At 32.0% G+C, this 57671-nt stretch carries 58 protein-coding genes (2 of these 58 cut by a window edge); 49 read left to right on the top strand and 9 right to left on the bottom strand.

What is annotated here, in order from left to right; translation table 11 throughout:
* The 5 genes from KO500_RS01685 to KO500_RS01665 form a co-directional block, all read left to right on the top strand.
* Nucleotides 1–852, top strand: the end of a protein-coding gene (locus KO500_RS01685) for a HEPN domain-containing protein (RefSeq protein WP_215954760.1). Its footprint begins 1239 nt before the window's first position; only the last 852 of its 2091 coding nucleotides appear in the window; its start codon lies beyond the left edge, outside the window; it ends in the stop codon at nt 850–852.
* The gene (gene cobA, locus KO500_RS01680) at nt 852–1649 is read left to right on the top strand and encodes a uroporphyrinogen-III C-methyltransferase (RefSeq protein ID WP_215954759.1); all 798 of its coding nucleotides are present in this window, start codon (nt 852–854) and stop codon (nt 1647–1649) included. The genes KO500_RS01685 and cobA overlap by 1 nt, the downstream gene beginning before the upstream one ends.
* A 45-nt stretch (nt 1650–1694) precedes the next feature.
* Nucleotides 1695–2756, top strand: a complete 1062-nt coding sequence (locus tag KO500_RS01675) for an NAD(P)/FAD-dependent oxidoreductase (protein WP_215954758.1) — start codon at nt 1695–1697, stop codon at nt 2754–2756.
* Nucleotides 2757–2924: 168 nt separating this feature from the next.
* Nucleotides 2925–3293, top strand: a complete 369-nt coding sequence (locus KO500_RS01670; protein WP_215954757.1) for a DUF805 domain-containing protein — start codon at nt 2925–2927, stop codon at nt 3291–3293.
* Nucleotides 3294–3299: 6 nt separating this feature from the next.
* Nucleotides 3300–3695 carry a DUF805 domain-containing protein gene (locus KO500_RS01665; protein WP_215954756.1) on the top strand — a complete coding sequence of 132 codons (396 nt, stop codon included), beginning with the start codon at nt 3300–3302 and terminating at the stop codon, nt 3693–3695.
* Nucleotides 3696–3789: 94 nt separating this feature from the next.
* On the opposite strand, the gene KO500_RS01660 is transcribed toward KO500_RS01665, so the two are convergent.
* Nucleotides 3790–4548 carry an RDD family protein gene (locus KO500_RS01660; protein ID WP_215954755.1) on the bottom strand — a complete coding sequence of 253 codons (759 nt, stop codon included), beginning with the start codon at nt 4546–4548 and terminating at the stop codon, nt 3790–3792.
* Nucleotides 4549–4570: 22 nt separating this feature from the next.
* On the opposite strand from KO500_RS01660, the gene KO500_RS01655 reads away from it, so the two are divergent.
* From KO500_RS01655 to rlmN, 23 genes are all read left to right on the top strand, one after another.
* Nucleotides 4571–5548 carry a stage II sporulation protein M gene (locus tag KO500_RS01655; protein ID WP_215954754.1) on the top strand — a complete coding sequence of 326 codons (978 nt, stop codon included), beginning with the start codon at nt 4571–4573 and terminating at the stop codon, nt 5546–5548.
* Nucleotides 5538–6260 (top strand): hypothetical protein, encoded by a 723-nt coding sequence (locus KO500_RS01650; RefSeq protein WP_215954753.1) that lies wholly within the window; start codon nt 5538–5540, stop codon nt 6258–6260. The genes KO500_RS01655 and KO500_RS01650 overlap by 11 nt, the downstream gene beginning before the upstream one ends.
* Complete coding sequence (locus tag KO500_RS01645) at nt 6253–7434, top strand: DUF4350 domain-containing protein (protein WP_215954752.1); 1182 nt, start codon at nt 6253–6255, stop codon at nt 7432–7434. Before KO500_RS01650 ends, KO500_RS01645 begins: the two co-directional genes overlap by 8 nt.
* A 28-nt stretch (nt 7435–7462) precedes the next feature.
* The gene (locus tag KO500_RS01640) at nt 7463–8446 is read left to right on the top strand and encodes an AAA family ATPase (protein WP_215954751.1); all 984 of its coding nucleotides are present in this window, start codon (nt 7463–7465) and stop codon (nt 8444–8446) included.
* A gap of 9 nt (nt 8447–8455) precedes the next feature.
* Complete coding sequence (locus KO500_RS01635) at nt 8456–9829, top strand: DUF58 domain-containing protein (RefSeq protein ID WP_252732402.1); 1374 nt, start codon at nt 8456–8458, stop codon at nt 9827–9829.
* 131 nt (nt 9830–9960) lie between these two features.
* Complete coding sequence (locus KO500_RS01630; RefSeq protein ID WP_215954750.1) at nt 9961–10962, top strand: homocysteine S-methyltransferase family protein; 1002 nt, start codon at nt 9961–9963, stop codon at nt 10960–10962.
* 11 nt (nt 10963–10973) lie between these two features.
* Nucleotides 10974–13697, top strand: coding sequence for a methionine synthase (metH, locus tag KO500_RS01625; protein ID WP_215954749.1), 2724 nt, complete (start codon nt 10974–10976; stop codon nt 13695–13697).
* A 155-nt stretch (nt 13698–13852) separates the two neighbouring features.
* Nucleotides 13853–14806, top strand: a complete 954-nt coding sequence (gene metF / locus KO500_RS01620) for a methylenetetrahydrofolate reductase [NAD(P)H] (protein ID WP_215954748.1) — start codon at nt 13853–13855, stop codon at nt 14804–14806.
* Between the two features lie 68 nt (nt 14807–14874).
* Nucleotides 14875–15972, top strand: coding sequence for an acyloxyacyl hydrolase (locus KO500_RS01615; RefSeq protein ID WP_215954747.1), 1098 nt, complete (start codon nt 14875–14877; stop codon nt 15970–15972).
* Nucleotides 15973–15975: 3 nt separating this feature from the next.
* Nucleotides 15976–16734 carry a head GIN domain-containing protein gene (locus KO500_RS01610; RefSeq protein ID WP_215954746.1) on the top strand — a complete coding sequence of 253 codons (759 nt, stop codon included), beginning with the start codon at nt 15976–15978 and terminating at the stop codon, nt 16732–16734.
* A complete protein-coding gene (locus KO500_RS01605) occupies nt 16734–17822 on the top strand; it encodes a serine hydrolase domain-containing protein (protein WP_215954745.1) in 1089 nt (362 codons plus the stop codon). Before KO500_RS01610 ends, KO500_RS01605 begins: the two co-directional genes overlap by 1 nt.
* A 127-nt stretch (nt 17823–17949) precedes the next feature.
* On the top strand, nt 17950–19059 hold the full coding sequence (locus KO500_RS01600) for a hypothetical protein (RefSeq protein WP_215954744.1): 1110 nt from the start codon (nt 17950–17952) through the stop codon (nt 19057–19059).
* A gap of 378 nt (nt 19060–19437) precedes the next feature.
* Entirely contained in the window at nt 19438–20265 is an 828-nt protein-coding gene (locus KO500_RS01595; RefSeq protein WP_215954743.1) for a prephenate dehydratase, read from the top strand.
* Nucleotides 20262–21407 carry a pyridoxal phosphate-dependent aminotransferase gene (locus tag KO500_RS01590; RefSeq protein WP_215954742.1) on the top strand — a complete coding sequence of 382 codons (1146 nt, stop codon included), beginning with the start codon at nt 20262–20264 and terminating at the stop codon, nt 21405–21407. Before KO500_RS01595 ends, KO500_RS01590 begins: the two co-directional genes overlap by 4 nt.
* A gap of 56 nt (nt 21408–21463) precedes the next feature.
* A complete protein-coding gene (locus KO500_RS01585; protein ID WP_215954741.1) occupies nt 21464–22324 on the top strand; it encodes a prephenate dehydrogenase in 861 nt (286 codons plus the stop codon).
* A gap of 11 nt (nt 22325–22335) precedes the next feature.
* Nucleotides 22336–23418 carry a bifunctional 3-deoxy-7-phosphoheptulonate synthase/chorismate mutase type II gene (locus KO500_RS01580; protein ID WP_215954740.1) on the top strand — a complete coding sequence of 361 codons (1083 nt, stop codon included), beginning with the start codon at nt 22336–22338 and terminating at the stop codon, nt 23416–23418.
* 117 nt (nt 23419–23535) lie between these two features.
* Nucleotides 23536–24207, top strand: coding sequence for a head GIN domain-containing protein (locus tag KO500_RS01575; RefSeq protein WP_215954739.1), 672 nt, complete (start codon nt 23536–23538; stop codon nt 24205–24207).
* 92 nt (nt 24208–24299) lie between these two features.
* Nucleotides 24300–25253, top strand: a complete 954-nt coding sequence (gene rsgA / locus KO500_RS01570; protein WP_215954738.1) for a ribosome small subunit-dependent GTPase A — start codon at nt 24300–24302, stop codon at nt 25251–25253.
* The gene (dtd, locus tag KO500_RS01565) at nt 25250–25702 is read left to right on the top strand and encodes a D-aminoacyl-tRNA deacylase (RefSeq protein WP_215954737.1); all 453 of its coding nucleotides are present in this window, start codon (nt 25250–25252) and stop codon (nt 25700–25702) included. Before rsgA ends, dtd begins: the two co-directional genes overlap by 4 nt.
* A 25-nt stretch (nt 25703–25727) precedes the next feature.
* Nucleotides 25728–26054, top strand: a complete 327-nt coding sequence (locus KO500_RS01560; RefSeq protein WP_215954736.1) for a nucleotide pyrophosphohydrolase — start codon at nt 25728–25730, stop codon at nt 26052–26054.
* A gap of 55 nt (nt 26055–26109) precedes the next feature.
* A complete protein-coding gene (locus tag KO500_RS01555; RefSeq protein ID WP_215954735.1) occupies nt 26110–27339 on the top strand; it encodes a 3-phosphoshikimate 1-carboxyvinyltransferase in 1230 nt (409 codons plus the stop codon).
* Between the two features lie 160 nt (nt 27340–27499).
* Nucleotides 27500–28549 carry a tRNA preQ1(34) S-adenosylmethionine ribosyltransferase-isomerase QueA gene (gene queA / locus KO500_RS01550; protein WP_215954734.1) on the top strand — a complete coding sequence of 350 codons (1050 nt, stop codon included), beginning with the start codon at nt 27500–27502 and terminating at the stop codon, nt 28547–28549.
* A 79-nt stretch (nt 28550–28628) separates the two neighbouring features.
* On the top strand, nt 28629–29672 hold the full coding sequence (rlmN, locus tag KO500_RS01545) for a 23S rRNA (adenine(2503)-C(2))-methyltransferase RlmN (RefSeq protein WP_215954733.1): 1044 nt from the start codon (nt 28629–28631) through the stop codon (nt 29670–29672).
* A 52-nt stretch (nt 29673–29724) separates the two neighbouring features.
* Here rlmN and KO500_RS01540 read toward each other — a convergent pair whose 3' ends face one another.
* The gene (locus KO500_RS01540) at nt 29725–30411 is read right to left on the bottom strand and encodes a Lipl32 family lipoprotein (RefSeq protein ID WP_215954732.1); all 687 of its coding nucleotides are present in this window, start codon (nt 30409–30411) and stop codon (nt 29725–29727) included.
* A 226-nt stretch (nt 30412–30637) separates the two neighbouring features.
* On the opposite strand from KO500_RS01540, the gene KO500_RS01535 reads away from it, so the two are divergent.
* From KO500_RS01535 to KO500_RS01520, 4 genes are all read left to right on the top strand, one after another.
* Nucleotides 30638–31615, top strand: a complete 978-nt coding sequence (locus tag KO500_RS01535) for a polyprenyl synthetase family protein (protein WP_215954731.1) — start codon at nt 30638–30640, stop codon at nt 31613–31615.
* A gap of 130 nt (nt 31616–31745) precedes the next feature.
* Nucleotides 31746–32309: an RNA polymerase sigma factor gene (locus KO500_RS01530; RefSeq protein ID WP_215954730.1), complete on the top strand. Its 564-nt coding sequence runs from the start codon at nt 31746–31748 to the stop codon at nt 32307–32309.
* Nucleotides 32296–33039 carry a hypothetical protein gene (locus KO500_RS01525; RefSeq protein WP_215954729.1) on the top strand — a complete coding sequence of 248 codons (744 nt, stop codon included), beginning with the start codon at nt 32296–32298 and terminating at the stop codon, nt 33037–33039. Before KO500_RS01530 ends, KO500_RS01525 begins: the two co-directional genes overlap by 14 nt.
* A 106-nt stretch (nt 33040–33145) precedes the next feature.
* Nucleotides 33146–34231, top strand: a complete 1086-nt coding sequence (locus KO500_RS01520; RefSeq protein WP_215954728.1) for a hypothetical protein — start codon at nt 33146–33148, stop codon at nt 34229–34231.
* 117 nt (nt 34232–34348) lie between these two features.
* Here the strand turns inward: KO500_RS01520 and KO500_RS01515 are convergent, their stop codons facing one another.
* The gene (locus tag KO500_RS01515) at nt 34349–34954 is read right to left on the bottom strand and encodes an SIMPL domain-containing protein (RefSeq protein WP_215954727.1); all 606 of its coding nucleotides are present in this window, start codon (nt 34952–34954) and stop codon (nt 34349–34351) included.
* 24 nt (nt 34955–34978) lie between these two features.
* Nucleotides 34979–35398, bottom strand: coding sequence for a hypothetical protein (locus KO500_RS01510; RefSeq protein ID WP_215954726.1), 420 nt, complete (start codon nt 35396–35398; stop codon nt 34979–34981).
* A 188-nt stretch (nt 35399–35586) separates the two neighbouring features.
* Between KO500_RS01510 and dnaG the strand changes: the two genes are divergently transcribed.
* Nucleotides 35587–37572 carry a DNA primase gene (gene dnaG / locus KO500_RS01505; RefSeq protein WP_215954725.1) on the top strand — a complete coding sequence of 662 codons (1986 nt, stop codon included), beginning with the start codon at nt 35587–35589 and terminating at the stop codon, nt 37570–37572.
* Between the two features lie 71 nt (nt 37573–37643).
* On the opposite strand, the gene KO500_RS01500 is transcribed toward dnaG, so the two are convergent.
* Together KO500_RS01500 and nadE are read right to left on the bottom strand one after the other, a co-directional pair.
* Complete coding sequence (locus tag KO500_RS01500) at nt 37644–38273, bottom strand: response regulator (protein WP_215954724.1); 630 nt, start codon at nt 38271–38273, stop codon at nt 37644–37646.
* A 172-nt stretch (nt 38274–38445) separates the two neighbouring features.
* A complete protein-coding gene (nadE, locus tag KO500_RS01495) occupies nt 38446–39234 on the bottom strand; it encodes an NAD(+) synthase (protein WP_215954723.1) in 789 nt (262 codons plus the stop codon).
* Nucleotides 39235–39326: 92 nt separating this feature from the next.
* On the opposite strand from nadE, the gene gldB reads away from it, so the two are divergent.
* Together gldB and gldC are read left to right on the top strand one after the other, a co-directional pair.
* Nucleotides 39327–40292 (top strand): gliding motility lipoprotein GldB, encoded by a 966-nt coding sequence (gene gldB / locus KO500_RS01490; protein ID WP_215954722.1) that lies wholly within the window; start codon nt 39327–39329, stop codon nt 40290–40292.
* Nucleotides 40292–40627 carry a gliding motility protein GldC gene (gene gldC, locus KO500_RS01485; RefSeq protein ID WP_215954721.1) on the top strand — a complete coding sequence of 112 codons (336 nt, stop codon included), beginning with the start codon at nt 40292–40294 and terminating at the stop codon, nt 40625–40627. The genes gldB and gldC overlap by 1 nt, the downstream gene beginning before the upstream one ends.
* A gap of 15 nt (nt 40628–40642) precedes the next feature.
* On the opposite strand, the gene bla is transcribed toward gldC, so the two are convergent.
* On the bottom strand, nt 40643–41371 hold the full coding sequence (gene bla, locus KO500_RS01480) for a subclass B1 metallo-beta-lactamase (RefSeq protein ID WP_215954720.1): 729 nt from the start codon (nt 41369–41371) through the stop codon (nt 40643–40645).
* A gap of 45 nt (nt 41372–41416) precedes the next feature.
* Here bla and KO500_RS01475 point away from each other — a divergent pair, with 45 nt between their 5' ends.
* Nucleotides 41417–41770: a GTPase gene (locus KO500_RS01475; RefSeq protein WP_215954719.1), complete on the top strand. Its 354-nt coding sequence runs from the start codon at nt 41417–41419 to the stop codon at nt 41768–41770.
* Between the two features lie 7 nt (nt 41771–41777).
* On the opposite strand, the gene yihA is transcribed toward KO500_RS01475, so the two are convergent.
* Both yihA and KO500_RS01465 read right to left on the bottom strand, forming a co-directional pair.
* Nucleotides 41778–42404, bottom strand: a complete 627-nt coding sequence (yihA, locus tag KO500_RS01470) for a ribosome biogenesis GTP-binding protein YihA/YsxC (RefSeq protein WP_215954718.1) — start codon at nt 42402–42404, stop codon at nt 41778–41780.
* A 15-nt stretch (nt 42405–42419) separates the two neighbouring features.
* Nucleotides 42420–43184, bottom strand: coding sequence for an alpha/beta fold hydrolase (locus KO500_RS01465; RefSeq protein WP_215954717.1), 765 nt, complete (start codon nt 43182–43184; stop codon nt 42420–42422).
* Between the two features lie 272 nt (nt 43185–43456).
* Here KO500_RS01465 and mraZ point away from each other — a divergent pair, with 272 nt between their 5' ends.
* The 13 genes in view from mraZ to ftsZ are tightly spaced (at most 46 nt apart) and all read left to right on the top strand, a layout consistent with a single transcriptional unit that may run on beyond the window.
* Nucleotides 43457–43918: a division/cell wall cluster transcriptional repressor MraZ gene (gene mraZ, locus KO500_RS01460; RefSeq protein WP_215954716.1), complete on the top strand. Its 462-nt coding sequence runs from the start codon at nt 43457–43459 to the stop codon at nt 43916–43918.
* On the top strand, nt 43905–44810 hold the full coding sequence (gene rsmH / locus KO500_RS01455) for a 16S rRNA (cytosine(1402)-N(4))-methyltransferase RsmH (RefSeq protein ID WP_215954715.1): 906 nt from the start codon (nt 43905–43907) through the stop codon (nt 44808–44810). Before mraZ ends, rsmH begins: the two co-directional genes overlap by 14 nt.
* 8 nt (nt 44811–44818) lie before the next feature.
* The gene (locus KO500_RS01450) at nt 44819–45136 is read left to right on the top strand and encodes an FtsL-like putative cell division protein (protein WP_215954714.1); all 318 of its coding nucleotides are present in this window, start codon (nt 44819–44821) and stop codon (nt 45134–45136) included.
* Complete coding sequence (locus KO500_RS01445; protein ID WP_215954713.1) at nt 45136–47139, top strand: penicillin-binding protein; 2004 nt, start codon at nt 45136–45138, stop codon at nt 47137–47139. The genes KO500_RS01450 and KO500_RS01445 overlap by 1 nt, the downstream gene beginning before the upstream one ends.
* The gene (locus KO500_RS01440; RefSeq protein ID WP_215954712.1) at nt 47136–48599 is read left to right on the top strand and encodes a UDP-N-acetylmuramoyl-L-alanyl-D-glutamate--2,6-diaminopimelate ligase; all 1464 of its coding nucleotides are present in this window, start codon (nt 47136–47138) and stop codon (nt 48597–48599) included. The genes KO500_RS01445 and KO500_RS01440 overlap by 4 nt, the downstream gene beginning before the upstream one ends.
* Before the next feature lie 23 nt (nt 48600–48622).
* The gene (gene mraY, locus KO500_RS01435) at nt 48623–49843 is read left to right on the top strand and encodes a phospho-N-acetylmuramoyl-pentapeptide-transferase (protein WP_215954711.1); all 1221 of its coding nucleotides are present in this window, start codon (nt 48623–48625) and stop codon (nt 49841–49843) included.
* 39 nt (nt 49844–49882) lie between these two features.
* The gene (gene murD / locus KO500_RS01430; protein ID WP_215954710.1) at nt 49883–51280 is read left to right on the top strand and encodes a UDP-N-acetylmuramoyl-L-alanine--D-glutamate ligase; all 1398 of its coding nucleotides are present in this window, start codon (nt 49883–49885) and stop codon (nt 51278–51280) included.
* 10 nt (nt 51281–51290) lie between these two features.
* Nucleotides 51291–52493, top strand: a complete 1203-nt coding sequence (locus KO500_RS01425; protein WP_215954709.1) for an FtsW/RodA/SpoVE family cell cycle protein — start codon at nt 51291–51293, stop codon at nt 52491–52493.
* A complete protein-coding gene (gene murG, locus KO500_RS01420) occupies nt 52480–53580 on the top strand; it encodes an undecaprenyldiphospho-muramoylpentapeptide beta-N-acetylglucosaminyltransferase (protein ID WP_215954708.1) in 1101 nt (366 codons plus the stop codon). Before KO500_RS01425 ends, murG begins: the two co-directional genes overlap by 14 nt.
* A gap of 9 nt (nt 53581–53589) precedes the next feature.
* On the top strand, nt 53590–54942 hold the full coding sequence (gene murC / locus KO500_RS01415) for a UDP-N-acetylmuramate--L-alanine ligase (RefSeq protein WP_215954707.1): 1353 nt from the start codon (nt 53590–53592) through the stop codon (nt 54940–54942).
* Nucleotides 54932–55651 carry a cell division protein FtsQ/DivIB gene (locus KO500_RS01410; protein WP_215954706.1) on the top strand — a complete coding sequence of 240 codons (720 nt, stop codon included), beginning with the start codon at nt 54932–54934 and terminating at the stop codon, nt 55649–55651. The genes murC and KO500_RS01410 overlap by 11 nt, the downstream gene beginning before the upstream one ends.
* A gap of 3 nt (nt 55652–55654) precedes the next feature.
* The gene (gene ftsA, locus KO500_RS01405; protein ID WP_215954705.1) at nt 55655–57001 is read left to right on the top strand and encodes a cell division protein FtsA; all 1347 of its coding nucleotides are present in this window, start codon (nt 55655–55657) and stop codon (nt 56999–57001) included.
* 46 nt (nt 57002–57047) lie between these two features.
* Nucleotides 57048–57671, top strand: the start of a protein-coding gene (ftsZ, locus tag KO500_RS01400) for a cell division protein FtsZ (RefSeq protein WP_215954704.1). Its footprint extends 1296 nt past the window's final position; the window shows 624 of its 1920 coding nt (coding positions 1–624); the start codon lies at nt 57048–57050; its stop codon lies beyond the right edge, outside the window.

Raw genomic sequence — 57671 nt, 5'->3', positions numbered from 1 at the left:
AGTACAGGTATTGCTGATGAGTTAGAAAAAGTAATGAAAGAAGAGTACCCTGATTATATTAATAACCCAGATGTGGTAATTAAAATCAGTGGTTGTATGAATGCTTGTGGTCAACACAACATGGCAAATATTGGTTTTCAAGGGATGTCTGTTCGTACAAAAGATAAATTAGTTGCGCCAGCTTTACAAGTATTGTTAGGTGGTGGTAATATGGGTAATGGTGAAGGTAGATTTGCAGATAAAGTTGTAAAAATACCAAGTAAAAGAGGTCCAGAAGCTTTGCGTATTATCTTAAATGATTTTGATGCAAATGGTGATGGAGCTTCATTCCCAACGTACTATGCTGAAAAAGAGCAAATGTATTTTTACGATTTATTGAAAGATTTGACTGATGTTACTAACTTAACAGCTGATGATTTTATCGATTGGGGTAATTCAGAAGAATACGTAAAAGCAATTGGTGTTGGAGAATGTGCTGGTGTAGTTATTGATTTAATTGCAACTTTATTATTTGAGAGTGAAGAAAAAATACAAACAGCAGAAGCTACTTTCGAAGAAGGTAAGTGGGCGGCAAGTATTTATCACTCATATTCTTCAATGGTAAATACTGCAAAAGCAATACTTACTGCTGAGAATGTAAAAACAAATACACATGCGGCAATTATCAAAGATTTTGATGAGAAGTTTGTAGCAAATAATAGAATTGGTTTAGAAATAGGATTTGAGGAATTTATTCTTCAAATTAATAAAAATGAGCCATCAGAGGAATTTGCTAAAAACTATTTAGAAGATACAAAAAGCTTCTTGAAAAAAGTTCAAGAATTTAGAAATGCAGATCTAGCAAACGCATAATGAATAAGAATCAACAACATACAAATTCAGGGGCAACAGGAAAACTGACCGTAATTGGTGCGGGTCCTGGTGATCCAGATTTAATCACTCTAAAAGCAGTGAAAGCATTGCAATTAGCAGATGTGGTTTTGTATGATGCGTTAGTAAATCCGGAATTATTAAACCACGCAGTTAATGCAGAGCTAGTATTTGTGGGTAAGCGAAAAGGTTGTTATTCGTATCAGCAAGAGCAAATAAATGAACTGATTGTAGAGCGTGGTAAAACACAAAATGTGGTTCGTTTAAAAGGGGGTGACCCATTTATATTTGGTCGCGGAGCTGAAGAAATGGAATATGCGGCACAATTTGGTTTGCAAGTTGCAATGGTGCCTGGTATTTCATCATCGGTTGCTGTTCCTGCATCGCAAAATATTCCAGTTACTAAAAGAGGTGCCTCTGAAAGTTTTTGGGTAATTACAGGAACAACAAAAGAACATAAGTTGTCTAATGATGTTGCTTTAGCGGCAAAATCTAATGCAACAGTGGTTATATTAATGGGAATGTCAAAATTACCTGCTATTGTCAGTTTGTTTAAAAAAGAAAACAAACAAAAAACACCAATCGCAATTATTCAAAACGGAACTCGTGAGAATGAAAAAATTGGTATAGCGACAATTGAAACTATTGAAAAGGTAGTTGAAAATAAACAATTGACAAACCCAGCTATTATCATTATTGGCGAAGTAGTAAATCATAGAAGCGCACTACAAAGTGCAATAGAAACATATAAACAAAGTGACCAAGTAACAACATTATAATTAGTCAATGTTATTCAGTCATTAATTTTTTGAATTAGTAGAGAGATGATAAAAACAGATATCTTAATTATTGGAGCAGGACCAACAGGTTTGTTTACCGTTTTTGAAGCAGGATTATTAAAATTAAAATGTCATTTAATTGACGCATTACCACAAACTGGTGGTCAATGTTCAGAAATATATCCAAAGAAACCAATTTATGATATTCCAGCTTTCCCTGAGGTTTTAGCAGGAACATTAGTTGATAATCTAATGGAACAAATTAAGCCTTTTGAAGCAGGTTATACATTAGGTGAACGTGCTGAGACTTTAGATAAGCAAGAAGATGGTTCATTTATTGTAACTACTAATAAAGGTACAAAACACCATGCGCCAGTTGTTGTAATTGCTGGTGGCTTAGGTTCTTTTGAGCCAAGAAAACCTTTAATTCCGAATATCGTTGATTATGAAGATAAAGGGGTTAATTACTTTATTAAAGATCCAGAAGTATATCGCGATAAAAAAGTTGTAATATCTGGTGGTGGAGATTCAGCTTTAGATTGGGCTATTTTCTTAGCGGATGTTGCTTCAGAGGTTTCTTTGGTACACCGTAGAAATGAATTTAGAGGAGCTTTAGATTCAGTTGAAAAAGCAAGAGAATTAGCAAAGCAAGGTAAAATTCAATTACATACTGAAGCTGAAGTTATTGGTGTTGCAGGCGATGGAAAGGTAGAGTCTGTTACTATTAAGCATAACGATGCCGAAAAAGGACAAACTGTTCTTGAAGTAGATAACTTTATTCCATTATTTGGATTATCTCCTAAATTAGGACCTATTGGTAGCTGGGGCTTAGAAATTGAGAAAAATGCTATTAAAGTAAATAATGCAAAAGATTATCAAACAAACATACCAGGTGTTTTTGCTATTGGAGATGTGAATACATACGAGGGTAAATTAAAATTAATTTTATCTGGTTTCCATGAAGCTGCAGTTATGTGTCAGTTTGCATATCAAATTATAAACCCAGGAAAGCGTTATGTGATGAAATATACTACTGTTGGTGGTGTTGAAGGATTTGATGGTTCTAAAAAAGTAGCTAAAAAAGAAGTAGTGCAGAGCATATCGTAATAACTTTAATGTATTATAATAAAAGCCTTCCATTATTATGGAAGGCTTTTTCATTTTTGTTTATTCCAAAAACAATATGTAGGAGTTAAAAGTTAAAGTTGTAGATAATTTTAAAAGAAAAATATCGTTAATTTTAAACAAATCAATTTAACTAGAAAAATATAATTTATGGAATGGTTTTTAATGGTGCTTAAAAAGTACTCAGAATTTAAAGGTAGATCTAGAAGAAAAGAGTATTGGATGTTTTATTTGTTTAGTACAATAATTAGTGTGGTCCTTAGTATTATTGATGGGGCGGTATTGGGTCTAGAAGGCTTTGGAATAAACTCCATTTATAGCTTAGGGATACTTATTCCAACTTTAGCTGTAGGAGTTAGAAGAATGCATGATGTGGGTAAAAGTGGCTGGTTTTTATTAATTCCTTTTTACAATCTTTATTTATTATGTACTAATGGTGAAGTAGGTCCGAATCAATACGGTCTAGATCCAAAAAATCCAGATAGTGAGCTTAATGATATAGGTGTGTCAGAAGCTTAAAAAAGTATGGAGTGGTTTTTATTAGCTTTTAAAAAATATGCCGATTTTTCCGGTAGGTCTAGGAGAAAAGAATATTGGATGTTTGTGCTTTTTAATATAATAGTCGTTCTTGGAGTTGTTTTTATTGGAGCTGCAATCGGACTCGAGGAATATATAGCATATCCATTAGGGCTTTATATATTAACAATAATAATTCCTTCTTTAGCATTAGCTGTTCGTAGATTGCATGATCAGGGTAAAAGCGGATGGTATATATTAGTTCGTTTTGTTCCTGTAATTGGTGGGGTTTGGTTTTTGGTGTTAATGTGTGTTGAAGGAGACTCTATAACTAATGAATACGGACTAAATCCGAAAGACCCAATTAATAATGAACTTGATGATATAGGAGTTTCACAAGCTTAATAACAAACTATAAAAGAATTAAAAAAGTGAGAGGTGAAACATAGTTCTGTTTAACCTCTCTTTTTTAATTTAAAATATATTAGACAATCTTTTTTTACATGTTTTTAGTAAAGTGATTGTAATCTTTTAAAATACAAGTAATAAAGTTTTCAGCCGTAACACCTTCTTTAGGTTCTTCTTCAATTACATCAATTATTTTTTGCTTTATAATAAGTATCGTTTTAAAATCTTGTGATTTTCTAGCACGAATAAAATTTTCTTTTATAATACGCATATCATTATCAGAGAGTTTTATAACTGATAGGTAAGTTGGTTTATGATCATCTGAAACTTCTTGTAATATGGTGTGGCTAATATTTACTTTATTTTTTAGGGTGATAACTCCTGTGCCAGAAGCCATGCCGCCTAATCTTTGATGCTTTTTTGAACTCCCAATAGAAACTAAAGCAATAACACCAGAAAAAATATTAATGTCAACAAAACGCATCACCCATCTAATGAAAAAGTCTAAAAAACTAGCACGGTACCCATCAATTTTTACAACTTGAATTTTGGCTAATTTTTTCCCTATAGTTTGTCCATTCATTAGCGATTCAGAAACAATGGTGTATAAAAAAACGGGCGCACCTAAAATAATAATTACAGCCATGATGCTCCATGGGTCACTATCAAAATTCTCTTCAAAGGCTATACCTCCATTATTAGAAAGTCCTCCAAGAATGGTAATTACTAAGCCTACGTAAGCAATTTTTATTATTAAGTCAATAAAGTAAGCTAAAATACGTTCTCCTACTTCAGCGGCAGTAAAAGCTATTGTTACATTTTGAGTAGTAGTAATTTGTATTTCTGCCATTATATGATTTTATTTGTTAAGCATGAGAGAAATTGCCTTCATTAGACAAAATAAAGAAAAATGGTTACAATTTGAAAAAGCAATTGAGCAAAAAAAAATTGATAACCCTGATGATTTAGCAAATTTATACCTTCACTTAATTAACGATTTAGCTTATGCTCAAACATACTACAAAAAAAGTAAACTTGTAACATATCTTAATAATCTTGCAGTTCGGGTTTATCAAAAAATTTATCAAACAAAAAGAGAAGAGTCTAACGTATTTGTAAATTTTTTTAAAATTGAAGTACCGTTACTAGTCTATCAGTATAGGCGGTATATTCTATATTCTTTTTCTTTTTTTTTAATTGCTGTTTTAATGGGTATTGTATCCGCAGCGAATGATGATACTTTTGTTCGTTTAATATTAGGGAATAGTTACGTAAATGAAACATTACAGAATATAGAAAATGGTGATCCGGTTGCTATTTATAAAAGCGGTAGTAATTGGGGGAGTTTTATTGGTATAACATTTAATAATTTAAAAGTAGGACTTACAAGTTTTGCTTTTGGTGTTACTGGTGGTATTGGTACAGGTTATGTTTTGTTACAAAATGGAATTATGTTAGGCGCTTTTCAGTACTTTTTTGAACAAGAAGGTGTGTTGTGGAAAAGTGCAAAAGGTATTTGGATTCATGGTGCAATGGAAATTTTTGCGATTGTAATTGAAGGGGCTGCAGGGTTTATTTTAGGGGCAAGTATTTTATTTCCTAAAACATTTTCAAGAATAAATTCTTTTAAAAGAGGTATGCGTGATAGTATTAAAATTGTGATTAGTACATTTCCTTTTACAATTGCGGCAGGTTTCTTAGAAGGTTTTGTAACACGTTACTCAGATAGTATGCCTAATTTTTTGGCGCTTTTTATTATTTTAGGAACCCTTGGTGCAATCTCCTATTACTTCCTAGTTTATCCTTTTAAAGTGTATAAAAAAATAATTCCTACGACCATTGAAAAATAAAAAAACAGCATATTTGATATTGTTTATGTTTTATTTTTCGATAGGCATAACTACGGTGTTTGGGCAAGAAGCTATCGTTCCTAATCAACCAGAAGAAGTACGTGTGTTGCCAAATTCTTATAAAGAAGATTATAAAGGTGCAACCTATGATTATGTAGAGTCAATTTCATACGTCGATAAATTTAATGCTTGGTTAAAAGATTTGATTTCAAACCTGTTTAGTATTAGAGATGAAAATGCTTTAAACATAATAGAAAATCTTAAAATTCTGTTATATGTTCTAATAATAGGAGGCGTTGTTTTTCTTATTGTAAAAATGGTTTTAAATAAAGAAGGTAGGTGGTTGTTTAAAAGAAAGAAAGATGCGGCGAATGAACTTGATTATGAAATAGGAGAAAATATACAAGAGGTGAATTTTGAAGCTTTAATAGATGAAGCTTTGCAGGCTAAGGATTATCGTTTGGCAGTACGTTATAATTATTTATTGGTTCTTAAAAAATTAGATCAATATAATATTATTAGTTATGATTCTCAAAAAACTACTTATGATTATCAAATTGCTTTAGAGGGTACTGCCTATGCGACAGGTTTTAATAAAGCAACTTATTACTATACGTATATTTGGTACGGAGAGTTTGCTATTGATGAAAAAGAGTATACAACAGCATCCACTGTTTATTCGCAAATTTTAAAATCTTTTAAAAATGCGTAAAAAAACAATTTTTATAATTATTGGGGTTGTAGTTGTGAGCATTTTGCTTTTTTTGAATCAAGGTAATGAGTTAGATTGGACTCCTGCCTTTAATGAGAATGAGACAAAACCGTTAGACACTAAGGTTTTTTATGATCAACTTCCTTTTTACTTTAAGGGTAAATCTGCTAAGAAAATCTATACAACTTTTTATGAGTACGATCAGCATTTGCGAATGCAGGAAAAAGATACTTTAAAAAATTACGTTAGTGTATCGGGTAGTTATGATATTGATGATACTTCATTCAACTCTTTACTTCAATATGTAGATTATGGTAATGAGGCCTTTATTTCGGCATATTATTTTCCAAAATACATGCAAGATACATTGCATTTTAAAGTAGAGTATGATCCTGTAGAATTAAAACAAGAAGATAAAACCTTGTATTTATTTCACTCAAAAGATTCTTTAAAGTATTCTCCAAAAGTGCCTTATGGCACAAGTTATATTTCCGACTCTATTATGGAAGGAAAAAGATTGGGGTATTTGAAATCTTACGATAATAAAGACCATGCCAACTTTATAGGTGTGCCTTACGGTAATGGCATTTTTTATATTCATACTTCTCCTGAAGTTTTCACGAATTATCAAATGTTACAAGCTGAAAATACAGGTTATGTTAGCAATGTAATTTCATTTTTACCTACGTTACCAATTTTAGTAGATAAAGCCGTAAAGTTAGATCCTGAAATTAGTAGCAGTCCTTTGCGTTATATTTTATCAAAAGAACCGCTACGTTGGGGTTGGTATTTGTTACTATTAGCCATTGGTTTGTTTATGTTGTTTAATGCTAAACGTAGGCAACGCATTATTCCTATAAAAAATCCATTAAAAAATACAACAACGGAATTTGTACAAACAGTTAGTAATTTACATTATGAAGCAGAGGATTATAATGGTGTTATTCAAAAAATGATAGTCCATTTTTTAGAGCATGTACGAAGTAAGTACCATTTGTCTACCGATAAATTGAATGAAGATTTTGTAACTAAGTTGGCTTTGCGTTCTGGGAAACCTCTTGAAGAAATTCAACAACTAGTGAGTTTGGTCATAAAAATGAAATCACATCAATTTAGTACAAAAGAGCCTTTAAAAGCATTGAATAAAGAAATAGAAAAATTCTATAAACAATAATTCCACTAGCAGGAAAAAACAATATAGTATGGAAGAAAACAACGATATTGAATTTAATAGCAGATTAAATTTAGAAGAGCTTAAAGCAAGTGTTGAACAAATAAAGGCAGAACTTGCTAAAGTAATTGTAGGTCAAAAACATATTGCAAATTTATTAATAACAGCACTACTTGCTGAAGGTCATGTTTTGTTAGAAGGTGTGCCAGGTGTTGCGAAAACTATAACAGCTAAATTATTGGCAAAATCGTTAGAGGTAGATTTTAGTAGAGTTCAATTTACGCCAGATCTAATGCCTTCGGATGTATTGGGTACATCTATCTTTAATTTAAAAAATTCAGATTTTGAATTTAAAAAAGGGCCTATTTTTTCTAATATAATTTTGGTTGATGAAATAAATAGAGCTCCTGCAAAAACTCAAGCTGCTTTGTTTGAGGTTATGGAAGAGAGGCAAGTTACTATGGATGGTGTAAAATACCCATTAGAAGCACCGTATATGATTTTGGCAACCCAAAATCCAATAGAACAAGAAGGAACTTACCGTTTACCAGAAGCGCAATTAGATCGTTTTCTTTTTAAAATAACTATTGATTATCCAAATTTAGAAGATGAAATAGAGATAATAACAAGAGAACACGAGCGTAAAACTACTAAGCTTGCACAAATAACAAATAGCTTAAGTAAAGAAAAAATTATAGCGTATCAAGGTTTAATTTCTCAAGTAATTGTAGAACCGCATTTAATAAAATATATAGCTGAGATTATATTGAACACACGTAACAATCCATTTTTATATTTAGGAGCATCACCAAGAGCTTCAATTGCAGTTTTAAAAGCAAGTAAAGCTTTTGCAGCAATTAACGGTAGAGATTTTGTAACTCCAGAAGATATAAAACAAATTACAATACCGGTATTACAACATAGAGTTATAATTACTCCAGAGAGAGAAATGGAAGGAATAACATCAGTGCAAATTATTAATGATATTTTACAAAGTGTAGAAATTCCTAAATAAGGAAATTGAATGTCAGCAAAAAACACATCAGAATTTTCTAGAATGCCATTAGTTCAGTTTTTTAAAGACTTGTTCTTAAACAATCGCTTTTTTTATGCGATGTTCGGGATCATAGTTTTGTTTGTGCTAAGCTTTATTTTTTCAAGTTTATTGCTAATTGCAAAACTGTTGTTGTTTGTGTTTTTAGCTCTTGTTCTTGTTGATGTTTTAATTCTTTTTTTAACAAAAAAAGGAATTGATGCGGTTAGGGAATTACCTGAAAAATTCTCAAATGGAGATGATAATACAATTAATATTGTTTTGAAAAATAACTATTCGTTAAAAGCATATTGTTCTTTAATAGATGAACTTCCTGTTCAATTTCAGCAAAGAGATTTTAATATAAAAACAAGTATTACTTCAAATAATAAAAAAGAAATAAGTTATACAATTAGACCTACGGAAAGAGGTGAATATGTGTTTGGTAAATTACATGTGTACACAACAACTAAAATAGGTTTTGCTATGCGTAGGTTTTCATTCGGGGAATCTCAGATGGTGAAAACCTATCCGAGTTTTTTGCAATTGAAAAAGTATGACTTAATCTCATTAAACCAAAGCAGTCTCCAATTCGGAATTAAGAAAATAAGACGTATAGGTAATTCTTTTGAGTTTGAACAAATTAAAGATTATGTGCAGGGTGATAATATAAAAGACATCAATTGGAAAGCAACAGCGAAGCGCAACCAGTTGATGGTAAATCAATTTCAAGATGAAAAATCACAGCAAGTATATTCTATAATTGATAAAGGCAGGGTAATGAAAATGCCTTTTGAAAATCTTAGTTTGTTAGACTATGCAATAAATGCGGCTTTAGTGATTAGTAGCGTTGTAGTTCGAAAACACGATAGAGCCGGAATGTTCTCTTTTTCAAAAAAGCCTGATAATTTTGTAGTTGCAGAGCGTAGAAATGCGCAAATGAATTTAATACAAGAATCATTGTATAATGTGAATACAGATTTTAATGAATCTGATTTTGGTAATTTGTACGGCCATATAAAGCGAAAAATTACTACCCGAAGCTTATTACTTTTGTATACTAATTTTGCTAGTTTAGATGCGGTACATAGGCAAATGAATTACCTAAGAGCAATCAATAAAAGTCACATGTTGGTGGTTGTTTTCTTTAAAAATACAGAGTTAGAACAATTAAAAACTCATGAAGCAAAAACTACTCAAGAAATTTTTGATAAAACAATAGCAGAAAAATTTAGTTACGATAAAAAATTGATTGTTGCAGAGTTAAATAAATATGGCATACAAACCATTCTCACGGAGCCTCAAAACTTAACGATTGACTCGATAAATAAATACTTAGAGATTAAGGCAAAAGGCTTATTATAGTATTTTTTTTAACATCTATTTTTAATCCTGTTGTATCCTGTTTCTATACTTGGTAAAGAATAGTCTATGGTATACCTTTGCAAATCATTAAAATAAAGTGATTTCCAGGAATATTAGGAGGTTTATTTGCTATGAAGAAGAACATTCAAGAAGAATTACAAAAACGCATTTTGGTATTAGATGGAGCAATGGGAACAATGCTACAGCGCCATAAATTTACTGAAGAAGATTTTAGGGGAGAGCGTTTTAAAGATTGGGAACACCCATTACAAGGAAATAATGATTTGTTATCAATAACACAACCTGAAGCAATTGCTGATGTACATCGTCAATATTTTAAAGCAGGTGCTGATATTGTAGAGACGAATACGTTCTCAGGAACAACCATTGCAATGGCCGATTACTTTATGGAAGATTTAGTTTATGAACTAAATTATGAATCTGCAAGAATTGCAAAAGAAGTTGCTGATGAATTTACAGCGAAGGAACCAAATAAACCTCGTTTTGTGGCGGGTAGTATTGGTCCAACAAATAAAACAGCAAGTATGTCACCAGATGTGAATGATCCTGGTTACAGAGCGGTTTCTTTTGATGAATTGCGAATTGCATACAAACAGCAAGTAGAAGCTTTAATAGATGGAGGTTCAGATATATTGTTGGTAGAAACAGTTTTTGATACGTTAAATGCAAAAGCAGCACTTTTTGCAATTGAAGAGGTAAAAGATGAGCGTAATATAGATATTCCTATAATGGTGAGTGGTACAATTACCGATGCATCAGGGAGAACATTATCTGGGCAAACAGCAGAAGCATTTTTAATTTCAATATCACATATATCGATTTTATCAGTTGGTTTTAATTGTGCATTAGGTGCAAATCAATTGGTGCCACATTTAGAGGTTTTATCTGCTAAAACAGATTTTGCAGTATCTGCACACCCAAATGCAGGGTTGCCAAATGCTTTTGGGGAATATGATGAAACTCCTGAGCAAATGGCTTCACAGATTAAAGAATATGTAGAAAAGAATTTAGTAAATATTGTTGGTGGTTGTTGTGGTACAACACCTGAGCATATAACTGCAATTGCTAATATTGTAAAGGATGTTGAACCTAGAACTATTGCTGGTTCTTAGAAAGAATAATGATGTCAGATAATTTAAAAAAGCAATCAACAACCAAAAACAAACAACCTAAAAGGTATCTAAAACTTTCTGGTCTAGAGCCGTTAGTACTTTCTGAGAATACAAACTTTGTAAATGTAGGTGAACGTACAAATGTTGCAGGATCGAAAAAATTTCTTCGTTTAATAAAGGAGGAAAAGTTTGAAGAGGCACTTGATGTTGCTCGTGAGCAAGTAGAAGGTGGTGCTCAAATTATTGATATTAATATGGATGACGGACTTATCGATGGTAAAGAAGCCATGGTTAAGTTTTTAAATCTTGTGATTGCAGAACCAGATATTTCAAGAGTTCCCATAATGATTGATAGTTCTAAATGGGATATTATTGAAGCAGGTTTACAAGTCGTACAAGGTAAATGTGTAGTAAACTCTATAAGTCTTAAAGAAGGAGAAGAACAGTTTAAACACCACGCTAAATTAATCAAGCGTTACGGTGCCGCTGTTATTGTAATGGCCTTTGATGAGGTTGGTCAAGCAGATAATTACGATCGTAGGTTGGAAATTTCGAAACGAACATATGATATTTTAGTGAACGAAGTAAATTTTGCTCCTGAAGATATTATATTCGATTTAAATATATTTCCTGTTGCAACAGGAATGGAAGAGCATAAACTGAATGCAATAGATTTTATTGAAGCTACACGTTGGGTACGTGAAAACTTGCCACATTGTAGTGTTAGTGGTGGTGTTAGTAATGTTTCATTTAGTTTTAGAGGTAATAATCCCGTTCGTGAAGCTATGCACTCTGTGTTTTTATACCATGCTATCGATGCAGGTATGAATATGGGTATTGTAAATCCAAGTTTATTGGGTGTTTATGATGATATTCCTAAAGATTTATTAGAGCGTGTAGAAGATGTTGTATTAAACAGAAGAGATGATGCAACTGAGCGTTTGCTTGATTTTGCTGAAACTGTTGTTGGTACTGCAAAAGAAAGTAAGGTTGATTTGTCTTGGCGAGAAGAGTCTTTACAAAACAGAATTACACGTGCTTTAGTAAAAGGTATTGATCAATATGTTATTGAAGATGTAGAAGAAGCAAGGCAAGCAACTGATAAACCAATTGAGGTTATCGAAGGTAATTTAATGACCGGTATGAATGTGGTTGGTGATTTATTTGGTAGTGGTAAAATGTTTTTGCCTCAGGTTGTAAAATCTGCCCGAGTAATGAAAAAAGCCGTAGCTTATTTGTTACCATATATTGAAGAAGAAAAGCTTAAAAATCCGCAAGCGGATGATGATAAAGGTGCTGGTAAAATATTAATGGCAACAGTGAAAGGTGATGTTCATGATATTGGTAAAAATATTGTAAGTGTAGTTCTTGCATGTAATAATTACGATATTGTAGATCTTGGAGTTATGGTACCACCGGAAAAAATAATTAATGCGGCAATTGAGCACAATGTTGACATTATTGGTTTAAGTGGGTTAATTACTCCGTCTTTAGATGAAATGGTTTTTCTAGCAAAAGAAATGGAGCGTCAAAACTTTAAAGTTCCATTGTTAATTGGTGGTGCAACTACTAGTAAAGCGCATACGGCTGTAAAAATTGATACACAATATAGTAATGCTGTTGTTCATGTAAATGATGCCTCAAGAGCAGTTACTGTTGTTGGTGATTTGTTGCAGAAAGACACTTCAGTTGATTATAAGAAAAATATAAAACTAGATTATGAGTCTTTCAGAGACAAGTTTTTAAGTAGAACAAAAAAGAAAGAATACAAAACTATAGAGGAAGCACGTGCTAATAAATTTAAGATTGATTGGGCTACTTCTGAAATTATTAAACCAAATCAATTAGGAATTCAGGTTTTTGAAGATGTTGATTTAAAAAAATTAGAACCGTATGTAGATTGGTCTCCATTTTTTAGAGGGTGGGAATTGCATGGTAAGTTTCCAGATATTTTAACTGATGATGTTGTAGGTAAGCAGGCTGTAGAGTTATTTGATGATGCTCAGAAAATGCTTAAAAAGATATTTGATGAAAAAAGACTAACAGCTAAAGCTATTTTTGGCTTATTTCCTGCAAATGCAATTAGCGATGACGATATTGAATTAAAATCGGAGGATGAAAAATACATTTTTAGAACCCTACGTCAGCAATTAAAAAGGCGTGAAGGGGTATCCGATTTTGCTTTAGCAGATTTTATAGCTCCTAAAACATCTGGCAAACAAGATTATATTGGTTGTTTTTGTGTAAGTACGGGTTTTGGTGCAGATGAAATGGCAGATGCTTATAAAGCTGATTTAGATGATTATAATTCTATTTTAGTAAAAGCATTAGCAGATCGTTTGGCAGAGGCTTATGCGGAATATTTACATAAAGAAGTTCGTATGAATCATTGGGGTTATTCAAATGATGAGAATTTGAGTAACGAAGAATTGATTAATGAAAGTTATAAAGGTATTAGACCTGCTCCGGGTTATCCTGCTTGTCCTGATCATTTAGAAAAACTAACTATTTGGGAATTATTAGGTGTAGAGGAGAAAATAGGAGTTAAGCTTACAGAGAGTTTGGCTATGTGGCCAGCATCAAGTGTGAGTGGATATTATTTTGCAAACCCAGAAGCTCGTTATTTTGGATTAGGAAAAATAAAAGAAGATCAAGTTGCCGATTTTGCGAATAGAAAAGGAATTTCTTTGGAAGAAGCAACCAAATGGTTGGCAACAAATATTTCAGATGATTAATTTATAAATTTGAACTTGTAATATATTTGCGTTAAGGATAGTAGTGGTATCCTCTTTTGCTTTTTTTTAAGCAAAAAAGATATAACGAATAGCCTGTTAAAACGCCCAATTTTTATAATAATATTAAATATAAAACTTATCAGGAGTTTAAGGGAATGAAAGTAACAGATCACATTAAAAATGCAAACGGAAAAACTTTGTTTTCCTTTGAGATTGTACCACCGGTAAAAGGGAAAAAAATTCAAGATTTATATGATAATATAGATCCGTTAATGGAGTTTAATCCGCCATTTATTGATGTGACAACTTCTCGTGAAGAATACGTTTATGTTGATAAAGAAGGTCTGTATGAAAAAAACATTACCCGTATGCGACCTGGTACAGTTGGTATTTGTGCATCAATAAAGCATAAGTTTGATGTTGACACTATACCGCATGTAATTTGTGGTGGTTTTACAAAAGCAGAAACGGAGTATATGCTTATTGATTGTCATTATTTAGGTATTGATAATGTGATGGCTTTACGTGGCGATGCAATGAAAGAGGAACAATATTTCAAGCCAACAGATGGAGGTAATGTGTATGCTAGTGATTTGGTTTCTCAAATTCAGAATTTAAATAAGGGACAATATTTACTTGATGATGTACAAGGCGAAGATAAGTCTGACTTTTGTGTTGGAGTGGCTGGTTACCCAGAAAAGCATTTAGAGGCGCCTTCTTTTATGTCAGATTTAAAACGTTTGAAACAAAAAGTTGATGCTGGTGCAGATTATGTTGTTACACAGATGTTTTTTGATAATAAGAAATACTTTGAGTTCGTTGAAGCAGCTAGAGAGATAGGGATTAATGTGCCAATTATTCCGGGGATTAAGCCAATAGCAGTGAAACGCCATTTACAATTATTACCACAAATTTTCAGTTTAGATTTGCCTCAAGATTTAGTTGATGCTGTTGAATCTTGTAAGAATAATGCTGATGTTAGGCAAGTTGGTGTGGAATGGGCTATTCAGCAATCGAAAGAATTGAAAGCAGCGGGTGTTCCTGTTTTACATTATTACTCTATGGGGAAGTCGAATAATATAAAAGCAATAGCAAAAGCTATTTTTTAAATAATTACTTGGTTTTTAGACTAGTTGTTACTAGTGAATTAGTACTTTTGGTTGGGTTAATGTAAGCTATGAAGTTTAGAATATTATTAGGTTTTGTTTTTGTAAATTTTCTATGTTTTTCTCAAGAGGAAAAAGAAGTTAAAAGATATACTTTAGATGCAAACCAATTTTACGGTTCCATCATGCGGCATAGTCCAAATGTTAGCCATTTACTTACATCGCACCAAGCAGGTGTGATTTTAAGTTTAAACCGAAAAACTTACGGCTACAAAAAATGGGAACAACGTTACAATTATCCTGATTTAGGATATTCTTTTATTTATCAAGAATTTAATAATGATATTTTAGGGCGCAATTTTGGAGTCTATGCACACTATAATTTCTATTTCTTAAAGCGTTTTTTACAATTACGTTTGGGGCAAGGTATTGCATATAATACTAATCCTTATGATAAAGAAACGAATTTTAGGAATAATGTTTTTGGTTCACATATATTAAGTTCTACCTACTTAATGTTGAATTTACATAAAGAAAATATTGTAAAAGGTGTAGGGTTTAAAGCGGGTATCTCAATCATTCATTATTCAAACGCCAATGTAAAAGCACCTAATAAGTCTACCAATACATTTGCTTTTAATGCAGGGTTCACTTACGATTTAGATGGTGGAAAAAAGATTAATTATATTGATACGTCTAATGAAAAAATTACAGAACCATTTAAATTTAATTTCGCTTTTAGATTTGGGATTAATGAAAGTGATGTAGTGGATTCTGGTCAATATCCTTTTTATATATTTTCTGGTTATGTTGATAAACGTGTAGGTACGTTAAGTGCAATTCAATTAGGAACAGAATTGTTTCTATCTAACTTTTTAAAAGAATATGTAACTTATAGAGCAATTGCATTTCCTGAAGGAAGTATTGATGCTGATGATGACTATAAGCGTGTTGGAGTTTTTGTGGGTCATGAATTATTTTTTAATAAAACCTCAGTAATTACACAGTTAGGTTACTATATATATTATCCTTTTGAATTTGAAGGTAGGGTTTATAATAGAGTTGGTATGAAACGTTATTTTAAAAATAAAATGTACGGAGTAGTAAGTTTAAAATCTCACGGAGCAAAGGCGGAAGCAGTTGAATTTGGAGTAGGAATACGATTGTAAAAGATGATGAAAAAATATTTTATACTAACATTAATTTGTCTCATATTTTTTGGTTGCGACAGCGAGAGTGTGTCTGATTGTTTTCAATCTTCAGGAGATATAATTCAAGAAGAAATAACTTTAGAGTCATTTACAAAAATTACTGTATTTCAAAATGTAAAATTGATTTTGAAAGATGGTGATGAGCAGAAAGTCATTTTAGAAACTGGAGAAAACTTAAGAAACGATATTTCATTAGAAGTTTCGGATGATAGGCTAATAGTTACCAATGATAATAGCTGTAATTTTGTTCGAGACTATGAATTAACGATAGTTTATGTAACATCACCTAATATATCAGAAATTAGAAGTAGTACGGGATATCCAATTGAAAGTGATGGCGTTTTAAATTACGATTCATTATCACTATTGTCAGAAAGTTTTGGTGATGAAGAAGCTGATACAACTGACGGTGAGTTTGATTTAGAATTAAATTCAACTTCTGTGAGTGTTGTGGCAAATGGAGTGTCGTATTATCAGTTGTCAGGGGAAGTTGAAAACTTATCGATCAATTTTGCAGCAGATGATTCAAGAATAGAGGCCGAAACGCTAATAGCTAAAAATGTAACGGTAACTCATAGAGGTTCAAATGATATGCTGGTTTATCCTGTGGAATCTTTAACCGGAACTATTACGGGGACTGGGGATGTAGTTTCTTATAATGTACCTACAACAGTAAGTGTAGGGGAATATTATAAAGGAGAATTAATTTATAAAGATTAATGAAACCTTTATTAACATATCTAAGAGATTTTTTTGCTTACAAGCGAGTAATAGATAGTGGTAAAGAATTAAAAGGTTTAGCAAAAGCAGATAGTTTATTAAAAGAATTAATAAACTCAAATAAAATTCCCGGTTTAGCAATTACGGTTTTAAAAAATGGCAACCTTTTTTTTGAGAAAGGCTACGGATATGCTAATATTGATAAAAAAGAGAAAGTAAACCCGCAAACATCAGTATTTAGAATAGCAAGTCTTTCTAAACCAATAGCAACAACAGCATTAGCTCATATGGTTTCAGAGGATGTAATTGATTTAGATAAGTCGTTCTATACTTATGTACCATATTTTCCTAAAAAAAAATGGGATTTTACTATTCGACAATTAGCAAGCCATACTGCAGGTATTCGCGGTTATTTAGGTAAGGAGTATGCTTTAAATAAACCGTATTCTATAAAAGAAAGTATTGCTATTTTTAAAGATGATGAATTACTTTTTAAACCAGGCACGAATTACTATTACAATAGTTACGATTTTGTATTGTTATCCTTAGCAATGCAGGAAGCTAGCGGCATTCCTTTTGAAAAATATGTACTAGACAGGGTATTACAACCGTTAGGATTATCAAAAACATTTGCATGTAATCTTTCAGGAAGAACTGAAGTGTCAAGTAAAGAACTGCAATTAACTATATTTTACTCAAAAAATAGATTAGGGTTTCGAAAAGCAATCCCAGTAAACAACTATTATAAATTAGCTGGTGGTGGTTTCTTAGCAACATCCTCTGATATTGCAAAATTTGGACAAGCCTATATGTCGAAAAATGTCAAAATAGATCAAAAAATAATAAGTAAGTTTATCTCTTCTGAAACTATAAAAGGGAAGAAAACTTATTATGGATTAGGTTGGCAAGTAAGTGAAGATAAATTAGGTAGATCTTACTACGGTCATATAGGTAATGGGGTAGGAGGTTATTCTAATTTTTTTATATACCCCAAAGAAAAAATGGTTGTTTCAATATTAATCAATTGTACGAACCCAAAAATTCAAAAGGAATTAGATGAGGTTGTGGTAAGTTTATTAAATTCGTAATCTTCCGTAATATTAATATAAAGTTATCTATAATACTTAATAATCTGTTTCTTACAATTTTTATATAATTTAACAGTTAGTAGTTAGTAATCTTTAAGTGATTATTAAATTTTAACCAATTTAAATTATGAAAAAAACCAATTTATTTATCTTATTATTTTTAAGTTTTATTATCTTTTCTTGTTCAAGTAGTGACGACAATAATGGAGATTTGTCAACTAATATAGATCCTGAGGGAGTTAATGTTGTTGAAGATGAACTATTAGATATAAATGCTATTTCCGCAGCTATTATAATTGACGGAGCAACAGTTAATGAAGGTGGTGTTACACCAACAGGAGGCATAGACTTCAGTATAGATTATACAACTCAAACTGCATTTCAAGAAAATGGATTTGAAATTATATTTGAAGAGCCAGAAGATTTTGCAGGAATTTATATTCAGTTATATGATGAAAATGGTATGGCAGATACTTATATAGATGTACCTTCAAGTGCTACCGATTATTATAGTGGTAAAGTACTTTCTAAAGAAAGAAAAGATTTTTTTACTAAAAAAGGAGCGTTAACTCAAAAAGATGAAGATACATCAATAGATGTCAATTTCACTTCTGAAATTCCTGCAGGAACATTCTGTTATGTAATTTGTGTTTATGATAATCAAGGTAACATTAGTCAGCCAGAAGAGGTTTGTGTAACTGTTGAGTCTTGGGGTGGTAATGTAAATCTTGTTGGTGATTGGGATTTTACAAAACAAATTGATAACGGAGATACAATTGACGCAGGAGAAGAATCATGCGAGAGTTATGATACTCAATTGTATTGTGACAATAATATTCAATCAGAGGTGGTTGTAAATGAATGTTACACCCTTAATAATTTAGTAATAACATTTAATGAAGATGGAACTTATTCTTTCATTCAAGAATCAGAGTATATTGGTTTGGATTATGATGCATCGAGAGAGGCTTGTGAGGTCGTATATGAAGAAGATGGAGGGGAAACATATACTTCAACAGGTAATTGGGCTTATAATGAAGAGCAAAATATTTTAACTTTAGTTGAATTTGAGTATACGGAAACTTATGAAGGAGAAACTTATTCAGAACTAGAGCCAGAAGGTTATTTATTATTAGAAGGAGAAATAAGTGTTTCTGCTAATGAGTTAGTTATTTTAGAGTCAGATTCGTATTCTGGTGAAACATATAGCTATGAGTACTATTTTGATAAAAATTAAGTAAATTATCTCATTTATATTTTTATAAGACCTCTTTCAAGAGGTCTTATTTGTTTTATTTAATGCTTTATGATTAACTTAATAAAAGACTCGATTTATTAAGTTAATATCAACAAATTATCAAACTTTAAAAAAAAGATCTAGTAATTATTTGTTTTTTAAATATAATTATTACTTTAGCAAAAGTTTAGAACAATTATGACAAATCAATATTTCTGGAACGGTTTCTTTTTTTACTTCTTTTTTAAGAGAGGTACGGGACTGTTGTAGTATATGTTAAAATATAAACAATTAAAAGTCCCGTTTTAAAACGGGACTTTTTTTTTGACCTTTTTTGAAGTTTATACTTTAAAAAAATGAATAATAATAAGGAATAAAATGAGTTTAAAAATAGCTATACAAGGTATTAAAGGTTCAAATCACCATCAAGTAGCAAGAGACTATTTTGGTGATGATATTGAGTTAGTTGAATGTTTATCTTTTGATGAGCTAGTTTGTAAAACGTTATCTGGCAGAGCTGATAAAGCTGTAATGGCAATTGAAAACTCAATAGCAGGTTCAATTATACCTAATTATGCTTTAATACACCAAAACGGATTGCATGTTATTGGTGAACAATACTTAAATATTCATCATAATTTGATGGTATTTAAAGGGCGGAAATTAGAGGATATTGAAGAAGTACATTCTCACCCGATGGCATTATTGCAATGTAAAGAATTTTTAAAAGCTTATCCTGAAATAAAATTGGTTGAAGCGGCGGATACTGCTGAAACAGCACAACGAATTCAAGCAGAAGAATTAAAAACAATAGCGGCGATTGCTCCAAAAGCGGCTGCGGAATTATACGATTTAGAAATTGTTGCATCAGAAATACAAACGATTACTAATAATTCTACTCGTTTTTTAATTATTAATAAAGAAAATAAAGAATTGCCAGAGGCTGAAATTAATAAAGCTTCTATACGTTTTATTGCAGATCATAAAAGAGGTAGTTTGGCAACAATTTTAAACGTGATGAGTGACTGTAATTTAAATTTAACTAAAATTCAATCATTACCAGTTATCGAAAGACCTTGGAAATATGCATTTTTTGTCGATGTTACTTTTGATGAATATCAGCAGTATGCAAAAGCAAAATCACTTTTAGAAATAATGACAGAAGAGTTCAAAATATTAGGAGAATATAAAAACGCTAGGGTATGATTACTACAGCAGATAGGTTAAAAACAGTTGAAGAGTACTACTTCTCTAAAAAATTAAGAGAAGTTAGAGGCTTAATGGCAGATGGTAAGCCAATTATTAATATGGGAATTGGTAGCCCTGACTTAGCACCTTCACAAGAAGTTGTAGAAGCAATTCAGGAGTCAGTTTTGGAAGAAGGAGCACACCAGTACCAGAGTTACCAAGGTTTGCCTGAGTTTCGTGAAGCTGTAGCTAGTTTTTATAAATATAAATATAATGTAGAGGCAAACCCTGCCTCAGAAATTTTACCACTAATGGGGTCAAAAGAGGGTATCATGCATATTAGCATGGCTTTTTTAAACCCAGGTGATGAAGCATTAATCCCTAATCCGGGATATCCGACTTATAGTTCTGTTACAAAGTTAGTTGGTGCTCAACCTAAATATTATGACTTAGTGGCTGATAATGATTGGTTTCCGGATATTGAAGTATTAGAAAAAGAAGATTTGTCTAAAGTTAAAATTATGTGGGTTTGTTATCCACACATGCCGACAGGAGCAGTTGCTAAGGTAGATCAATTAATAGCTTTAGTTGCTTTTGCAAAGCGCAATGATATTTTATTAGTGAATGATAACCCATATAGCTTTGTTTTAAATAACAACCCTATAAGTATTTTAAGTGTTGAAGGAGCTAAAGAAGTAGCATTAGAACTTAATTCATTAAGTAAGACTTTTAATATGGCAGGTTGGCGAGTAGGTATGGTTTTAGGTGATGAAAAATTTATAAACCCTGTATTGAAAGTTAAAAGTAATATGGATTCTGGAATGTTTTATGGCATTCAAAAAGGAGCAATTACAGCTTTAAAAAGCGGTCAAAAATGGTTTGACTCTGTAAACGAAACCTATTCAAAACGAAAAGAATTAATGTTGCAGTTAGTTGAAAAACTAAATTGTGTGTATGATGATAATTCGGTGGGTATGTTTGTTTGGGCAAAATTACCAGAAGGTTCTTCTTCTGCAGAAGAATTTATTGATAACATATTATACGATAAGGATATATTTATTACACCAGGAACAATTTTTGGAAGTAATGGAGAAGGTTATATTAGATTTTCATTATGTGTTACAGAAGAAAAAATTAAAGAAGCGATTAGTAGGTTTTAATTAAAATCAATTAGAAAATTAGCGTTTTACTCATATAGAGTTGCAAAAATAAGATTATGAACATATTTATAATAGGTATTGGGTTAATTGGTGGTTCTATGGCCAAGGATATAAAAATACATAATCCTGATGCAACAATTTATGGTATAGATATTAATGAATCTCACGTAAATGAGGCGTTAGAATTACAAGTAATTGATAAAAAAGCAACTTATAATGATTTGTCAATAGCGGATATCGTAATCGTCTCAGTACCTGTAGATATTATGGTTTTAGAACTTCCTAAAGTTTTGGATATCGTAAATGATGATGCAGTTGTGTTGGATGCAGGCTCTACAAAATCGTTACTTTGTAAAGTAGTAGCTGAACATCCGAAGAGAAGAAATTTTTTAGCATGTCATCCTATTGCAGGTACTGAGTTTTCAGGGCCATCAGCGGCAATAAATAATTTGTTTAGAGGCAAAGCAAATATTATTTGCGAAATAGAAAAAACAGCGTTTAAATTACAAGAAAAGGCATTAGCTATTTTTCAGCAATTAGGAATGCGAATTAGATATATGAACCCTGAGGCTCACGATAAGCATATAGCTTATGTATCACATTTGTCACACATCAGCTCTTTTATGTTAGGAAAGACTGTTATTGAAAAAGAAAAAAATGAACGTGATATTTTTGACATGGCGGGAAGTGGTTTTGAAAGCACAGTTCGTTTGGCAAAAAGTTCACCAGCAATGTGGACACCAATCTTTAATCAGAATAAAGAAAAGGTAGTAGAAGCATTAGAAGAGTATATACAGAATCTAGAATCCTTTAAAAAAATGATCGTAGAAGATGATTCAGATGGGATTTATGATGAAATGAATAATACGAATAGAATAAAAGAAATTTTAAACGGAATACCACTTAATAAAAAATAGAATAAGCAGAAATGGAGAATTCAAAACAAATGAGAACATGGTTGGATGATATGAAATTAGATCATCCTCTAGTAATAGCAGGGCCATGTAGTGCGGAAACTGAAGAGCAAGTATTAAAAATTGCTCATGAATTAAAAGATACAGATGTAAATTATTTTCGTGCTGGAATTTGGAAACCAAGAACGCGTCCAGGAAACTTTGAAGGTGTTGGGGCTTTAGGTCTTAAATGGTTGCAAAAAGTTAAGGAAGAAACTGGTTTAAAAACTTGTACTGAGGTTGCAAATGCAGCTCACGTTAAATTAGCATTAGAGTATGATGTAGATTTATTATGGATTGGTGCTCGTTCAACAGTAAGTCCGTTTATCATGCAAGAAATTGCAGATGCTTTAGAAGGAACTGATAAGATTGTATTGGTTAAAAATCCAATTAACCCAGATTTATCTTTATGGTTAGGTGGTATTGAGCGTTTATATACTGCAGGTATTAAAAATTTAGGAGCAATCCATAGAGGTTTTTCTACATATGAGAAAACTAAATATAGAAACATTCCAGAATGGCAATTAGCTATTGAGTTTCAAAACAAATTCCCTGATCTTCCATTAATTAGTGATCCATCACATATTACAGGAAACAGAGAAATGATTTTTGATGTATCTCAAACAGCTTTAGATTTAAATTTTGATGGTTTAATGATTGAAACTCATTATGACCCAGAAAATGCTTGGAGTGATGCTGCACAACAAGTAACGCCTGAAAAATTAGTTCAGATTATGCGTGACTTAAAAATCAGAAAAGAGTCAGATCCTGAAGCTGAGTACAACAGTGAATTAACGAACCTAAGAGCTCAAATTGATGTTATTGATGGTCAATTAATTGAAATGTTAGGAAAAAGAATGAAAATTTCTGATAGTATTGGAGGTTTAAAGAAACAAAAAAATGTTGCTGTTCTTCAATCTAACCGTTGGAACCAAATTTTAGGAGCAATGATCTTAGAAGGAGAATCTAAAGGGTTAAGTGAAGAATTTATCTTGAAAATGTTTAAAGCGATTCACCAAGAATCAATTAATCACCAAGAAAAAATAATCAATGGATAGTTGAAAAGCTATAAATTGTTGTAATAAAAAAACTCGTTTTATTTATAAAGCGGGTTTTTTTTATTTTAAACTGTAACAGTTTTATAATTTAATACTCTTTAAATAAAATGTAACATTATGAAATATAGTATTGTAATCTTTTTGTTTTTATCAGCAAACATTTTTGCACAAAGAACTGTGGAAAAAGATATGGGAAGTTTTAATGAAATTAAAGTGTTTGATTTGATTGAAGTGAATCTTATTAAATCTGAAGAAAATAAAGTGCTTATTAAAGGTGAAAATGTTGATGATATCAACTTAGTAAATAAAAATGGTGTTTTAAAAATAAGGATGGAGCTCGATAAAATTTTTCACGGAGAAAACACATTTGTTGAAGTTCATTACCAGCATTTAGATCTTATTGACGGAAACGAAGGTGCTAAAATAGCTTCAAACGAAACTATTGAGCAAAATGCTATAGAACTTAAAGCGCAAGAGGGAGCACAAATTAAAGTTGGTTTGGATGTTTCTTATTTAATAGTGAGAGCAGTTACAGGTGGTATAGTAGAAGCATCAGGTGTAACAGTAAATCAAGAAGTAGTTTTAAATACAGGAGGTATTTATGAAGGCGAACAATTAAGATCTGAAATTGCCAATGTGAAAATTACAGCAGCAGGCGAGGCTGAGATATTTGCATCAGAACGAGCAGATTTGAAAGTTAAAGCAGGTGGTATTATTGATGTGTACGGTAACCCAAAAGAAGTAAATAAAAAAACTTTTATTGGAGGAAATATTAATATTAGAGACTAATTTTTACTGCGCAAGTAAAGCTAAATTATAATAGTTGCTGTTGTTCTGTTTAAAAGTTGTTATTTTGCAGTGTAAAATTCGTAATTAAATACATGCAAGGAACTGTTTATAAATCTACTGGAAGTTGGTACACTGTAAAAACATCAGAGGAAGATTTTTACGAATGTAGAATTAAAGGTAAATTTAGAATTAAAGGTATTAAAAGTACAAATCCAATTGCAGTTGGTGATCAGGTGACTTTTGATATTGAAACGGTGGGCGATGAAACTACAGGTGTAATTAAAGATATTTCTGAAAGAAAAAATTACATTATTCGTAAATCCGTAAATCTATCAAAACAGACGCATATTATAGCGGCTAATTTAGATCAGGTTTTTTTAATGGTAACCTTAAATAATCCGCCAACATCAACGAGTTTTATTGACCGTTTTTTAGTTACTTCAGAAGCGTATCAAATACCAGCAATTTTACTATTTAATAAAATAGACACGTATAATAGTGAAGAAATAGGTGAGATTAAATATTTAGCTAATCTATATAGAGAAATAGGGTATACTTGTATTGGTATATCTTCAAAAACTGGAAAAAACATAGATAAGGTAAAAGAGCTAATGAAAGGTAAAACAAGTATGTTTTCAGGGCATTCTGGTGTTGGGAAATCTACCTTAGTTAATGCTGTGGAACCTAAATTAGATTTAAAAACAAAAAAAATATCTACACAACATTCACAAGGGCAACATACAACTACGTTTGCTGAAATGTATGATTTAGAAATGGATGCTCAGATTATTGATACTCCAGGAATAAAAGGTTTTGGTATTGTAGATATGGAGAAAGAAGAAATTGGAAATTATTTTCCTGATTTTTTTAGAAAAAAACAAGATTGCAAGTTCAATAATTGTTTGCATATTGAAGAACCAAAATGCGCTATAAAGGCAGCGCTTGAAACCGATGAGATAGCATGGAGCAGATACCGTAGTTATGTGCAAATGGTTAATGGGGAAGAAGAAAATTATAGAGTAGATATTTATAGTGAAAAAAAGTGAGAGCAGTAATTCAAAGGGTAAATAGGGCAAGTGTAACTGTTGGTGGGAAATTAATTTCAAAAATAGATAACGGCTCTTTGTTGCTATTGGGAATTGAACCAACGGATACCTTTGAGGATATTGAATGGCTTTCAAGTAAAGTAGCTAACCTTCGTATTTTTAATGATGAAGATGGTGTTATGAACAAATCTTTATTAGAAACTAATGGTGATGCTATTGTTGTAAGTCAGTTTACACTACATGCTGCTACTAAAAAAGGAAACAGACCTTCGTATATTAAAGCAGCTAAACCCGATGTTGCTATTCCGCTTTACGAACAGTTCATAAGTCAATTAGAAAAAGATTTAAATAAAAAAGTTGGCACAGGTATTTTTGGTGCCGACATGAAAGTTGATTTATTAAACGATGGACCAGTAACCATTTTAATCGATACAAAGAATAAAGAGTAAAATAAGCTTATATAAATATAAAAAAATGAATATTTCTGATTCTCAAAAAGGTGTTGATAACTGGATTAAAGAACACGGCGTTCGTTATTTTAATGAACTGACTAATATGGCACAATTAACTGAAGAGGTTGGTGAGGTTGCTCGTATTATTGCTCGTAGGTATGGTGAGCAGAGTGAAAAAGAGTCTGATAAGAATAAAGATTTAGGAGAGGAATTAGCAGATGTGCTTTTTGTAGTTTTATGCTTGGCTAACCAAACGGGAATAGATTTACAACAAGCTTTTGATAAAAAGTTAGATATTAAAACAAAGCGTGATCATGATAGGCATCACAACAATAAAAAATTAAAATAGTAGTATCTTTGTCGCTTAATTTTTTCTGATTAGAAATTTTCTAAAATACATTCCTTTGAAACTACATTTATCATCTCCAGAAAGTAACAAGTTACAGGCAACTATTAAAGTTACAGGTTCAAAAAGTGAGTCAAACAGAATATTGCTTTTGCAAACTTTATATCCAAGTTTGATTATACAAAATCTTTCTAATTCTGACGATGCCCAGGTGATGGAAAAAGGTTTGAAGGTTAATAATGGAGAGGTAGATATTCACCATGCAGGTACGGCAATGCGTTTTTTAACGGCATATTTTGCTACGCATGAAGGGAAAGAAATTGTTTTAACAGGATCACAAAGAACTACAGAGCGTCCAATAGGTGTTTTGGTTGATGCTTTAAGAAATTTGGGAGCAGAAATTAGTTATGTGAAAAATGAAGGTTATCCGCCTTTGAAAATTTCAGGAAGAAAAATAACCAAAGATAAAGTTAGTTTGCCAGCTAATATTAGTAGTCAATACATATCTGCTTTGCTATTAAATGCCCCGAGTTTAGAAAATGGATTGGAAATTGAGCTGGTAGGTAAAATCACATCAGTTCCTTATATAAAAATGACACTTTCGTTATTGTCTCAAATAGATATAGAAAATTCTTTTGAAGGGAATACGATAAAAGTTTTTCCTAAAAAAGATGTAGAAGCTAAGAATATGGTGGTTGAATCTGATTGGAGTTCTGCATCTTATTCTTATAGTATTGCGGCACTTTCTGAAATAGGTTCTGAAATTAATCTATCAGCCTATAAAGAAGATAGTTTGCAGGGTGATAGTGTATTAGCTACAATTTATAAAGAGTTTGGAGTAGAGACTACTTTTAATGAAAATACAGTTACTCTTAAAAAAGTTGAAAACCCGAAAACAGATAATTTAGAGTGGGATTTAGCAAATGCGCCTGATATCGCACAAACTATTTCGGTTACATGTTTTGGGTTGGGAATGGGGTGTCATTTAACAGGTTTGCATACTCTCAAAATTAAAGAAACGGATAGGTTAGAGGCTTTAAATACAGAGTTAACTAAATTAGGTGCTGATATATCAGTAACTGATACTACTTTAACGATCAAGCCTACATTTAATATAAACAAAAATGTAGCGATTGACACGTATAATGATCACAGAATGGCAATGGCCTTTGCGCCACTTGCTTATAAAACATCAATAATAATTAATGATGCTGGTGTAGTTTCAAAATCATACCCTGATTTTTGGAGTGATATGGCTACAGCGAATATTGGCGTAAAAGAGATTTAGAAAATTTTTGAACTCTAAAAGAGTAATTTTTAAGTCGTTATAAAAAGTAGTAAAAGATCTTTTTTGCTTCTTTTTTAAAGATAAAATCAATTTTACTTGACAACGCCCTATTCATGATTGTATCTTTGCATCCGCATTAACAAAAATAAAAGAAGAATACATGAAATTATCCGGATTTAATTTTGAGCTTCCTGAAGAACTTTTAGCTGAGTATCCTGCTGAAAACAGAGATGAGTCTAAGCTAATGGTTATTCACAGAGAAACTGGAAAAATCGAGCACAAGATGTTTAAAGACATGATCGATTATTTTGATGAAGGTGATGTAATGGTTTTAAACAATACTAAAGTTTTCCCTGCAAGACTTTTTGGAAACAAAGAAAAAACAGGAGCTCGTATTGAAGTATTTTTATTAAGAGAATTAAACGAAGAACAACGTCTTTGGGATGTTTTAGTTGATCCTGCTCGTAAAATTCGTATTGGTAATAAATTATATTTTGGTGATGATGATACATTAGTAGCTGAGGTTATTGATAATACAACATCAAGAGGTAGAACATTACGTTTTTTATATGACGGTTCTTATACCGATTTTAGAAGAAAATTAAAAGAATTAGGTGATACACCATTACCTAAATACATAAAAAGAGAAACTGAGCCAGAAGATGCAGATCGTTACCAAACAATCTACGCAAAACATGAAGGAGCAGTTGCAGCACCAACAGCAGGTTTACACTTTTCTAAGCATTTATTAAAGCGTTTAGAGATTAAAGGAATTGATTTTGCTGAGCTTACTTTACATGTTGGTTTAGGTACGTTTAACCCAGTTGAGGTTGAAGATTTATCTAAGCACAAAATGGATAGTGAAGAGTTAATAATTGATGAGAAAACTACAGAGATTGTTAATAATGCTAAAGCGAACAAGAAAAGAGTTTGTGCTATTGGTACAACAGTAATGCGTGGTTTAGAAAGTGGAGTATCTTCACAACACACATTAAATACACATGAAGGTTGGACAAATAAATTTATTTTCCCTCCTTATGATTTTAGTATTGCAAATTGTATGGTTACAAATTTCCATTTACCAAAATCAACATTATTAATGATGGTCTCTGCATTTATGGGGCACGATTTAATGAAAAAAGCATATAAAGAAGCCATTTTAGAGAGTTACAAATTTTACTCTTACGGTGATGCTATGCTAATTCTTTAAGAAACCTTTATTTCATTATAAAAAATCCCGCTTTAGCTTTTTTAAGTTAGCGGGATTTATTTTTAATTACCTTTAAGTAGTGGATACCATAAAAAAGAAAGACATACGAGCATTAACCAAAGAGCAATTACGAGAGTTTTTTGTAGCTAATGGAGATAAAGCCTTTAGGGGTAACCAGGTCTATGAATGGCTTTGGCAAAAGGCTGCGCATTCTTTTGAAACTATGACGAACATATCTAAAGAAACCAGAGATATGTTAGAAAAGAACTTTGTAATCAACCATATTAAGGTTGATGTTATGCAACGTAGTAATGATGGTACTATTAAAAATGCAGTTCGTTTACATGATGATTTAATTGTTGAGTCGGTTTTAATCCCTACAAAAACAAGAACTACAGCTTGTGTATCTAGTCAAGTAGGTTGTAGTTTAGATTGTAGGTTTTGTGCAACAGCACGATTAAAACGAATGCGTAATTTGAATCCTGATGAAATCTATGACCAAGTTGTAGCAATTGACAACGAGAGTCGTTTGTATTTTAACCGACCGCTAAGTAATATTGTTTTTATGGGAATGGGAGAGCCTCTTATGAACTACAATAATGTTTTAAAAGCTATTGATAAAATCACTTCTCCTGAAGGTTTAGGGATGTCCCCTAAGCGAATAGTTGTTTCAACATCGGGCGTACCTAAAATGATACGTAAAATGGCTGATGACGAGGTTAAATTTAAGTTGGCAGTTTCGTTACATTCAGCTATTGGTGAAATAAGAACTTCTATCATGCCTTTTAATGCTAATTTTACGTTGGTAGATTTGCGTCAATCTTTACAATATTGGTATGCAAAAACTAAAAGTAGAATTACCTATGAATATGTAGTTTGGAAAGGGATTAATGATGCTCAGAAAGATGTTGATGCACTAGTTGAATTTTGCAAGTTTGCACCTTCAAAAGTAAATTTGATTGAATATAACCCAATTGATGATGGTGAATTTCAGCAAGCTGCGAATAGTGCAATAGATATGTATGTAAATACATTAGAAAAATACAATATCGCGGTTACTGTTAGGCGATCAAGAGGTAAAGATATTGATGCTGCTTGCGGGCAGTTAGCTAATAAATCATAAAAAAAGGGTTGTCAATAGACAACCCTTTTTTTGGCCTTGTATATTTTAAAAATTACTCCGCTATTTTAGTATTGAGTTCTTCAATAGTTTTTGCCATTACAACACCAGGTAATTTAATAGGTGCGGCAACTTCGGCCATAAAAGTACCTTTAACTTCGCCTGTTTTGTAAGTTGTAAATCCAACTCTGTACAAACCAGCTGTTAAAGCTTTTTCAGGGCTTCCCATTTCACTTTTGTATCGTAATAATGAATTGTAGCTGCGTCCACTTGGTTGCTTCGGCATTTCAGAGCTATCATCATTTCTTTCTAAAGTTACCCAGTTGGCATTTTTTGCACCATCTTCAGTAATATTATCTTTTGAAACAATATCAGAACGCTCTAAAGTAATGTAAGTGTCAAAATAATCATCAGAACTAGCATTGTCTTTGTATGCTTGAGACGCTATAGCTCCTTTTGTTTTTCCATCCGTAGGCGAAACCATTCTTACTCCTAATTCAGGAGCAGCTAAAGGTACCCAAACATATATGTAATAAAACTTTTTGCTGTCCACGACAGCATCTTCGTTTCCAGGAGAAGCATATCCTAAGTAAGAAATAACATCGGTGTAAGGAACTTTAATGGTCTTTGGTCCAATCTTTTTTTCTGTTGAACTACCAAATTTTTTAAGTTTCTGAGCACTCAAAGTACTGGCGCTACCAATTAATAAAATTGCTAACGGTAAAATAAATCTTTTTTTCATTTTTGTATGATATATTAAGTATTATTAGTTGGTGACAAATGTAGGTTTATAGGTCCTATTAGACGACCCTTTTTCTTGTGAAATTATTATCACGGTATTCAGGGTTGTCTGTAGATTGTTGGTTGATTTTTATAGTAAATAAATAGCTTTGTGAATAGGCTAATTGTAATTTTTGACTAATTTTACAGAACAGTAATACGCAAGCACTACCACCTAATTGTTATTTGTGAAGATTGTTGACCAAATAAAACATCCTATTAAAATTGAAATGGAACTTTTTGAGAAGAAGTTCTATGAATCAATGACTTCTAAGGTTGCTTTACTGAATAGAATTACACATTATATTGTGAACAGAAAAGGGAAGCAAATGCGCCCTATGTTTGTTTTTTTAACCGCAAAAATGCTAAATAATGGAGAGGTTAACGATAGAACATATCGCGGAGCTTCTGTTATTGAGTTAATCCATACTGCCACATTAGTGCATGATGATGTTGTTGATGAAAGTAATAAGCGTCGCGGTTTCTTTTCTATTAATGCACTTTGGAAAAATAAAATTGCGGTATTAGTTGGTGATTACTTACTTTCAAAAGGATTGTTGCTTTCTATTGATAATGGTGATTTTGATTTGCTTAAAATTATTTCGGTTGCGGTGCGCGAAATGAGCGAAGGTGAATTATTGCAGATTGAAAAAGCGAGACGATTAGATATTACAGAAGATGTGTATTATGAAATTATCCGTCAGAAAACGGCAACATTAATAGCGGCTTGTTGTAGTTTGGGCGCTTGTTCGGTAAAACCAGAATCTGAAGAAGTTGAGATTTTTAGAAAGTTTGGAGAATATTGTGGTATGGCTTTTCAAATAAAAGACGACTTATTTGATTATGGTGAAGCTGAAATAGGGAAGCCAACAGGTATTGATATTAAAGAGCAGAAAATGACTTTGCCATTAATATATGTTTTAAACAATTGTACTAAAGCAGAAAAAAAATGGGTCATCAATTCAATAAAAAACCATAATAAGAATAAAAAAAGGGTCAAAGAGGTTATCGCTTTTGTAAAAGATAATGGCGGACTAGAATATGCAGTGTCAAAAATGTTAGCATTTAGAGATGATGCTCTAGCTTTATTGGCAAATTATCCAGATTCTGACTACAAAAAATCACTAGAACTTATGGTGAATTATGTAGTGGATAGGAAAAAATAGTTTACTTCAATAGTTTGTTTTTTAGTGCATTAATTTATTTTTCAATAAAATTTTAAAATAAATTAAAAGACAGGCAACTTTATTGCTTGCTATCTCGTCTATGTAAATAGATAATTAAACCAAAAGTATTTTGAAGATTATTTCTTTTTATACAAATGAAAAACAACTCATTAAAAAAGCGATATCGGGTAACCGAGAAGCGCAACAGCAACTGTATCTAAAACATTCACCAAAGATGCTGGGGGTATGCAGGCAATATATTAAAGATTTAAATTTTGCTGAAGATGTTATGATTACTGGCTTTGTGAAAGTCTTTAAGTATTTAGATACGTTTAAGTTTGAAGGTAGTTTTGAAGGTTGGATTCGGAGAATTATGATAAGAGAATCGCTATCTTATTTACGTAAAAAGCAATTTGTTGTTTTTGATGATGATGTTATTGAAAAGAAAACCAGCGTTTATTTTAATGATTCCTCTGATTTAGATATTGAGCAAATACAGCTATTAATAGATAGTTTGCCTGAAGGTTATAAAATGGTATTTATACTTTTTGCAATAGAAGGTTACAAGCATGCAGAGATAGCCGAAATGTTAAGTATATCTGAGAGTACTTCAAAGTCGCAATTATTTAAGGCTAGAAAAATGTTGCAAACCCAAATTAAAGAACATAAAATCATAGGATATGGCACCAATTAATTTTGAAGAACATATTAAAAAGCAATTAGATGCTCGTGAAATTAAACCATCATCAAATGCATGGGAAAGAATTTCTGGAGGAATTGAAACAACACAACCTAAAAAGAAATCCATTTTGTGGTACGCTATAGCAGCAAGTATAATAGGTGTTTTTATTTCAGTAGTATTTTTTATGAATAATAAAGATACAGTGAATACAATGAACCCTGTGGTAAATGAAAATATTGAAGAAGAATTGCAGGAAGTTCTTCAAAAAGAAGAAAAAAAACTTTTTGATTTTGAAGAAGAAGATAAGAATACTGTTGTAAATGTAAGTCAAGAGAAAAAAAGTGATAAAATAAATACAGTAGATGTAAAAGAGTCAAATCAAATTGCTAAAAATATAAAAGTAATTGTTATTGATTCAAATGATTTAGCTCAAATTGAAGACTTGAAAGCTAGCCAAGACCTTTTAATTGAAGTGACTATAAACGATTTAGTAGCTAAAGTAGATTCTTTAGAATTAAACAATGTAGCTATTACTGATGCTGAAGTTGATTCGTTACTTCGTAGAGCTCAAGATGAAATTTTAGAACAAAAGTTATTTAAAAATACGAATAAAGTAGATGCAATGGCATTATTGAACGAGGCTGAAAATGAATTGGATGCTTCGTTTAGAGATCAACTTTTTGATAAGCTAAAAAACGGATATTTAAAAGTTAGAACGGCACTTGCAGATCGCAATAATTAATTAAAAATCTTTATGTGGCCCAAATATAACGTGTGTTTGGTGGTTCATAAAGTGAGTTTATTCATCAATCAATTACTGAATATATCAGTAAATTAATTTAATCATTATGAAAGTTAAAATCACGTATCTAATACTATTATTTTTAATAATAAGTATTCAGAAAAGTAATGCCCAAGAATCAGAAAATTATAAAAATAAAATTGAGCAATTAAAAAAGTCAAAGAATCAAATTGTAAACCAAGAAAAAGAAGCTTTAAAATTAGCTTTAATAAAAATTAATGAAGATTTAGACAGTAATATAATAGTACAAGTAGAAGCGAAACAATTAAAAGAGGCATTGGCAAAAAAACACGCCTTAAATATTGAGAATAGAATTGCAATTTTAGATAATGAAATTGCTTTACTTGAACGAAATCATGAAGCTGTAATGTTTAAAGATTCTGTAGCTTATGGAACAAGAATTGTAATAGGTTACGGTAATAAGGATATAGGAGAGAGTAGGATTTTTGGCGTAAAGGTTGATAAAAACAAATCTAAAATAAGTGAGAAATATGACCGTAGAACATATTCTGATGCTGTTTTTGCTGTTGGAGTAAATAATACGATTATTGAAGGACAAAGTTTAGAAGATTCTCCTTATAAAATTGGAGGTAGTCGGTTTTTTGAAATGGGTTGGGAGTGGCGTACACGCATATTTAAAAATTCTAATTTTGTACGTTTTAATTATGGTTTTCTATTTCAATTTAATGGTTTAAAACCTAAGGATAATCAATACTTTGTAAATAATAATGGACAAATAGAGTTAGAAGAGTTTGCTTACGATTTAGATAAATCAAAACTAAGAACGGATAATCTTGTTTTTCCGTTACACTTAGAATTTGGTCCTTCAAAAGTTGCAAAAACCGAAAGTAAAATTAGATATAATGTACACAATATGTTCGTGTTTGGTATTGGTGGTTATGGTGGCTTCAATTTAGGAACGCGTCAAAAACTCAAATATGAAATTGATGGCGAAAAAGTAAAAGATAAATTTAAGCGAAGTTATAATACAAGTAATTTTATATATGGTTTAAGTGCTTACGTTGGTGTTGGTGGCACACAAATGTATGTAAAGTATGATTTAAACCCGCTTTTTAAAGATGCTATAGTTGAACAGCGTAATATTTCATTAGGCCTTAGGTTTGATTTGTAATAAAATAAGCTGTTAGTGCTTAAAAATAAGCGCTAACAGCTTTTGTTTGAAGATCCTTGTTTACTTTTAATCGAGACGAGTAAACAAGGTCTTCATGATAAACAAACAACTGTATTTTTATAGTAATTCAAATGAAACTGTTATTTGGTAAGTTCTATTAGTGTCAGACGAATTGTAGTAAAGAGACTCTGTTAAAATATTGCCATTAGTATCGCTAATAAAAATTGCATTACCAATTTTTCTGTCAATTTTTTTTGCAATGTTTTCAGCTTTCTTTTTGGCGTTGTCGTATGCAAGTTTTGCATAATTAGCTAATTCTTCATCAGTAAAAGTTGTTTCTATTGTAGCATCTGATTTAGTTACTCCAAGACCTTTTGTTTCTAAAAACTTCTTTAGATTATTTAAATCTTTTGTTTTGTACTCAATAATCGTCCCTTCTTTTTCATAACCTAATGTTGCGTAACCAAGCGCATCGTCTGTAATAGAATTTATTTGAATGCCTGCCTTAGTTAAATTATCTAAATATGATTTTTTAATTTCAGGAAAAGCCATGCCTGGAGCATCGTAATAAACATTGTTCATGCTTATGATCATTCGTGCTTTGTATTCAGGTTTAATTTGATATTCGTAACTGCCATATACGCTTATGGAATTTGGAGTTGTTTGAGCAATACCCGTCATAGTCATTAGTAGAATTATTAAGTTAAAGGCTAATTTTTTCATTTGTTTTTGTTTTATAATTTGATTTTATAGAAAGATAAAAGAAGCAACAATCATCCATGCACCTACAATGATACCTACAAGACCAAGTTTACCTTGTTTTGGAGCAATCTTGGCACGCAATGCATCTGCTTTTTCTTTAGCGTTATCATTTTTAGATAAAACGTATTTGTTAATTAATCCGAAGCCAAGCATAAAGCCTAAACCTGCTGATATAACATTACCTGCTAAAAATGTTACCCACCAAATTGGAGCTGTAGTAAGCCATCCTAAATTCAATATTGCAGAGATAATTCCCCAAACTCCCCAGAAGCAAAATAAAGCTCCAATCCATGATTGGTAAGGTTCAATTTTTTCTAATAATTCTTTCGCATTTGGCTTTTTTGATAAGATTAATGATGGTACTGCGATGATACTTAATAATACTAATGAGATTCCCCAGAACATAATTTTAATTTTTAAAAGGTTAATTTATTTGTTATTTATTTCTGGTACAAAGTTGCGCTAACTATGCAGTATAAAATACCCTTGGTGTAGTGAAAAAGCCATCCCTGAAAACAGGGGTGCTGTTATATCTTTAGTATCTTTGTGTGTTAACTGGTGTATAAAAGCACTTAATAAAACCCTGCTTTAAATTGATTTCAAAATCTACCATAGATAAAGTTTACGAAACTTCTCGACTTGAAGAAGTTATCGGTGATTTCGTGCAACTTAAGAAATCTGGCTCCAATTTTAAGGGGTTGAGTCCTTTTACAGATGAGCGTTCACCAAGTTTTATGGTAAGTCCTGTAAAACAGATTTGGAAAGATTTTAGTAGCGGAAAAGGTGGGAATGTTGTTGCCTTTTTAATGGAGCATGAACATTTTACCTATCCTGAGGCAATTAAATATTTAGCCAAAAAATACAATATAGAAGTAGAAGAAACTGAGCAGAGTAACGAGCAGAAAGAGCAAGCTAACGAACGTGAAAGCATGTACTTGGTTTCGGAATATGCTCAAAAGTATTTCTCTGAAATTTTATGGGAAACTGAATTAGGTAAGGCTATTGGTTTAAGTTATTTTAAAGAGCGTGGATTTACGGATGAAACTATTAAAAAGTTTTCATTAGGTTATTGTTTAGATAATTGGGATTCATTTACAAATGCTGCATTAGAAAAAGGGTATCAGCTCAAATATTTATCAGGTACAGGACTAACAATTGTAAAAGAAGATGCTAATAACTCAGCTAATTCTAGAAAGTTTGATAGGTTCAAAGCGCGTGTAATGTTTCCTATTCAATCATTAAGTGGTCGTGTGTTAGGTTTTGGTGGGCGTATTTTAACTAATGATAAAAAGGCGGCTAAATACTTAAATTCACCTGAGAGTGATATTTATCATAAGAGTAAGGTGTTGTATGGTATTTACCATGCAAAGCAAGCTATTGCAAAAGAAGACAATTGTTATTTGGTTGAAGGCTATACAGATGTTATACAGTTTAACCAACGTGGTATAGAAAATGTTGTTGCATCAAGTGGTACAGCTTTAACACCAGAGCAAATACGATTGGTAAATAGGCTTACGAGAAATATTACAGTGTTGTTTGATGGTGATGCTGCTGGTTTGCGTGCGTCATTACGTGGTATAGATTTAATTCTGGAGCAAGGAATGAACGTAAAAGTATGTTCTTTTCCTGAAGGTGAAGACCCAGATAGTTTTGCTAAAAATAATAGTCTTGACGACGTTTTAGAATATTTAAAAGATAATTCTAAAGATTTTATTCAATTTAAAGCATCTTTACTAGTATCAGAAACGGCTAATGACCCTATAAAAAGAGCAGAAACAGTTCGTGATATTGTAAATAGTATATCAAAAATACCCGATCAAATTCAGAAAGAAATTTACATTCAAGAGTGTGCTCAAATAATGAATGTTTCTGAAACGGTTCTTTTTAACACACTAGCTCAAATTGGTAAAAAAGATAGTGTTGAAGCCAGTAAAAAAGCAAAGCAAGAACAGCAAAAACAAGTTTTTAATGTTGTTAAAAATGAAGAACCTGTCGGACAAAAAGTTGATGTTCAATATGAGTTAGAACGAAAAATCATTGAAATTCTATTACTATACGGTAATACAGTGCAGAGCTTTGAAGATTTGGTTTTAAAGGAAAATGAAAAAGGTGATTTAGAACTTGAGCCCGAATCAATGGAGGTTAAAGTGTATCAGAAAATTTTCTTAGACCTTCAAGATGATGAAATAGAATTGAGTAATGAAAAGTTTAGAGATATTTATAAAACTTTAATTGAAGCTTTAAATGAAAATGAAGATTTTAGTATAAATAGTTTTATTGCTCCTTTAGACCAAAATATGGTTTCTGAAATATCATCTATTTTAATGGAAGAAGAAAAGTATGTATTGCATAATTGGTCTGAGAAAGATATTTACCCAAAAGAGAAAGAAGTGGGTATTGCTCAATTAGCAAGTGAAACAATACTTACATTACGTTGTTATTTAATAAAGAGAAGAATAAACGCTTTACAGGAAGAGACGAAAGAAGTTACAAATAATAATAGAGAAATTTTAGAAGAGATAATGAATTACATTCAACTGAATTCTTTATTGAATAAAAAACTTAATAGGGTAATTTAATATTACTTAAAGTATAGAAATCAAAAAAGCCTAGCATTGCTAGGCTTTTATTTTTTAAAGAAAATATGATTTTAGTAAAGCTCTAATGCTTTGGCTTGTTGTAGCAAATCAACTAAGTTGTCAACATTAAGTTTACGCATTAAACGAGCCTTGTAAGTACTTACAGTTTTCTCATTTAAGTTTAAACCTATAGCAACATCTTTATTACGTTTACCACTAGCTAACATTTTTAAAACTTCAACTTCTCTAGTAGAAAGTTTTCTAAAAAATCTTCTTGGTTTTTTTGTTCCTTCGTCAAAAGCAAGACGTTGTGCAAGTTCATTTGTAATAAACATGTCACCTTTACTTACTTTACGTACTGCGGAAATAATATAATCTAAATCTGCTGTTTTTGATAGATAACCATACGCTCCAGCTCGAATTGTACTAAGTGCGTAAACATCTTCAGATTGTCCGCTGTAAATTAAAACTTTTACATCTGGGTATTCTGCTTTTACTTTTCTCAGTGTGGCAATTCCATTAATTTCAGGAATATCCATCTCCAAAATTACTACATCAGGGTTTATTGTTTCTAGCTTTTCAAATAATTCAGTAGTTGTAGACACGTCTGCAATTACATCAAAATCTGAAGCGGTATCTAGAACAAATTTAATACCGGTTCTTACGACAGGATGGTTATCTGCAATTAATACTTTAATCATCTTTTTATATTTTCTTGATTTTCAAACTTATAACGGGGGATGTCTATAAATTATGACATGCAAAATTAAAGTTTAATTATCTTTATTAGATTGTAAATATGATATATTTTCCATAAAAATACATTTTATTCTTGAATTTTTCGATTTATTCACTTGATTTTAAGACGAGTGGTTATTTTAGTTCGGTCGGTATCAAACAAATTGGGATAGGATTCATTTTATGTTTGTTGTTTGTATTCAGTTTTTTATAGATAGTAAACACTTCTTTTTCTCTGCCAGAAAAATCAGCCGCAGTTTTACCATTATCATCCATACCCATTGCCCATTCAAGTTCTGGGTAAGATGCTCCTATTTGGTCTTCGTCAGTTCTATCGTCACCCCAAAGCCCGTCAGTAGGTGCAGCATTTATAATTTCATCGTTAACGCCTAAAACTCGTGCAATTTCCCAAACCTCAGTTTTAAGTAAATCGGCGATAGGACTTAGATCTACGCCTCCATCGCCATATTTAGTATAAAAGCCTACTCCAAAATCTTCAACTTTGTTTCCGGTACCTGCTACCAAGTATCCTTCAAGTGCTGCGAAATAATATAAGCTAGTCATTCTTAATCGTGCTCTTGTGTTGGCCAATGACATAAATCTTTCTTCTTCATTATCAACTTTAGGTAGCGCATCAATAAGACTATCAAATACAGGTGTTAAGTTTACTTGTTGTCTTTTTACGTTTTTAAAATTGTCTTGTAGCCAATCAATATGTCTTGATGCTCTGTTTACCTGATTTAACTCTTGATGTATTGGCATTTCTAAACACAATAAATCTAAACCAGTTTTTGCACATAGTGTTGAGGTTATGGCAGAATCAATACCGCCAGATATTCCAATAACAAAACCTTTCATTTTTGCGTTAGTAGCATAATCTTTTAACCAGGTTACAATATGATTTATTACTTTTTCGGTTTGCATAGAGGTATTTTTTAAATTGAAAACGATTAACTTTGCATCGTAAAAATAAAGCCTAAGGACTAATAAATAAAACTAAAAAGGGATTACTTTATATGAAAAAGTCAATTTTTGTTCTTTTAATAATAGCACAAGTGTTTTTTTACAGTTGTGGAGAAGATGATAAGGTTGCTGAAAAAATTGCTAAAATTGATGTAAATGTTGAGGTATTAAGATTTGATCAAGAGTTTGCAAAAACAACAGCAGAAAACCTAAATACCATTAAAAATAAATATCCGTATTTGTTTCCACAACAGTTTTCTGATAGTATTTGGTTTGCAAAAATAAAAGATACAATTCAGTTAGAATTAAATAAAGAGGTTCAAAAAGTGTTTCCAGATTTTGATAAGGAAACAGAGGATTTAACCTCATTATTTAAGCACATTAAATATTATTTTCCAAATTTTGAAACACCAAAAGTTGTTACGCTTACATCTGATGTGCGTTATGCAAGCAGAGTAATTTTAGCAGATTCTTTGTTGTTAATTGGGTTAGACAACTACTTAGGTAAAGACCATAAATTTTATGCTGGTTTCCAAAATTATATTGCCACAAGTTTAGATAAGCAATTTTTGGTGAGTGATGTTGCTTCGGAATTTAGCGCTGGTGTATTGCCTAAACAAATAGGTCGAACTTTTATAGAGCAAATTATATATTATGGTAAAGAATTATATCTAAAAGATAAACTATTGCCATTTGAAACAGAAGCACAGCGAATTGGATACACACCAGAACAATTAGAGTGGGCACAAGTTAATGAAGAGCAAATTTGGAGGTATTTTGTTGAAAGAGAGCTATTGTATAGTACCGATAAGCAATTGCAACCAAGATTTTTAGATCCGGCACCTTTTTCTAAGTTTCAATTAGAGTTGGATAGCGAATCACCAGGTAGAACAGGTCGATATATTGGTTGGCAAATTGTACGTGCCTTTATGAGTAATAATGAAGTAACCGTACAACAAATGCTAAATATACCAGCAGAAGAAATTTTTAAGAAATCAAATTACAAACCACTTAGGTAATGGCAGAATTACATACATCAGAAATAAGATTAAAAGTAGGGTTAGACGAGAATAGAGTTCCTGAGGAACTTACGTGGTCAGCTCAAGACGGAGGAATTGATAATGAAGAGGCAAAGGCAATGTTATTATCAGTTTGGGATAGTAAAAATAAAGAATCTTTAAAAATAGATTTATGGACAAAAGACATGCCTGTTGATGAAATGAAAATATTTTTTCATCAAACATTAGTCTCATTATCGGACACTTTTATGAAAGCTACTCAAGATGAAAAAATGACAGCTACCATGAAGGATTTTTGTGAGTATTTTGCAGAAAAATTAGAGCTTAAAAAGTAAAACTAACTCAACTTTTTATTTAAAAAGTTGAGAGGTATAATCAAGTAAAGTTGCATCTCCAATTTTGCCGTGACCAGGAATTACGGTTTTTATAGTTGGGAGTGCGACTTTAATTTTTTTAATGGTGTTGCTCCATTCTTCAGTATTTGCGTCACCAGTATATCCTCTATTTGCACCTAGCGTTTTTACTTGACAACCACCAAATAAAATTTGTTCACTGGGTATGTAGCTTACAATATTATCTTTAGTGTGTGCTTCTCCAAAATAAGTGTTGATAATTTCTTTATCACCGATATTTAAATTTAATGTTGTTTCAAAACCGTTTTGTGGTAATGTAAAATCATTAATTTTTGCTAAAGCAATAGTTTTGTTGCTAGCGTATGAGGGAATATTAAGTTGGTGAAATACTTCTAATCCTCCTAAACAATCTAGGTGAAAGTGATTAATTACGACAGCTTTAATAGTATGTTTTTCTGCTTTAGTAATCCATGTGATTAATTCGTTGCTAACATTTGAGTTTGTAGGCGTATCAAAAACAATAGCTTCATTGTTTATCATATAAATCATGCCGTTACATGCTACTTTTCCAAAATCATTGGTGTCTAAATACGTAATATGTATAAATACATTTTTAGAAATAGGCTTTATGGTAAGTGTGCTTGTTTTGTAAGTAATAGTTGATTCTTGTGACTTACAATTTAAAAGTAAGGTGCAAATTAAAATAAGTATAAATAGTTGCTTCATTGTAAGTTTTCCTCTTGTTGATATAAAAATAGAATTATTTGTAATATGAAAGTTGAAAAGTTGATATTTGTTTATAATGCTAATTCCGGAAAGATGAATGCCGTGTTTGATAGTGCTCACAAAATATTTAGCCCTAAAACATATAGCTGTAGTTTGTGTGATATTACGTATGGTATATTTTCGGAAAATAAAGAATGGAAAGCATTCAGGAATTCATCTAATTTAGAATTAGAGTTTTTGCATAAGGATGAGTTTTTAAAAGATTATAAAACTAAATTTAGCAATAATCTTACCTTCCCTGTCGTGCTAACTGAAAGCTTAGATGTTTTTATTAGTACAGAAGAGTTAAAAGCTTTGAAGAGTGCAGAAAATCTAATTTCTTTAATTGAAGATAGGTAGGTTATTTTTAAATTAAATCAGCCCAATTATTTTTTTTGAAATTTTCATTCATTTCATCAATATAATTTAAAACCTCTTCTTGTCCTGTTCCGTTTGATGATGAGGTGATAAAGTAATGAGGAGCTTCTTCCCAAATGCTTGATAATAATTGCTGAATATAATCTTCAACATTCTTTTCGATAACATTAGGTTTTAGTTTGTCTGCTTTTGTGAAAATTATAGAAAACGGAATTTGGTTTTCTCCCATCCATTCCATAAATTCTAAATCTACCTTTTGAGGCTCATGGCGAATATCAACAAGTACAAAAGCACAAACAAGTTGCCTGCGTTGTAAAAAATAATCGGTAATGTATTTTTGAAAAGTCTTTTTATCTTTTTTTGATACTCTGGCATAACCATAGCCTGGTAAATCAACTAAAAACCAGTTTTCATTTATTTTAAAATGATTAATAAGTTGTGTTTTTCCTGGTCTTCCAGAGGTTTTTGCTAAACTTTTTCGTTGGGTAAGCATGTTTATTAATGATGATTTTCCAACATTTGAACGCCCAATAAATGCGTATTCAGGAATCGGGTCTTTCGGACAGTGATCAACTTTTGAGTTGCTCATTACAAAGTCTGCGGACTTTATCTTCATAATAAAATATATTTTCTAAAATTGTCTAGCTTTCAGCCAAGCTTCAAGAATGGTATTAAATTCATCAGGATGTTCCATCATGGCAGCATGGCCGCATTTGTCAATCCAAAATAAATCTGAATCTGGTAATAACTCATCAAATTCCGTAGCAACATTTGGCGGTGTTACCGTATCATTTTTACCCCAAATAATACAAGTAGGTGTTTTCATTTGTGGTAAATCTTTTGCCATATTATGTCGAATAGCACTTTTTGCAATAGCAAGTGTTTTTACGAGTTTCATGCGATCGTTAAGTGTCGCGTAAACTTCATCAATAATTTCAGGTGTAGCAACTTTAGGGTCGTAAAAAACATCTTGTGCTTTTTTCTTTATAAATTCATAATCACCTCTTCTTGGGTAACCATCACCCATTGCACTTTCGTACAAACCAGAACTACCAGTGATAATCAGAGCTTTTACTAAATTTGGGTATAATTTAGTATGTAAAAGTCCAATATGCCCACCTAGTGAATTACCAAGTAAAATAACATCTTTAAGGCCTTTGTGAATAATAAATCCTTCTAAAAACTTAGCGAAACTTTTTACATTAGTTTTCACTAAAGGCATTGTATAAATAGGGAGTTCAGGCATTAAAATCTTATAACCTAATTTAGGAAAATGATCTAATACACCAGTAAAATTACTGAGTCCTCCCATAAGGCCGTGTAATATAATGATTGGAGTGCCTTCTCCTGCCTCAATATATTTGTATTTGCCATCAGTAATTAACTCTTCTTCCATTAATTTAGGTTGCTTTCTATGTCGACAAATATAGACAATTCTTAAGAATCAAAGCATACTTGTTTTAAACTCTGTTAATCTAATGTTTTTGGTTTGATTTTATAGCAGCAAACACATTAATCAGATTTAAACTTATGTGTTTTTTAATCAGTTGTTTAGGTTGTTTTTAAGGTGTAAATAGATGGAACTTATCAACAATGTGGTAAATAGTGGTAAATTGTGGTAATAAATTCTATATCTTTGAGTTATTATTTGAGTAAAACCATTAATTAGTGATCAATTTCATTGGAACATATGACTGTAAGGCTGACGCAAAAGGGCGAATTATGCTCCCTGTTGCGCTTAAAAGTCAGTTGGCACCAGTGCTTGCAGATGGTTTTGTTTTAAAACGTTCTGTTTTTCAACCTTGTTTAGAAATTTATCCGATGAAAGAGTGGAATCTTCTAATGGAGAAATTAAATAAGAAAAATAGGTTTGTAAAGAAGAACAATGATTTTATACGTCGTTTTTCGGCGGGGGTAAAGGTAGTTGAAATTGATGCTACTGGTCGCTTATTAATACCGAAAAATTTGATTGAAATTGCGAAAATTTCTAAAGAAGTTGTGCTGAGTTCAGCTATCAATATTATAGAAATTTGGGATAAAGGGAGTTACGAAAAAGTTCTTGAAGATACTGCAGAAGATTTTGCTGCATTGGCTGAAGAAGTAATGGGAGGAGAAGATGAATTATCATAATCCAGTTTTATTGACTGAATCTGTTGACGGACTAAACATAAAGAGCGATGGCGTTTATGTTGATGTTACGTTCGGTGGTGGTGGTCATTCAAAAGAAATATTAAAACGCTTAGGTGAAAACGGAAAGTTATTTGCGTTTGACCAAGATGAAGATGCTTTGAAAAATGCAATTGATGATCCAAGGTTTACTTTAATTCATGAGAATTTTAGATTCATCGGTCAGTTTTTGAAATTTTATGGTGTTCGTGAGGTAGACGGTATTTTAGGTGATTTTGGTGTCTCGTCTCATCAGTTTGATGTTGCAGAGCGTGGTTTTTCTACTCGTTTTGATGCTGATTTGGATATGCGAATGAGTAAGCGAAATACAGTTTCTGCTTATGATGTAGTGAATACCTATGAGTATGATGATTTGCGAAGGGTTTTGTTTCAGTATGGTGATTTACGCAATGCAAACACAATTGCAACAACGATAATAGCAAGTAGGGAAGACTCGCCAATAAAAACTACGGAGCAATTAAAAGGTGTGTTAAAGCAATTTTTGCCAGCACGCGTAGAGCATAAAATACTAGCTCAGATTTATCAAGCCATTCGTATTGAAGTAAATCAAGAAATAGAAGTAATAAAAGAGTTTTTGTTACAAGTGCCTAATTTATTAAATGAAGAGGGTAGGTTGAGTGTGATTAGTTACCATTCTTTAGAAGATAGATTGGTGAAAAGGTATATAAGAGCAGGACAGTTTGAAGGTGAGCCAGAAAAAGATTTTTACGGGAACATTTCAGTTCCTTTAAAAAAGGTTGGCGGTTTAATTGTTCCTTCAAAGCAAGAAATTGCTCAGAATAATAGAGCGCGTAGTGCAAAATTAAGAATAGCAACAAAAATAAAAGTAAAATAATTGTTGTGATGAGAAAAGGATTGTTAGACATATTAAAAGGGAAGTTTTTAGTGAGTGGTGATGCTCCTAAAAATTGGATTTTTATAATATTCACTTCTTTTTTAGCTGCAGTTATGATTGCTAGTTCTCACGGTGCAGATGGTAAAGTGCATAGAATAGCAGCTTTAAATGAAGAAGTTAAAGAATTGCGTAGTCAGTTTATTGACGGGCAAACAGATGTGCAAAAATTAAAATTGGAATCTGAAATATTAAAAACGGTAAGTTTAGATGGTTTATTTCCTTCAGAAACACCACCACATAAAATAAGAGTTAAATCGGCTAAATAGTGGCAGTAACAGAAAAGAAAATATTAACAAGGTTATATGTAGTAGCGGGCTTTTTGATAGTTTTCGCTATAGCTGTGGTGGTAAAACTTGTGAGTATTCAAATGGTTGATGGTGATAAATACCGTCAATTAGCTGAAGATCGTACAGAGAAAGTTTTTACAATCACACCTAACCGTGGTAATTTATATTCAGCAGATGGAAGTTTGCTGGCTACTTCTGTTTCTAGATATAACATCCGTTTTGATGCTGTTACGGTTAAAAGTGAAGACTTTAATGAGAATATAAAACCACTTTCAAAAGAATTATCAAAATTATTAAAAAAACCTGCGTCGCATTACGAGCAATTGTTACGTAAAGCGAGAGCTAATAAAAATAGGTATGCATTAGTTGCTAGAAATCTAGATTATTCAGACTACATGCAAGTAAAAAAGATGCCGCTTTTTGTTAAAGGTCCAAATCGAGGAGGTATTGTTGTGGAGCAAAATACAGTTCGTGAGCATCCTCTAGGTAAAATAGCTGAGCGTAGTGTTGGCTATGAGCGTTATGATGCTGAAGGTCACGCGACAAGAGTTGGGCTAGAAGGTGCGTTTACTGAATATTTAAGTGGTAAAAAAGGAAGTCGTTTAAAGCAAAAAATAGCGAAAGGACAGTGGAAGCCAATTGGTATGGAGAACATTGTTGAGCCAATTGATGGTTACGATGTGTATTCTACAATTGATGTAAATATACAAGATATTGCACACCACGCACTTTTGGGTCAACTAGAAAAATACAAAGCAGATCACGGTTGTGTTATTGTGATGGAAACAAAGACAGGAGAAATAAAAGCAATCTCTAATTTAGGAAGAACTGAGGCTGGTAAATATTACGAGCGTCTAAATTATGCTATTGGAGAATCGCATGAGCCAGGGTCTACCTTCAAATTAATGTCTTTAGTAGTTGCACTTGAAGATAAAGTAGTTGATACAAGTACGGTAATTGATACAGAAAACGGAAGATTTAAAGTGTACAACAAAACTGTAAAAGATTCTAAGTGGGGTGGTTATGGTAAAGTGAGTATGGCAAAAGCTTTTGAAATATCGTCAAATACTGCTTTTGCAAAATTAATTTACAATAACTATAAAGATAAGCCTGAAAAATATGTAAACCGATTAATGAATATGGGTTTAAATAGGGAGTTGGGTTTGCCTATTAAAGGAGAGGGAAAACCTGTGATTAGATATCCTGGTGATAAAGGTTGGTCAGGTATTTCTTTAGCTTGGATGTCTCATGGTTATGAGGTTTCATTAACACCACTACAAACACTTACATTTTACAATGCAATTGCTAATGATGGTGAAATGGTAAAGCCAAGGTTGTTGAAAGAGTATAAAGAATGGGATAAAACTATTGAAAAGTTTGATAAAGAAGTAATTAATCCGTCAATATGTTCTAAAGAAACAGTAGCTAAAGTTCAGGCTCTATTGAAGGGTGTGGTTGAAAAGAAATTTGGTACAGGTCATGGTTTGTATTCGCCAAATTTTTCAATGGCAGGTAAAACAGGTACTTGTCAAAAAGATTATGTTTCTAAAGACCCTAATAAATTAAAGTACATCTCAACTTTTGCAGGTTATTTTCCTGCGGATAATCCTAAATATTCTTGCATTGTAGTTATTCATGAGCCAGACAAAAGAGTTGGTTATTACGGTGCAGATGTATCAGGGCCAGTTTTTAAATCTGTAGCACAAAAAATTTACGCAACATCGCCTTTGGTTGATGAGGTTGATGACTTAGAGATTAAAGATGTTGATTTAGATAAAAAATACCAACAATATTATACGGTATCAAATAAGAAATACAATAAAGTGCCTAATGTAGAAGGTATGAGTGGTATGGATGCTATTTCAATATTAGAAAACCTTGGTTTACAAGTTAAGGTGAATGGTAATGGCAAAGTAAAAAAGCAGTCTGTAAAAGGAATAAATATTAACGAGGTTAAAACTGTTGTTTTAGAATTATCATGAAGTCATTAAAAGACATATTGTTTGGGGTTAGTTTATCCGCTGTAAACGGGTCAACTTCTGTTGCTGTAAAATCAGTTTGTTTTGATTCTAGAAAAGTAGAACATAATGATGTGTTTATTGCCATTAGAGGTACGTTGACTGATGGTCATCAATATATAGATAAAGCTATTTCATTAGGTGCTAAAGCAATTGTTTGCGAAGAAATGCCTAGCAATTTTACAGAAGGCATAACCTATGTTGAGGTTGATAACGGGAATAAAGCATTAGCCATAATGGCTTCTAATTATTACGGTAATCCTTCAGCTAATTTGAAGTTAGTTGGTGTTACAGGTACAAACGGTAAAACAACAGTGACGAGTTTGTTGTATCAGTTATTTAAAAAGGCAGGTTTTAAAGTAGGTTTAATTTCTACTATTAAAATATTGGTTGATGAAAAAGAATACAAAACCAGCCATACCACTCCTGATGCTTTGACTATAAATAAGCATTTAAGTTTAATGAATGATGAAGGTGTTGAATTCTGTTTTATGGAGGTTAGTTCGCACGGTATTCATCAAAAGAGAACTGAAGGTTTAGTTTTTGAAGGTGCAATTTTCACCAATTTATCTCATGATCACTTAGATTATCATAAAACTTTTGCGGAATACCGTGATACAAAAAAGCTACTTTTTGATCAGTTGCCAAAAGCAGCATTTGCTTTAACCAATATTGATGATAAAAATGGTTCTATAATGTTGCAAAACACTAAGGCTAGAAAGCAGACTTATGCTTTAAAGACCTATGCGGATTATAGAGCACAAATTTTAGAAAATCAATTTAATGGTCAATTATTGAAAATTGACAATGAAGAGGTCTGGTCTAGACTTATAGGAGATTTCAATGCTTATAATATGTTGGCAATTTATGCAACGGCAGATTTATTAGGTTTAGAAAAGTTGGAAATATTACGATTATTAAGTGAGCTTGAGAATGTTGATGGGCGTTTTCAATACTTTATATCAGAACAAAAAATAACGGCAATTGTTGACTATGCTCATACGCCGGATGCGCTCAAAAATGTGCTTGATACAATTAATACATTGAGGACTGGAAATGAAAGCGTCATCACCGTTGTGGGGTGTGGTGGCGATAGAGATAAGTCTAAGCGTCCGGTTATGGGTCATATCGCATCAGAAATGAGTAGTACTGCAATTTTCACCTCTGATAATCCAAGAACAGAAGATCCTGATGTTATTTTGAGTGAGGTTGAAGCGGGAGTAGAAGCGCAAAATACAAGAAAAACATTGACGATTGAGAATAGAAAACAAGCTATTAAAACAGCTTGTCAATTAGCAAATACTAATGATATTATTTTAATCGCGGGTAAGGGTCATGAAACCTATCAAGAAACAAATGGTGTTCGAGTAGATTTTGATGACTATCAAATAGTAAAAGAGATTTTAAAAAATTTAAACAAATAACTAAGACTAAGAATTAACGTAAAATGTTATACTACTTATTTGAATTTTTAGAAAAAAATTATGATCTGCCAGGTGCGGGACTTTTTCAGTTCATCACTTTTAGAGCGGCACTAGCAATATTAACATCATTGCTAATCGCTACCGTTTATGGTAAAAAGGTGATTGTTTTTCTACAGAAAAAGCAAATTGGAGAAACGGTTCGTGATTTAGGCTTAGATGGTCAAAAACAGAAAGCAGGTACGCCAACAATGGGTGGTTTAATTATTATTATGGCAACTTTAATTCCTGTGTTATTGTTTTCAAAGCTTGATAATATTTATGTGATTTTATTGATTGTGACAACAATCTGGATGGGAATCATTGGTTTTGTTGATGATTATATAAAAGTCTTTAAAAAAGATAAAGAAGGTTTAAAAGGTAAGTTTAAAGTGCTAGGGCAAGTGGTACTTGGTTTAATAGTTGGAGCAACGCTATACTTCCACCCTGAAGTAACAATGAAAGAACGTAGTAAAACAATAATTACACCATCTTTTACAGTTGAAAAACAAGTTGGAGCAGAAATTAAGGCGGCAAAAACAACCGTTCCTTTTTTGAAAAATAACGAGTTAGATTATTCAGTTTTTATTTCTTGGATGGGTGACGGCGCTGAAAAGTATACTTGGGTAATATTTATCCTTTTTGTGATAATTATAGTAACTGCAGTATCAAACGGTGCTAACTTAACTGATGGAATTGATGGTTTGGCCGCAGGATCCTCCGCCATAATAGTGCTAGCATTAGCGATATTAACTTGGATATCGGGGAATATTATTTTTTCTAATTATTTAGATGTCATGTACATTCCTAGAGCAGGTGAATTGGTAGTTTTTTTAGGTGCATTTATTGGAGCTTTAGTTGGTTTTTTATGGTACAATACGTTTCCTGCACAAGTTTTTATGGGTGATACGGGTAGTTTAACTATCGGTGGTGTTATTGCTGTTGTGGCAATTATTATCAGAAAAGAATTATTGATACCGGTGTTATGCGGAATTTTCTTTGCGGAGTCAATTTCGGTAATGTTACAAGTAGGGTATTTTAAATACACAAAAAAGAAAACAGGAGAAGGAAAGCGTGTTTTTTTAATGGCCCCTTTGCACCACCATTATCAGAAGAAAGGATACCATGAAAGTAAGATTGTAACTCGTTTTTGGATTGTGGGAATCTTATTGACAATTATAACAATTGTGACATTAAAGGTGCGATAACATTCAATAGCAACTTTTCAAAATTGAAAGGTGTTGAATATGAAAAAAGAAATAGAAAAAAATATAAGTAACAAGTTCCCTTCTTTCGGAGGAATAAATACAGGAAACCGCTTAGTTGTTTTAGGTGGTGGAGAAAGCGGTGTAGGAACCGCAATTTTAGGAAAGCAAAAAGGATATGAAGTTTTTGTTTCTGATAAAGGAAAAATAAAAGATAAGTATAAAAAAGTTCTTGAACATTTTGAGATTAATTGGGAAGACGAGCAACATACAGAGACATTAATATTAAATGCTGATGTAGTTATGAAAAGTCCTGGAATACCTGATAAAGTAGCTCTTATAGTGAAATTAAAAGAAAAAGGTATTCCTGTAATTTCTGAAATTGAATTTGCAACAAAATTCACCAATGCAACAGTTATTGGTATTACGGGTAGTAATGGTAAAACCACAACTACCATGCTTACAAATCATATTATAAAAAGTGATGGCGTAAGCGTTGGTATGGCTGGTAATATTGGTGATAGTTATGCAAAAATGGTAGCTGAAAATAATTTTGATTACTACGTTTTAGAGATCAGTAGTTTTCAGCTTGATGGTATTGTAGATTTTAAACCGCATATAGCAATTATTACAAATATTTCGCCTGATCATTTAGATAGGTACGAGTATAAGTATGAAAACTATATCGCATCAAAATTTAGGATAGCAGAAAATCAAACAGAAGATGATTATCTGATTTATGATGCAGACGATAAAGACTTGACAGATTGGTTAGCAAATCACCCAGTAAAATCAAAATTAGTTCCTTTTTCTCTTGAGAAAGAAATTGAGCAAGGAGCATATAGCAAAGACAATAATATAACGATGAGATTAAATAACGACACACTGAATATGAAGACAGATTCATTAGCATTAGAAGGTAAACATAACCTTAAAAATACAATGGCAGCATCTACAGCTGCAAAGCTAATTGGTATTAGAAAAGCAACCATTAGAAATAGTGTGACTAATTTTCAAGGTGCCGAGCATCGTTTAGAGAAAGTGTTGAAAATTCATCACGTAGAGTATATTAATGATTCTAAAGCAACAAATGTAAATGCTACTTATTATGCGTTAGATAGCATGAAAACACCTACTGTTTGGATTGTTGGTGGTGTTGATAAGGGTAATGATTATAAATCATTAATGCCATTTGTACGCGAAAAAGTAAAGACGATTATTTGCTTAGGAAAAGATAATTCGAAAATAAAAGAAGCTTTTGGTAATGTGGTAGACTTGCTGGTTGAAACATATGCTATGGATGAGGCAATAAAAGTTGCATATAAGGTAGCGGAAAGAGGGGATACTGTTTTATTGTCACCAGCTTGTGCAAGCTTTGATCTTTTTGATAACTACGAAGACCGTGGTAATCAATTTAAAGCAGCAGTTAAAAATTTATAAGATAAAATAAATGGAATTTTTCGACAAAATAAAGGGTGATAAAGCAATTTGGGCTATTGTAGCGCTTCTTGCTTTGTTCTCATTTTTACCAGTTTACAGCGCAAGTAGTAATCTGGTATACGTTGTTGGGAATGGAACAAAAACAACATTTAGCTTTTTGTTCAAACATGGCTTTTTATTGTTGTTAGGTTTCGGGATTATTTATGCTGTGCATAAAGTTCCAACGCACTTTTTTAAAGGCTTATCTTTAATTACAATGCCGATAGTAATATTGTTGTTGGTATATACCTTGGCACAAGGTACAACCATTGGAGGTGCTAATGCAAGTAGATGGATTCGTCTGCCTTTAGTAGGGTTTACGTTTCAAACATCAACATTAGCGGCGGTTGTTTTAATGGCTTATGTGGCGCGTTATTTAACAAAAATAAAAGATAGAGTAGTTACATTTAAAGAAAGTATTTTACCATTGTGGTTACCTGTTTTTGTGATTTTAGTGTTAATTTTGCCTGCCAATTTTTCTACTGCAGCAATTATATTTTTTATGGTAATGGTGTTGTGTTTTTTAGGTGGTTACCCTGTTAAGTATTTGTTAGGAATAGTGGGTAGCGGTTTACTGTTTTTAACTTTGTTTATTCTAACAGCGAAAGCGGCTCCAGATTTATTTCCGAATAGGGTTACAACTTGGGAAAGTAGAATTACGAGCTTTATGAATGGTGAAGATGGTGAGTCAGATTACCAAATTGAAAAAGCTAAAATAGCGATTGCAACTGGTGGTGTAATTGGTAAAGGTGCGGGTAAGAGTATTCAGAAAAACTTTTTACCACAGAGTTCTTCCGATTTCATTTTTGCGATTATAGTTGAGGAGTATGGTTTAGTTGGTGGATTAATTTTAGTCTTTTTCTACCTTCTTTTACTATTTAGAATAGTAGTTGTAGCGAATGGTAATCAAACAATTTTTGGAAAATTATTGGTAATCGGTGTTGGTTTGCCAATCGTTTTTCAGGCATTTATAAATATGGCGGTTGCGGTAGAGTTATTTCCTGTAACGGGGCAAACATTACCTTTAATAAGTAGCGGTGGTACTTCAACTTGGATGACGTGTTTGGCTATTGGTATTATTTTAAGTGCGAGTAATAAAGAAGTAAGTAAAGAACCTAGTTCTGTTGATATAGATGATACGAACCCTTTAGAAGTTTTAAGTGGACAATTATAGATTTATACTATCTGGAGGAGGAACTGGCGGACATATTTATCCGGCAGTTGCAATTGCAAACGAATTAAAAAGTAGGTATCCTGATGCTGAATTTTTGTTTGTAGGTGCAAAAGATAGAATGGAAATGGAAAAAGTACCCAAAGCTGGGTACAAAATTGAAGGATTGTGGATTACAGGAGTGCAACGTAGTTTGACACTGAAAAACATGATGTTTCCTTTTAAATTGATAAGTAGTTTGGTGAAAGCTGGTGGCATAGTAAATAAATTTAAACCCGATGTAGTAATTGGTACGGGTGGTTTTGCTAGTGGTCCACTTTTGCAAAGAGCATCTAGCAAAGGTGTTCTATGTGTATTACAAGAACAGAACTCTTATGCGGGAATAACAAATAAATTATTGGCTAAAAAAGCTAAAAAGATTTGTGTAGCCTATGATAAGATGGAGCAGTTTTTTCCTGCTGATAAAATAGTGAAGACAGGTAACCCTGTTCGTGGTGATTTGGTTGATTTGAATGTTTCAAAAGAAGATGCTTTGTCTTTTTTTGAATTAGATACTCAAAAACCAACTTTACTAATTTTGGGGGGTAGTTTAGGTGCACGTAGAGTTAATCAGTTGATTGAAAAAGAGCTAGATTTCTTTAAACAATTAGGAATTCAAGTTATTTGGCAATGTGGTAAGCTTTATTTTGAAGAGTATAAAAAATACAATTCTGTGAGTGTAAAAGTTCTTGATTTTGTGAACAAGATGGATTTTGCATATACAGCAGCAGATATTGTTATTTCAAGAGCTGGTGCGGGTTCAGTTTCTGAGTTATGTATTGTAGGGAAACCTGTAATATATATTCCTTCGCCAAATGTGGCTGAAGATCATCAAACAAAAAATGCACAAGCACTCGAAGAAAAGAATGCAGCGGTATTAATACGAGAAAAAGATTTAGATGCTCATTTTGAAAATGAATTTACTTCGTTATTCAAAAGTGAAAGTAAACAAAAAGAATTAAGTGATAATAGCAAGCTAATGGCAATGCCAAACGCAACAAAAACTATTGTTGACGAAATAGAAAAATTATTGAAAAGTAAAATTGGGTAGTAGTTTTTTATGAAAATGGATCAAATACATAGCGTATATTTTATAGGGGTAGGTGGCATAGGAATGTCTGCCCTGGCTAGGTATTTTGTTTTTTTAGGTAAAAATGTAGGTGGTTATGATAAAACAGAATCGCCGTTAACTAAAGATCTTGCTTCAGTTGGTATGGAAATTCATTATGAAGATGATATCGATAAAATTGATTCTAATTTTTTAGATAAAGAAACTTGCTTAATAGTATATACACCTGCTGTACCAAACAATCATACGGAATTAAAATACTTTTTTAAAAACGGTTTTGAAGTAAAAAAACGATCTGAAGTTTTAGGTATCGCTACAAACGAAACTTTTTGTTTTGCAGTTGCAGGTACACATGGTAAAACAACTACCTCTAGTATTTTAGCACATATTTTAAAAGAAGCACAATTACCAATGACTGCTTTTTTAGGTGGAATTTCTGAAGATTTTAATAGTAATTTCTACTATCAAGGTGCTGATTATTCAGTGGTTGAAGCAGATGAATTTGATCGTTCTTTTTTACAATTAACACCAGATGTTGCTTGTATTACTTCAATGGATGCTGACCATTTAGATATTTATGGTACAGGTGAAGAATTGCAAAAAACATTTGGGGAATTTAAAGCAAAAATAAAAAAAGGTGGAAAATTATTTGTTTGTAATGGTCTGCCAATTGATGGTCTTACGTATGGTATAGAAGACGATGCAGATTATTGTGCTAAAAATATTAGAATAAAAAACGGAGCTTATGTTTTTGATGTACAAACACCAACAACATTATATACCGATTTGAAATTTAATAAACCTGGTAGGCATAATTTATTAAATGCTTTGGTCGCTTTTGCAATGGCTTTAGTGTCTGATGCGTCACCAGAAAAGCTAATAAAAGCCTTGGCAAGTTTTAAAGGAGTGCAACGAAGATTTTCTTATCAGATAAAAACAGATGAGTTTGTTTTTATAGATGATTATGCACATCACCCTACCGAAATTAATGCAGTGTATAGCGCGGTGTCTGAAATGCACCCGAATAAAAAAGTATTGGCAGTTTTTCAGCCGCATTTGTTTTCAAGAACAAAGGATTTTATTGACGATTTTGCGAGTAGTCTTTCAAAATTTGAAAATGTAATATTGTTAGACATTTATCCGGCAAGAGAAAAGCCTATTGAAGGTGTAACATCAGAATGGTTATTAGATAAAATAAGTCATCAAAATAAAAAAATAGTAAATAAGTCAAATTTAATAGAGGAAATAGAATTGCAATCACCAGAAGTATTAGTGACAATGGGAGCTGGTGATATAGGGTTAGAGGTAGTAAAAATTAAAAATGCTTTGATAAATGAAGATTAATTGGAACATTTTGAAAATGGTATTGCTGACTGTCACATTAGTTGTGTTATATGGTTTTTCTAATATAAGAAACCAACAAAATAGCATTTCTAATCTTGATATTCAGTTTACAGATGGTAACAATTTGTACCTTACTAACGGCATGGTTAATAAATTGTTAATACAAAATTTTCATGGGTATGAAAACATGCCTAAAGAAAATTTAGTTTTGAATACTATTGAAAATGCTTTGGAGGCCAATAAAATGGTTAAAAATGCTCAAGTTTACCTTACCGTAGATGGGAATTTGACGACGAAAATCGCTCAAAGAAACCCAATTGGTAGGGTTGAAGGCAGTTCTATATACTATCTTGATGATGAAGGTAAGCGTATGCCACTTTCTCAAAATCACTCCGCAAGAGTGCCTGTTATTACAGGTAATGTTACGGATGACAGTTTAAAAGATTTGTATATGATTTTAAATCATATCAATAGTGATAATTTTTTGCACAAAAATGTTATTGGTATTCAGGTCGTAAAAAATCAAAAATACCAGTTAAAATTTAGAACAGACAATTTTGTTGTTTCTCTAGGTAGAGCGGAAGCTTTAGATGAAAAGTTTAATAAATTAAAAGCTTTTTATGTAAAAGGAACAAAAGATAAGTCTTTAGCTAATTTTAGCAAGGTAAGTTTAGAGTATAATAATCAAGTTGTGTGCACCAAAATTTAAAGTATGGAACAAGGTAAATATTCAGTTGGATTAGATATCGGAACAACAAAAATTGTTGCGATTATTGGTAAAGAAAACGAATACGGAAAAATAGAAATATTAGGCATAGGTAAATCTAAAAGTTTGGGTGTGCACCGTGGTGTTGTGAATAACATTACACAAACCATACAATCTATTCAGCAAGCTGTAGAGCAGGCTGAGACTAATTCAGGTTTAAAAATAGGTTCTGTAGTAGTTGGTATTGCAGGGCAACACATAAGAAGTTTACAACACAGCGATTATATCACAAGAGTAAATTCTGAAAAAGTAATTGATGATGATGATTTAGACTTGCTTTGTAACCAAGTGTACAAATTAATCATGTTACCAGGTGAAGAAATTATTCATGTTTTACCACAAGAATACAAAGTTGATGGGCAGGCTGAAATAAAAGAGCCTATTGGTATGTATGGAGGAAGGTTAGAAGCTAATTTTCATGTTGTAGTTGGTCAAGTGTCATCAATAAGAAATGTAGGTCGTTGTATTAAAAGTGCGGGTCTAGATTTAGGAGGTATAACATTAGAGCCATTAGCATCAGCTGATGCAGTTTTAAGTCAAGAAGAAAAAGAAGCAGGTGTAGCTTTAATTGATATAGGTGGTGGAACAACAGATTTAGCCATTTTTAAAGATGGAATTATTCGTCATACGGCAGTAATCCCTTTTGGCGGTAATGTTATTACCGAAGATATTAAAGAAGGTTGTTCTATTATTGAAAAGCAAGCTGAACTTTTAAAAATAAAGTTTGGTTCTGCATGGCCAGGTGAAAATAAAGACAATGAAATTGTTTCTATACCAGGTTTAAGAGGTAGAGAACCAAAAGAAATAACATTAAAAAACCTTTCTAAAATTATACACGCAAGAGTTGTAGAAATTATAGAACAGGTTTATGTTGAAATTAAAAATTACGGTCATGATGACCAAAAGAAAAAACTTATAGCAGGTATTGTTTTAACAGGTGGCGGAAGTCAATTAAAACACTTAAAGCAATTGGTGGAGTATATAACAGGTATGGATACGCGAATTGGGTATCCTAATGAGCATTTAGCAGGTGATTCTGATGAAGAAATTGCAAGTCCATTATATGCAACAGCAGTAGGTCTTTTAATGAATGCTTTAAAAGACAAAGCAAAACAAGAAGCAATTGAAAAAGAAGAACAAGAGCTTGTAAAAGAGGAAGAGAAAATAGCAAACTCTCCTTTACAAGAAGAAGAACCAGAGGAAGTGAGAAAACCTACGGTACAAAAACCGAGAAAATCGATTTTTGATAAGTGGTCTGATAAATTGAAAGATTTTTTAGACAATGCAGAATAAAAAATGAGAATAGACGAAAACACGTATAACCAGTAATACACAAAGTATGAGCAACAGTAATGAATTTGGAAGTATATCATTTGATTTACCAAAAAATCAGAGTAATGTAATTAAAGTCATCGGAGTAGGTGGTGGTGGTAGTAATGCCATAAATCACATGTACTCAGCCGGAATAAATGGCGTTGATTTTATAATTTGTAACACAGATTCCCAAGCATTAGATAATAGTGTGGTGCCTAATAAAATACAATTAGGTGTTTCTTTAACAGAAGGTCTAGGTGCAGGTGCAAACCCAGAAGTAGGAGAGCAATCTGCCATAGAAAGTATGGAAGAAATTAAGAACATGTTAGGTACAAATACTAAAATGGTTTTTATAACTGCCGGTATGGGTGGTGGTACAGGTACTGGAGCTGCACCAATGATTGCCAAACAGGCTAGGGAACTGGATATTCTTACAGTTGGTATCGTTACAATTCCGTTTCAATTTGAAGGGCAAATGAGAACCAAGCAAGCTCAAGCTGGTATCGAAAAATTGCGTAAAAATGTTGATTCATTAATTGTTATTAATAATAACAAATTAAGAGAAGTATATGGTAATCTTGGTTTTAAAGCTGGGTTCTCTAAAGCAGATGAAGTATTAGCAACTGCTGCAAGAGGTATTGCCGAAGTA

The sequence above is a fragment of the Cellulophaga baltica genome (assembly GCF_018861125.1).
In the GTDB taxonomy this organism is placed as follows: Bacteria; Bacteroidota; Bacteroidia; order Flavobacteriales; family Flavobacteriaceae; genus Cellulophaga; species Cellulophaga baltica_A.
Note: the sequence above shows the minus strand (reverse complement) of the source record. Positions and strands in the feature narration are given on the sequence as shown.

Coding starts and splice junctions, on each gene's coding strand:
- cobA (WP_215954759.1), top strand. CDS start 852: ATGAATAAGAATCAACAACATACAAATTCAGGGGCAACAGGAAAACTG.
- KO500_RS01675 (WP_215954758.1), top strand. CDS start 1,695: ATGATAAAAACAGATATCTTAATTATTGGAGCAGGACCAACAGGTTTG.
- KO500_RS01670 (WP_215954757.1), top strand. CDS start 2,925: ATGGAATGGTTTTTAATGGTGCTTAAAAAGTACTCAGAATTTAAAGGT.
- KO500_RS01665 (WP_215954756.1), top strand. CDS start 3,300: ATGGAGTGGTTTTTATTAGCTTTTAAAAAATATGCCGATTTTTCCGGT.
- KO500_RS01660 (WP_215954755.1), bottom strand. CDS start 4,548: ATGGCAGAAATACAAATTACTACTACTCAAAATGTAACAATAGCTTTT.
- KO500_RS01655 (WP_215954754.1), top strand. CDS start 4,571: ATGAGAGAAATTGCCTTCATTAGACAAAATAAAGAAAAATGGTTACAA.
- KO500_RS01645 (WP_215954752.1), top strand. CDS start 6,253: ATGCGTAAAAAAACAATTTTTATAATTATTGGGGTTGTAGTTGTGAGC.
- KO500_RS01640 (WP_215954751.1), top strand. CDS start 7,463: ATGGAAGAAAACAACGATATTGAATTTAATAGCAGATTAAATTTAGAA.
- KO500_RS01635 (WP_252732402.1), top strand. CDS start 8,456: ATGTCAGCAAAAAACACATCAGAATTTTCTAGAATGCCATTAGTTCAG.
- KO500_RS01630 (WP_215954750.1), top strand. CDS start 9,961: ATGAAGAAGAACATTCAAGAAGAATTACAAAAACGCATTTTGGTATTA.
- metH (WP_215954749.1), top strand. CDS start 10,974: ATGTCAGATAATTTAAAAAAGCAATCAACAACCAAAAACAAACAACCT.
- metF (WP_215954748.1), top strand. CDS start 13,853: ATGAAAGTAACAGATCACATTAAAAATGCAAACGGAAAAACTTTGTTT.
- KO500_RS01615 (WP_215954747.1), top strand. CDS start 14,875: ATGAAGTTTAGAATATTATTAGGTTTTGTTTTTGTAAATTTTCTATGT.
- KO500_RS01610 (WP_215954746.1), top strand. CDS start 15,976: ATGATGAAAAAATATTTTATACTAACATTAATTTGTCTCATATTTTTT.
- KO500_RS01605 (WP_215954745.1), top strand. CDS start 16,734: ATGAAACCTTTATTAACATATCTAAGAGATTTTTTTGCTTACAAGCGA.
- KO500_RS01600 (WP_215954744.1), top strand. CDS start 17,950: ATGAAAAAAACCAATTTATTTATCTTATTATTTTTAAGTTTTATTATC.
- KO500_RS01595 (WP_215954743.1), top strand. CDS start 19,438: ATGAGTTTAAAAATAGCTATACAAGGTATTAAAGGTTCAAATCACCAT.
- KO500_RS01590 (WP_215954742.1), top strand. CDS start 20,262: ATGATTACTACAGCAGATAGGTTAAAAACAGTTGAAGAGTACTACTTC.
- KO500_RS01585 (WP_215954741.1), top strand. CDS start 21,464: ATGAACATATTTATAATAGGTATTGGGTTAATTGGTGGTTCTATGGCC.
- KO500_RS01580 (WP_215954740.1), top strand. CDS start 22,336: ATGGAGAATTCAAAACAAATGAGAACATGGTTGGATGATATGAAATTA.
- KO500_RS01575 (WP_215954739.1), top strand. CDS start 23,536: ATGAAATATAGTATTGTAATCTTTTTGTTTTTATCAGCAAACATTTTT.
- rsgA (WP_215954738.1), top strand. CDS start 24,300: ATGCAAGGAACTGTTTATAAATCTACTGGAAGTTGGTACACTGTAAAA.
- KO500_RS01560 (WP_215954736.1), top strand. CDS start 25,728: ATGAATATTTCTGATTCTCAAAAAGGTGTTGATAACTGGATTAAAGAA.
- queA (WP_215954734.1), top strand. CDS start 27,500: ATGAAATTATCCGGATTTAATTTTGAGCTTCCTGAAGAACTTTTAGCT.
- KO500_RS01540 (WP_215954732.1), bottom strand. CDS start 30,411: ATGAAAAAAAGATTTATTTTACCGTTAGCAATTTTATTAATTGGTAGC.
- KO500_RS01525 (WP_215954729.1), top strand. CDS start 32,296: ATGGCACCAATTAATTTTGAAGAACATATTAAAAAGCAATTAGATGCT.
- KO500_RS01520 (WP_215954728.1), top strand. CDS start 33,146: ATGAAAGTTAAAATCACGTATCTAATACTATTATTTTTAATAATAAGT.
- KO500_RS01515 (WP_215954727.1), bottom strand. CDS start 34,954: ATGAAAAAATTAGCCTTTAACTTAATAATTCTACTAATGACTATGACG.
- KO500_RS01510 (WP_215954726.1), bottom strand. CDS start 35,398: ATGTTCTGGGGAATCTCATTAGTATTATTAAGTATCATCGCAGTACCA.
- KO500_RS01500 (WP_215954724.1), bottom strand. CDS start 38,273: ATGATTAAAGTATTAATTGCAGATAACCATCCTGTCGTAAGAACCGGT.
- nadE (WP_215954723.1), bottom strand. CDS start 39,234: ATGCAAACCGAAAAAGTAATAAATCATATTGTAACCTGGTTAAAAGAT.
- gldB (WP_215954722.1), top strand. CDS start 39,327: ATGAAAAAGTCAATTTTTGTTCTTTTAATAATAGCACAAGTGTTTTTT.
- gldC (WP_215954721.1), top strand. CDS start 40,292: ATGGCAGAATTACATACATCAGAAATAAGATTAAAAGTAGGGTTAGAC.
- bla (WP_215954720.1), bottom strand. CDS start 41,371: ATGAAGCAACTATTTATACTTATTTTAATTTGCACCTTACTTTTAAAT.
- KO500_RS01475 (WP_215954719.1), top strand. CDS start 41,417: ATGAAAGTTGAAAAGTTGATATTTGTTTATAATGCTAATTCCGGAAAG.
- yihA (WP_215954718.1), bottom strand. CDS start 42,404: ATGAAGATAAAGTCCGCAGACTTTGTAATGAGCAACTCAAAAGTTGAT.
- KO500_RS01465 (WP_215954717.1), bottom strand. CDS start 43,184: ATGGAAGAAGAGTTAATTACTGATGGCAAATACAAATATATTGAGGCA.
- rsmH (WP_215954715.1), top strand. CDS start 43,905: ATGAATTATCATAATCCAGTTTTATTGACTGAATCTGTTGACGGACTA.
- KO500_RS01450 (WP_215954714.1), top strand. CDS start 44,819: ATGAGAAAAGGATTGTTAGACATATTAAAAGGGAAGTTTTTAGTGAGT.
- KO500_RS01440 (WP_215954712.1), top strand. CDS start 47,136: ATGAAGTCATTAAAAGACATATTGTTTGGGGTTAGTTTATCCGCTGTA.
- mraY (WP_215954711.1), top strand. CDS start 48,623: ATGTTATACTACTTATTTGAATTTTTAGAAAAAAATTATGATCTGCCA.
- murD (WP_215954710.1), top strand. CDS start 49,883: ATGAAAAAAGAAATAGAAAAAAATATAAGTAACAAGTTCCCTTCTTTC.
- KO500_RS01425 (WP_215954709.1), top strand. CDS start 51,291: ATGGAATTTTTCGACAAAATAAAGGGTGATAAAGCAATTTGGGCTATT.
- murC (WP_215954707.1), top strand. CDS start 53,590: ATGAAAATGGATCAAATACATAGCGTATATTTTATAGGGGTAGGTGGC.
- KO500_RS01410 (WP_215954706.1), top strand. CDS start 54,932: ATGAAGATTAATTGGAACATTTTGAAAATGGTATTGCTGACTGTCACA.
- ftsA (WP_215954705.1), top strand. CDS start 55,655: ATGGAACAAGGTAAATATTCAGTTGGATTAGATATCGGAACAACAAAA.